Raw genomic sequence first — 40768 nt, forward strand, 5'->3', positions numbered from 1 at the left:
GTCGAGCTGTTCGGTCTGGCCCGCGAGCTCAACATCGACGCCGAGGGCATCGACATGGGCCCGTCCCCCACGGACGCCGCCCTCGCCGCGGACCTGGTACTGCCGATCGAGGAGCTGGAGCTCACCGTCCGGTCGTACAACTGCCTCAAGCGTGAGGGCGTCCACTCCGTGGGTGAGCTCGTCGCCCGCTCCGAGGCCGACCTCCTCGACATTCGCAACTTCGGTGCGAAGTCCATCGACGAGGTCAAGGCGAAGCTGGCCGGCATGGGCCTGGGCCTCAAGGACAGCCCGCCCGGATTCGACCCGACCGCCGCTGCCCTCGGCGCGGACGACAACGGGGACGCGGGTTTCGTGGAGACCGAGCAGTACTGAACGCTGCGCTACGGCCGGGGCACGGCGGAGCCGGTGAAGAGGAGACGGCATAGCAGACGACCACACCCCTATTCCCCCGAGTGGGGTGTTTGGCAGGCGTGCCGCGACGAACCCGAATCACAGCCCCTATAGCGGGGTCCTGGCTGTGGCTATCTGACCAGGTAGAAGTCTTTCCGGGCCGCGTCGCGTTGCCGGTACCGGGCCAACCGGGCGGTCAGAATCGTGAGGACGCCACAAAAATCGGCAGGCCCCTATCGGGACACGCCCCGCCAGCCCGGCACCGACAACGCACCATCCCCGACCAACCGCCGTCAAGAACGGACGGCGTATGCCTGCTGAGTGACTCGTTGTCAGTGGTGGCTGGCACGATCTCGGTCATGAGCGACGAGTCTTTCAACTGGCAGGACTTCCTCGGCCGTTGGCAGGAGGAGTGGGTTCCCCGCGCCGAGCACGAGGAGGACGGGGACGGCGGTCCGGGTCCCGTCAGGCTGGGCAGGCCAGGGGCGGACGAGGCCGCGATCACCACGGTCGAGAAGCGGCTGGGGCAGCGACTGCCGCCCTCCTACCGCCAGTTCCTGGCCGCGAGCGACGGATGGCGTGTGGAGCAGACGGCCGGGGTCTATCAGCTCGGTGGGATCGCGGACATCGACTGGTCCCGGGATCCGTACGGGTTGACCGAGGTGTACGAAGAGAATCTGGGCGACGACCCGCGCGAGCAGGAAGTCCTGCTCGCCGGCATGTGGCAGCGATCGCTGCGCCTGGAGACGGACTCCGATATGACGCTGGCTCTGCTCGACCCGGGCGACCGCGACGAGCACGGCGAGTGGGCGCTCTACATCTACAAGGGCTGGAGCGGTGAATACCCGGACCGCTACCCGTCGTTTCGTGCCTACATGGAGGCCATGTACCGGAGCTTCCACGGCGACCGGGTGGGGCGGCCGGGCTTCGAGAACGCCACCACTCGCGCCCAGGACGCCCGGGTCGAGGAGGCCCGCCTCCTCGCCCTGCGCGGACGGCATGAGGAGGCCCTGCCCTTGCTCGAGGAGGCGCGGTCCTTCGGACGACCGAACAGCGCCATTCTGCTGAACCAGTTGCAGCATCTGGCGGCTCCCCGCGCTCAGCGGGACTACGGTTCCCTTGTGGCTGACCCCCGCTATCTGCCCGAGCTCCTTACGGTGTCGGCCATCGAACCGGCCTCCGGCGAATGGCGACTGGGCGGAGACGACCACTGGCTGGGGATGATGGCCGCCCGTGGGGTCGACCGGGAAATCGCCGAGGACTTGTTGAGCGCGCTTCGCGACGGCACCCATCGCTATGCGCCGCCGGGTGCGTGGGGCCGGGCCGTCAACGAGGCCCGGGAGTCGGCCCGATGGGGAGCAACCGATGCCGCGTGGCGAATGCTGCGCGACGCGCTTACGCAGTGGATACCACCTGGGCCTTTGCTGCTCGCGCCCCTTGGCCTGCTCGCCGATCCGGTTCTGGGGTCGCTGATCACCCCGCAGCGCGGGCGAGAGATCCTCGCGACTCCGCGCGCAGGCGAGTCCGGGCCCGCTCCCGAGCCGGCGCCCGATCTCGACCCGCCGGGTCTCACCTGGCTGACGACGACCGGGATACATGAGCGGCCGTTCGACGCGTACCGCTGCGTCTGGGTCGAGGGCGCCGACGCCGCCGGCCTACCCGCTCTGATAGGCGACGAGGGTGCCGAACTGAGTGCGCCCGTGCACGCAGCCAGGGCGTACCGGCCGTTGAGGCAGAACCACGAGCGGGAGGGCGTCGAGCTCTGGGAGGACCGGGCCGCGGTCATGGCCGGCCGCTGCAGCGAGGGGTGGGCCTTCGCCTTCGACGGCCAGTCCCGCCAGGGCATCAATCACCTGTTCCAGTCCCCCGCCGCGGCCGCCTCCGCGTCGGGTCGCGCCGTGGTGGTGTGGCGTGAGCCGCAGCGGCACTTGGCTGATCACCCGGCCGCATTCCATGTCTCGGTGGCCGAACGCGGCGTGGAACTCTATGCGTTCACGGTGCGGGGCAACGACATCCGGCGCTCGGGTGCGATACCCAACACCCTGGATCCCGCGCGATTTGCCGGCTCACCTGACACCCATCTTGACCGAGAGGTACGCCTGTTGGAGACCCTGCACGCCGAACTGGGCATCTCGCTTCCCTGTTTCGCCCTGTCCCAGGGCAGCCTCCCCATGTTCACCACCCGGTCCTGGACCCGGGCGCCGCGCGAGGGCGAAGGCTTCGCCTACCTGGGCTTCGTACGGCGTCGCCCCTGAGGCGACGCTACCGCAGAGCCGCGACCACGGCCTCGGCCACCCGGGCGAAGAGGCGGTCGTCGTATTCGGCATTGTCACCCTGCCCAGCCGTACACCGTGGCTACACCGCCGCTGCTCCCCTGGGCAGCGCGTCCAGAAGCACAACAGCGCGCGCCTGCCCCGGGAAACCATCAGCGCGTACCAGCGCGCCCGCGCACACCTACAATATTCTTGAGACAGCGGCGAAACCATATCCGGAGGCACTGGCAGCAGCCCGGCCACGCTTCGCCCCATCCCAATCCCAGTGGTCATCTTCGACAACGACACGTACATGCCTTCTGGGCGCCGAATCAACACGGCCCGTTCGGCGAGCTCCCTCCGGCGTACCACCGGACTGGTACGCAGCCGCCCGCTCAACCGATCGCTGGCCCCTCCAAAGGAGCCACGCTCAACCACGGCCGCACGGATCGGCCGCAGTGAACGGTTCGGGCGGACGATCCGTCAGCCGGTCAAGTTCCACCGGCCCTGGCCAGCGGGACTACAGCCTCGCCATCCCGCCGGTTACTTCGGAGGATCCACATCCAGCCTCGATCGCGCCAGCAGGGCGCTTCCAAACGACGCCCCCGACCTACGCGTCCTGGGCCAACCCGGTCGAGGCCCGCTTCGGACCGCTGCGGCAGTTCACGATCGTCAACTCCAACCACCGCAACCACACCGCCCAGACCCGGGCCCTGCACGCCTACCTGCGATGGCGCAACACCAACGCCCGCCACCCCGACGTGCTGGCCGCCCAGCGCCGCGAGCGCGCCCGGCTCCGCAGCGAGAAGGGCCTCCGCTGGGGCGGACGCCCACTCGCCGACGCAGCCTGATCGCTAGAGACAACCTTGCCCGGTGAAGTCCTAGCAGTAGCCGTCCACCCTGGTGATGGCGGATGGGGCGAGGTTGGGCAAGGGATGTTCAGTGATGCCGGAGGCGGCAGACCGTAGGCGGTCGAGAAGAGTGCAGCCCGGGTAGCCCTGAAAATTCGCTTAAGCGGCGCGGTAATGGCAGTTCCAGTAGCTCACGACCCGCCGCTGGGTGCGCGCGAAGAACGCCGGGTTGTCCGCAACGAATGTCCCGTAAGCGAGATGTCCACGGCGCCCGGCGTAGCGAGATCGCGAAGCCCGTCGCTGATGACGACGAGGATCTCCAAGACGTACTCGCCGACCAACTGCACCACGAACGGAACGACCCAGGGATCCGTGGATCCGACGAGCTGCTCCAAGTGGCGCTGCCGCACCCTCCCATCGCAGTGCCTTGAGTACAAGCAGTGCAGAAGCTGCCGTTGACGCGCCGACAACGACGTCACCGCGTCAGCCGATGGCTCGTCGTTGTAGAGAGGTCCTGTGCCGGACCGCGGCCTACCTGTCGCAAGCGAATCTGACAGGAAAAAGATCTACCCGCTCGTGAAGGAGCCGGCCGTGGACGGGGTTCCCGTCGCGGTCACGTGCCGTGCCCTCCGGCGAGCCAGACGGGCCTACTACCGCTGGCTCGACCGGCCGGTGACCGATGCGGTGCTGAAGGAGGCTTACCGCGCGAACGTGTTGTTCGACGCCCATCGTGAGGATCCCGAGTTCGACTACCGCTTCCCGAGATCATCGCCGTGGTCGACCCGGCCGAACTCGCCCTCCTGAACCTGCCGGACCCGGTGTGACTCCCTACTAGCGAAGGCCGCGCCTACTCGAAGTGGTCCACGCCTGCCCCTGTAGAGACGTCGAACTCAGCCTCTGAGAGAACCTCACTGCCCTGCTTCAAGGCAGTCGCAGAACTCCTCGAGAGGCATCGCGGCAGCGGTGGCAGGTGCCCAGTACGAGGTGTCCGTCCAGTTGCCGACTCGGCCCTTCGGGTATCGACAGAGGTGAAACCCCCGTCGGCGGCCGAGGGACGTGTCAGTCGTCGGCGAGTGCCTCGTGGACGGAGGAGACTGCGCCGGCGCCTTCGCCGACGGCGGTGGCCACTCTTTTCGTCGAGCCCGCCCGGAGGTCGCCGGCCACGAAGACCCGGGGCGCGCTCGTCTGGAACGGCAGGGCCGTACCGAACCGTTCGGCGGGCAGGCGGCTGTCCGTGAGGACGAAGCCGTTGTGGTCCTTGGCCACACCGTCCAACCAGCCCGACACCGGGTCGGCGCCGATGAAGCAGAACAGGGCGCGGCAGGCCAGCCGGTCCCGCCGCCCGTCGGACCTCTCGGCAACGATCGACGCGAGGGTGTCGTCGCCGTCCAGTTCGCGGATCGTGCTGCTGGTGTGGACCTGGATCCGCGCATGCGCTCGGATCCGGTCGGTCAGGTAGGACGACATCCGGGCTCCGAGATCGGCGCCGCGGACGATCAGATCCACCGTCGCGCCACGGGCGGCGAGGGACAGGGCCGCTTGCCCGGCCGAGTTGGCGCCGCCGACGACCGTCACCGGCTGGTCTTGATAGCCTCGGACGTCCAGCTCGGTCGCGGCGTAGCGGATGCAACCGGACCTCTCGAAAGTCGTCCATTGTGGCAGGTCGAGGTGCCGGTAGTGGGCCCCGGTCGCGGCGATCACCGCGCGGCACTGAATGCGTGCGTCGTCCTCCAGGAGGACGGCCGGCCGTCGCTCCTCGGAGAGGTCCAGGCCGGCCACCGCGCAGGGCGAGTGGATCCGTACACCGAACTTGAGTGCCTGGACCATCGCCAGGCGGGTCAGGTTTTCGCCGCTGACTCCGTGCGGGAAGCCCAGATAGTTCTCGATGCGGGCGCTCTTGGCGGCCTGGCCGCCGAGCCCGGAGCGGTCCAGCAGCACCGTGACGAGACCCTCGGACGCCGCGTACACGGCGGCGGCCAGACCCGCCGGGCCGGCGCCCACCACGACGAGATCGACCGGACGCCCGTCGGCTCGATAGGTGAGACCGAGCACCTCGGCAACAGCTCTGGGCGTCGCGCGCCGCAGCAGCGAACCGTTGACCATCGCGGCCGGGAGGTCGTCCTCGCCGAGCCCCGCCAGTCTCATCAGCGAGCGTCCGGGGTGCGAGGCCGCGTCGAGCCAGGAATGCGGCAGGAGCATCTGCGCCACATAGGTGCGTAGTTCCAGCGTCTCCGCGGCGTACGACCGGCCGACGAGCTCCAGGGCGTTGCCTGCCGCCCCGCGGATCACCTCACGCCGTTCCCTGAACGCCTCGATCAGAGTGTCGGCGATGTCGACCTGCTCGGCGAGGGCCCGGCGCAACATCGCCGCCCGGATCCGGACGACTGTCCCGGCGGACACCACCCGGGCGGTCAGGTAGACGTGCTGACCGGTCAGCAGGTTGAGCTCGCCGAGGAAGTCTCCGGGCCCGCCCTGGTAGATCAGACGCTCCGGCTCGATCGCCGTCGCGTCCCGGACGATGTCCACGGTCGCCGACCGGAGCAGGAAGAAGTCGTAGGTGTCGTCGCCGGACGTGTACAGATCCCGGCCGGGCTCGGCGTGCTCCACCTCACCGTACTCGGCGAGCCGGCGGAACTGCTCGTCGTCCAGGACCGGCCCGCGCTGTGCCGCACCGTCGTTCACGTGATTCCTCCGTCACACCGGACCAGAAGGGGCTCTTGCCGGAGTGCTGGTCGAGTCGGGCTGTTCAGGCGCGAACCGGAACGGGCGCCGGCTTCACCCGGGCGACGGTCGTGACGTACAGGAGCAGACCCGCGGTGGTGAGGACGAAGCCGGCCCACACGGTGGACAAGGTCCCCCGGCCGAAGAGCCCCGGCGCCGAAGAACGCACCCTGCACGCTGCCCGCGACGAACCGGAAGACGACGAACAGTGTGATGTCCGGCGCCAGGGCGGAGAGCCCGTTGCCGACCAGGAACAGCCCCATCAGGCCGAGCAGCAGAGTGCGCCGGTTGACCCGCGCGGCGAGCAGGGTGATCGCCGGAGAGCCGATCACCACCCCGAAGGCATACGCGGTGATCGCGTAGGTCGCGACCGGAACGGAAACGTCCAGATCGGACGCGAACAGCTGGATGATGCCGTTGCTGCCGAACTCGCCGGCGCCGATCGCGAAGGTGCCCAACGCCAGTGCGAACAACGTCAGCTTCGGATTCCTGATGGGCGACTTCGCGGTGGTGTGCCGCTGCTCCTCGGCGGTGCACTGGCTGTCGTATCCGCGCTGATGCATGGTCTCGCCTCGTCTCGGCCTCGGCAGGAGGGTCAGTCGGACGGCGTGCGGGCCGGTGCGGGACGGAGATCGGGCGTGGGGGGCGGGTCGTCGCCTTCCCGGAGGCCGTGGCGGGCGTAGAAGCGCCGCAGGGGCGCCGGCGCCCACCAGTTCGCGTTTCCGAGCAGGCGCATCGTGGCCGGTACCAGCAGCGCCCGGACGATCGTCGCGTCCACCAGGACGGCGATGAGCATCGCCACCCCGATCAGCTTGATGAACGTGATTCCGGAGACGGAGAACAGGCCGATCACGACCAGGATGAGCAGCGCGGCGCTGGTGATGATCCGGCCGCTGCGCTGCAGCCCGACCGCGACCGCCGCGGTGTTGTCGCCGGTCCGGTCGTACTCTTCGCGGATCCGGGACATCAGGAAGACCTCGTAGTCCATCGACAGCCCGAACACGACCGCGAGGACCAGGATCGGCTGGGTCGCCTCCAGCGTCCCGGTGGAGGTGAAGTCCAACAGGCCGGACAGATGGCCGTCCTGGAAGATCAGGACCAGTGCGCCGAACGAGGCGCCGAGCGACAGGATGTTCATCACGATCGCCTTGACCGGCAGCACGACGGAGCCGAAGGCGAGGAACAGCAGGACGAAGCCGGCGCCGCCGATGATCAGCGCCATCCAGGGCAACAGACGGCCCACGGCGGCGAGTTGGTCGGCCAGCTGCGCGGTCTGGCCACCCACCAGCGCCTCACCACCCGGTGGCGCCGGTACGGCCCGGATCCGGCTCACGAGATCCCGCGCCTGGGGCGATATGGGGTCGCCCTGGTACATGATCGTGACCCGGGCGACGTCGCCGGACCGACCCGCGACCTGGGCTCCGGACACCCCGTCGACGGTCTGGACGGCGTCGACGTAGCGCTCCAGACCGGCCCGGTCCGACGAGGTCACGATCGCCTCGATGGGCACCTGACCGTTCCGGACGAAGTCCCGGTCGAGGGTCTCCGAGACCATGCGGCTCTCGGTACCCGTCGGCAGCACCCTCGGGTCGATACCGCCGAACTCGACGCGCAGGAACGGCGCGGCGGCCAGCAACAGGACCGCGAGCACCCCGGTCGCGTAGACGACCGGGCGGCGCATGATGCTGTGCGCGAGGCGGTACCAGAACCCGTGCGCGACCTCGTCCTGCGGGAGAACCGGCGGCGGGCGGCGGAACAGCCGCCGCACCGAAAGTGCCTCGACCCGGGGGCCGAGGACGGCGAGCAGGGCGGGCAGCACGGTCAGTGCCGCCACCATCGCCACCACGACCGCGGACAGACCGCCGAGGCCCATCGAGCGGAGGAAGGCCATCGGGAAGATCAGCAGTCCGGCCAACGAGACGGCCACGGTGACGCCGGAGACCGCGACCGTACGACCCGCGGTGGCCATGGTGCGGGCGACGGCGTCCTCGACACCCAGCCCGCGGGCGATCTCCTCCCGGAACCGCCCGACCATGAACAGGCCGTAGTCGATCGCCAGGCCCAGCCCGAGAATCGTCACCACGTTGACCGAGAAGACCGAGACGTCGGTCAGGTAGGTCATCCCGCGCAGCGCGGTGAACGCTCCGAGGATGGCCAGACCGCCGATCGCGAGCGGCAGGCTCGCGGCGGCCACGCTGCCGAAGACGACGACCAGGAGCACGAGCAGCACCGGTATGGAGATCGTCTCGGCGAAGGCGATGTCCGCCGCGACCCGCTCGCGGATGTCGCGGTCGACCGTGGTGGCGCCGCCGACCTGGGTCCGCAGGCCGGGCGCGGCCAGTTCGTCCTCGACCTCGTCCAGCGCTTCGCCGCGCCGCGCCTCGTCGTCGCCGGCCAGGGTCAGCACCGCGTAGGTGGCGTGCCGGTCGTGGCTGACCAGGGCCGGGCTGCCGGTGCTCCAATAGCTGACGGTCCGGGTCACCACGTCGTGAGGAAGCGCTTGGAGCGTCTCCGTGACGGCCCGCCGGAACGCCGGGTCGTCAACTGTCGTGCTGGGGCTGGTGTACAGGACCACCGCGTCGTTGCCGGTCCGGCCCAGCGTCGCCTCGGCACGTGCGGCCGCGCGCGAACTCTGGCCGGCCGGGTCGTCGAACCCACCGGTGGTCAGCGAGCCGAAGACCCGCGTACCCCAGATGCCGCCGAACGCCAGGAAGGCCGTGGCCAGGCCGATCACCCACCACCGTCGGCTGACCATCGTCCGCCCCCACCTCTCGAACATCGCCGTCGCCTCCTGGCTTCGTCGGCTTGGTGGCGTCAGCGCGCGGCGCGCTTGATGAGGGCGGCCGTCGCCGCGGGCTGCGCGATCATCGCGACGTGCGAGGCGTCGGCCTCGAAGGTGCGCGCGTCGGCCCGGCGCGCCATGAACCGCTGCGCCGCAGGGGGCAGCACCTGGTCGTCGCGGCCCACGAGGTACCAGGACGGAATGGTCTTCCAGGCCGGGGCGCCGGACGGCTCCCCGAGGGTGCGCACGTCCGCCGGCCGCTGGCCGGCCCACATCAGCTCGGCGGTCGCCTTCGGCAGGTCCCCGGCGAACACGTCGTGGAAGAGCTCCTTCTTGATGTAGCCGTCGACGAAGCCCTCACCGTAGGGGCGGAAGTCCAGCGCCTCCTCGCTGAGCCTGCTTCCCGGGTACTTCGTCTGCAGGCCCAGCAGCGTCTCACCCTGATCGGGCACGAACGCGGCCACGTAGACCAGCGCCTTCACGTTCGGGTTGCCGGTCGCTGCGTTCGTGACGACGATCCCGCCGTAGGAATGCGCGACGAGGACGAGCGGGCTGCTGAGGGTCGCGAGGATGCCGGCCAGATAGGCGGAGTCGGAGGCCACGCTGCGCAGTGGGTTGGGCGGTGCGATCACCGGATAGCCGTCGCGGATGAGCCGGGAGGCGACCCCGTTCCAGCCGGACGCGTCGGCGAACGCGCCGTGCACGAGTACCACGGTGGGCTTCTGGCCGCTGCCGCTTGCGGTGTGTGCCTGCGCGGCAGGCGCGTCGAGTGCGGCGCCCACCACGACGGCGGCGGATCCGGCCAACAGCCCCCGGCGAGTTGTCGTCATCGATGTATACCCTTCGGTATCCGGTGTTCTCAGTGGTGATCGCGGGTCAGCGTAGAACCGGTTACTTGACGAGCACTGAACAGAAATCCGGGCGCCATTCAGGGGCCGCTTCACCATCCGTTCCGTTGTTGTCAAGCACGCCGAACCAGCCTGCGGACATGAAGCCGATAAAGAGCGAAGCTGTCTTCGTACAAAGCCGGAATACGCGTCGGTGAAATACCCGTGGGCGAAATTGAGTGAAGCTTCCCCTTGATCCTGGACACCTGGAGACTGGAAACTTCGTCCTCCCGCCGCACCTACGGTGTCCCGCGTATCCACGCCGAACTGCGCCGCCTGGGACAACGGGTGAACCGCAAGCGTGTCGCCCGCGTGATGCGCGAACGTGACATCCGCGGCGTGAACCGGCGTAAGAGGCGTTCGCCGACCCGGCCGGAAGCAGCGGCAAAGCCGGCCCCATGATGATCTCGGCTTCTCGGCAGTGTTTCGTGGCCTGCCCAACCTGACGTTGTCACGGCGAAAGCTCTGCGCACCGGCACCATCGTCGGATCCTCCGTGGCGAGTGCCAAATTCTCATTCGGGCGAGGGCGACGTCGGTCGGCGCCCTTCTCGCTGGACATGCGTACCGAGACGGACTTTACGGACAGTCGAGCACTGTCCACAGACCGTCCACGCTGCGTCAAGTGGAGGGCGCCAGTCTTTCGGTGTGCGGCGGCGTCAATGCCTGCCGGGCCGCTTACCTCACTGACGCGATGACCTTGAATGTCCAAATCAGCCGAAAGGGGCAGGACTCACCATATGAGCCCAGTACAACCGTTCCGGAGAATCGTTACCGGTCATGACGCTTCCGACCGTGCGGTGATCACACAGGATGCACCGCCGACTCGCGTGGTGGAGATCGGCGGGCCTGGTGGCCCGATCTTCTATGAGGTGTGGAATACACGCCAGACGCCGGCCGTCATCGACCGGCAGTCGGGTGAGCCGGCGGAGGACGGTCTGGTGCTCGGACCTCCCGAGCGTGGCACTCGCATCCGGGTGATCAACTTCCCTCCGGAGGACGACCGAATCCGGAACCTGACGGGGGCCGAGGCGGCCGAGAAGTTCGGGGAGATGGGCGGTGCCGACGCCGCACGGTCCGCTGCCGGCGCCCCGCATCCGTTGATGCACCGCACGCAGACGATCGACTACGGGATCGTCATCGAGGGCGAGCTCACGCTGGTTCTCGACGATGGCGAGACCATCGTCCGCACCGGAGACATCGTGATTCAGCGCGGCACCAACCACGCATGGGCAAACCGGTCGGCTGCGAACTGCCGGGTCGCCTTCGTACTCATCGACGGCCAGTACACCGACGGACTCTGAGGAGGAGCATCGTATGCGTATACGACCCATCCCACCCGATGAGCTCAACCCTCAACTCCGCGAAGTGCATGACGGCATCGCCGGCCTCGTCACCGAGGAGCAGGGCCGCGTCGTCATCCTCGACGACGACGGCGCGCTCGTCGGGCCGTTCGCGGCGATGCTGCACTTCCCCACGTTCGGGGTTCCGGCTCTGTTTCTGCAGCGGGCGGTCGCGGCCGAGGCTCGCCTCGATCCCATCGTTCGCGAGGTGGCGATCCTCACCGTTGGCGGCGCCTACGGCGCCCGGTACCTGCTGTACGCACACGAGCAGACGGCAGATGAGGTCGGCCTTCCGGCGGCACAGATCGCGACCTTGGCGGCGGGCGGGCGACCCTCCGGGCTGAGTGACGAACAGGCCGTCGCCCACGACGTCGCGATGGCGTTGACCTCCGGGCGCATACTGCCGGACTCTACATACGACCGGGCCACGCAGTTGCTAGGCCATGACGGGGTCGGCGAGCTCGTGTTCCTCATTGGCAGCTACTGCCTCATCGCGATGGTGCTGAACTGCTTCGACGTGCCGGTCCCCAGTCGGGATCCGTCAACTGCCCAGCCATGACGACGACAAGGTGTCTGCCGACGATTGCGGCGTTGCGGATCGTCGCTTCGTAGTGCTCGGGGTCGAGGCGCAGAGGTGTAGGCGTCGTCGGACACGACACGGATCCGGCCGGATGCGGGGCGGCCCCCGCCAAGCCGAAGCTGCCTTCACGCAAAGCCGGAATACGCGTCGGTGAAATACCCGTCGGTGTTCGCCGACCCGGCCGGATGCAACGGCAAAGCGGGTCCCGGACCTGTTCGGCCGCGACTTCCATGCCGAGCGTCCCGGGACCAAGCTGGTCGGCGACATCACCTACCTGCCCACCCGCGGGGTCGTCGGCTACGCCATGGTCGGCAAACCCTGGGGCAGCGGATATACGTCGGCCCAGTTCCTGTACCGAACAAGTGAGCTTGGGCTACGGCGGAGTTGCGGGCGCACTCGGCCGAGACCAGGCAGCGGCACCAGCACGCTCGCGCAGCGTAAGGATCAAGAGTCCGCGATCACGGGGAAACCTCAACGGCACTCGGCGCCGCAGTGTGGGCGTGCTTGTCCAAGGTGTACCGGCGTTGCAGCACGATGGCGATCGTCATGAGCACGGCTGGCACCAAGGTGAAGCCGTAGCGGACGGCCGCCAGCGCGCCGGGAGACTGCGTGGTGTGCTCGCCCGCGGTACTGGCCACGAACCCGCCCACAGCCAGGCAGGCCGAATACACGTACGGCCCCAACGCGCCGCCGGTGGCCTCGGCGGCGGTCCACACGCCGGTGTAACTGCCCGCGCTGGCACTACCCGCCGACCCGGCGGCGGCGATGACGTCGGGCACCATCGACAGCGGCATCAGTTGCATCGCGGCGAACGCGACGCCCAGCATCGCGACGGCTGCGATCAGCAGGGGCAGGCCGGCCGCGGCGCCCAGGGCCAGCACCAGCGAGCCGGCCACGAACGCGGCCTGGGCGGCGAGCAGGCTGCGCTGCTTGCCGAGACGCCGGGCCACCAGTACCCACAGGGGCGTGGTCAGGACCGCCGGCGCCATGAACGCCGCGACGAGCACGGTCGTGAGCGCGGAGCGGCCCAGCTCGTACTCAGCGAAGTACGGCATGGCGGCCAGTACCAGGTGCATCGTGATCGCGACGGTCAGATATGACGCGGTCAGCGCACGGAACTGCCGGTCGCGCAGCGCCACCAGCAGCCCGCCCCGGTGCCCCGACTCGGCCGGGGTGCCCGGCGCAGCCCGGTTGAGGCGGGCGACGCCGGTGATGCCGGCCAGCATCGCCGCAAGCATGGCCGCGCCGAGCAGCAGGGCCATTCTCATGTAATCGCCGACGCCCGGATCGTCGCCGGCGACCAGCGGCGCGGCCACGCCGGCGAGCAGGACGCTCACGGTGATCACGACATTGCGGTAGCCCATGAGGCGGGTCCGCTCGTGGTAGCCGATGCCCAGGTCGGCCGGTGTGGCGAGGTAGGAAACCTGGTAGCACGAGTAGAGCAGGTTGCCGGCGACCAGCGCCACCGCGACCCATATCGCGGCGGTCGTCCCGTGCAGGTCCGACGGCACGGCGAACATGGCCACGAAGGCGAGCACCACGACGCAGCCGGCCAACATCAGTTGCCGGCGGTGGCCGCTGCCGGCCAGGCCGGCATCGGAGATCCGGCCCACCCACGGGTGCATCACGATATTGGCGACATTGGGCAGCAGCAGTGCGAGGCCGGCCGTCTGCGGCGGCACGGCCAGGACGTCGGTCAGGAAGTACAGCAGGAAGATGCCCGGCACGGTGACCCAGATGCCCATGCCGATCGAACCGGCGGCGAACGGGACGAGTGCGCGCAGGGGGAGCCGAACGTTGGTCATGAGCAGCCTTCCGGGAATCCGCCGTAGGGGACTGTCGTTGCTCGCTTGCGTCCTCAGAAGGCCAGGGCCAGTCGGCGTGCGGCCTCCCGCAGTTCTTCCGGAGTGCGGTCGCTGTAGGACAACCGCAGGTGCCGGGCCGAAGACCGCCCCTGGGGGTCCGCCGCGAAGAACTCGCCCGGCTGGTAGATCACGCCGTGGGCGGCCGCCCGCCGGAACAGCGCTTCGGGGTCCACGGCGTCGTCGGTGAGCCGCGGCCAGAGGAACAGCCCTCCTTCGGGGGCCACGATGTCGAGGGCGCCCGGGAGTTGTTCCTGCAGGGCGTCGATCAGCACGCCGGCGCGTTCCTGGTACAGCAAGGTGGCGCTGCGCACGATCCGGTCGAACCATTGGTCGTCGTCGGTGAGCAGCCGTTCAACTATCGCCTGAGTCACCGAGGATGTGTGTACGTCGAGGCGGTTGCGCAGCCGGATCACCGGGTCAACGAGGTGCTCCGGCAGCACCAGCCAGCCCACGCGCCAGCCGGGGCCAAGGGTCTTGGTGAAGGTGTTGACGTGGATCGCCCGATCCGACTGGTTGAAGAGCGCGACACCCTGGTCCTGGCCGCCGAATCTCAGTTCGCGGTACGGATTGTCGACGATCACGTAGAAGCCGTACCGCTCGGCGAGCTCGATCAGTGCCTGTCGCTTCGGCGCCGAGAGACTGACCTGGGCGGGGTTGTGGAAGTCGGGCACGGTGTAGGCCGCGGCGATCCGGGCGCCGGTGGCGAGCCGCCGGGCGAGGTGTTCGACATCGAAGCCGTCGGCCACGACCGGTACGGGCAGGGTCTGCGTCGTCGATATCTCCAGGGCCCACAGGAAACCCGGGAACACGGGATCGTCCACCGCGACGGTGGCACCGCGCTCGACGACGGTCAGCACCGCCAGTGCGAGGCCGTGCATGCCACCGTTCGTCACCACGATCCGGCTCGGGTCGACGCCCTCCCGTTTCGCGATCCAGTCGCACAGCGCGGCGTTTCCGCGCGGCCGCGCATACTGCAGGCTCGCGACCGCGGCGGCGGGGTCCTGCCACAGCTGCGCCGCTGCCTGGCCGATCGCCTCGACCGGCAGAGCCTCGGGCGCGGGGATGCCACCCAGCAGGCGAATCGTTTCGGGGGCAGGGGCGGCCAGGCTGGCGTCGACGAAGCCCTTCGGCGCCGAGAGCCCGCGGGCCAGGGCTGTCAGCCCGGTCTGATCCTCAGGGCCTGCGGTCATGCGTTGCCTCCAGGTTCTGAGAGGAGTCGTTCAGGTCCTGAGATGAGTCGTTCGGCGCGTCGCGCGAACAGGTGCGCCTCACATGCGGTGGATTGCGTGTAGGCCCGTTCGGCGGCGGCCCGGACAGCGGTGGGGGGCGCGCCGCGGGCCTGCAGCAGGCGCGCCTTCAGCAGCAGGAGCAGCCCTTCGGCGTACCGCTGGCCGTGGTCCCACATCGCCTGGTCGGCTCGGTCGAGAGCGGCGTCGGCTCGATCGGGCGATCCGGCCGCCAGCCACATCTCGGCGATCAGCGCGTAGTGGTAGGCGACGCCCCATTGCGGCGGATCGAGCAGGTGGGCGGCCAGGAGTTCCTCGGCCTCGGCCGCGGCGCCCGCCGGATCATCGCCGGTGAGGGCGCGTGCCCAGCACCAGAACTGCCGGATGTAGTGGTCGATGTGGGCGCTGAGGCGGGCGAGGCCGGCGGCGACCCACCGCTCCCCGGCTCGCCGTGCCGTTTCCGCGTCCCCGGCCATGGAAGCGATCATGGTCGTGTAGTAGACCCAGACCGAGGCCGCGTACGGGTCCCCCGGGGTGTCCCAGGTGTCGACGAAAGCCAGCGCCGCGTCGACATCACCGTGCAGCGCGGTCATGACCGCCCGCCAGCCGGGCCCTTCCCCGGGAATGCTGCCGTCCCGCCGGAGCGGTGTCTCTTCGTCCGGGGTGACGGTGCCGCCGGCGGCGACGACATCCTCCTTGCTGAAGGACCGGTACGCCTCGCCGATGTTGCCGATGTCCCACTGATGCAGGCCCCAGGCCTGCCGGCCGTAGCGTCGGACTGCGGGAGCGGAGGACGCCTGACCGAGCTCGTGCATGCGGCGGGCCAGCTGCCCGCGGCCCTTCTCCATGGAGGTGTAGGCGCCCATCAGACGGATGAAGAGGAAGTCGGCGGCCTCCGCCTCCCGGCCGAGCGTGCGGGCCAGGTATTCGGCCCGCCCCAGCAGATCGACTGTCGAGGCGTCGTACCCCGACTGTCGTCTGACGACGATGGCGAGCAGTGTGAGGGCGGAGAACTCCAGCTCCATGAGTCCGGAAGCCCGGGTGACCTGTACGGCGTAGCGCAACTGTCGACTGGCGGACTCGAAGGCGAGTTTGGCCGCCGCGCGGCGCCCGGCGCGGATGAGCGCCTCCGCGGCGCGAACGGGCTCGGCGAGGGGGCCGGCGGCCCACAGGTGGTAGGCGAGGCGTTCGGCGACGTCCTCGTCGTCGGCATGGATCTGTTCGAGCGCGTCCGCGACGCGCAGATGCAGCCGGGTGACCTGCTGTGTCGTCGCGGTCTCGGAGACCGACTCGCGCACCAGGTCGTGCGCGAAGCGGAGCGAGGACGGGTCCTGCGGCCCGGGTTCGAGCAGCCCGAGGGTATGCAGCGGCTCCAGGCGATGGAGACAGTCCGCGACGTCCACACCGGTGGCGCGGGACAGCAGCCTGAGGTCGACGTCGCGGCCGATGAGCGCGGCCACCCGCAGCAGGTCGCGGGCGCGGTCGTCGAGCCCTGCCATCCGGTCGCGGACGACATCATGGACGGTGGACGGGACCCCGGCCGCGGCGAAGGTGCCGCTGTCGCCGATTGCGCCGACCCCGCCGAGAAGCCGGGACAGTTCGCGGACGAAGAACGGATTGCCGGAGGTACGGGCGTGGATGGCGCGCGCGACGGCGCCGCCGGGATCCTGGCCGGCCTCGTGGCGGATGAGTTCGGCCACGTCGGCCGGACCGAGCGGGCCGAGCCGGAACCTGCGGTGACCGGGCCGCCGGCTGGCAGCGGCCAGCACCCGGGAGAGGTCCGGGCTGAGTGTGGGTGCGCGGTCGCGCAACGCGCCGACGATCGCGGTGCCATGAGGCAGCCGCCCCGCCAGGTGCTGCAGCAACCGCAGGGAGGTGGCGTCGGCCCATTGGAGGTCATCGAGTATCAGGAGTGTCGGCCGCCGTGCCGAGGCCTGTCCGACGAGGGCGACGACCTGTTCGAACAGCCGGAATTGGGCGTTGCCGTCGGGGAGTTCCCGGGTCGCGTCGTCCCGCGCCGCGAGGAGGCTTCCCAGCCCGCCGGTGAGCCACTGTTCGCTCGCCGGAGCGGGCAGACTGTGGACGACCTGGCTCAGTGCCTGCTCCCATGGCCACATCGCCGGTGTCCCGTCGCCCTGCAGGCAGGAGCCCCAGACGGTGAGTGCGCCCAGCCGGCCCGCCACGGCGGCGGCCTCCTCCAGCAGCCGGGTCTTGCCTGCGCCCGGTTCGCCTTCGACAACGCCGATCGCGGTGTCGCCGGCGAGTGCGCGCTCCACGATGCGCCGCAGCGTGGCGAGTTCCTCGGTCCGGCCGATCAAGGTGCCCGCCGTGGTCCGCCCGACCTCCTCGTCCGCCTCCCGCACGAGCGGCGACGCCGGGGGCTGGTTGAGAATCCGCCGCTGTGCGTCCTCCAGCGCCGGACCCGGGTCGATGCCAAGTTCCTCGGCGAGCCGGTCGCGGGCCTGACGAAACACCGACAGCGCCTCCGCCTGGCGGCCGGCAGCGCCGAGAACGCCGATGAGACCGGCCAGCACGGGTTCGTTGAACGGTGCCATCGATGCGGCCAGTTGCAGAGCCGCGAGCACCCGCTCCGGTTGACCCATCGACACGGCGAGATCCGCCGCCGCCGTGCACGCGTCGTAGAACTCGTTGTCGAGTGCGGCGAAGACCGTCGTGGCATTGGCCCCGTTGCCGATGCCGTCGCCCGCCGAACCGTGCCAGAGCCCGAGCGCCCCGACGTAGTGATCGAGGGCCGCCTCGTGATCGTGCTGAGCCAGCGCGGCCCTGGCGGCATCGACGAGTTCCCGGAAGGCGACGAGGTCCAGCGTGGCGGAGCCGACGGCGAACAGGTAGGCATTGCCGCGACGGTGGAGGAACGAGCCGGCTTCGCGGACGGGCAGCAGAGGCTCGAGCAGCCGTCGCAACGCGCCGACGTACTTCTGGAGAATGTTCACAGCCGAAGCCGGGACGTCCTCGGCCCAGATCAGGTCGATCAGCTCGCTCGTACTGATCGGCTTGCCCGCGCGGGCGATCAGCACCGCGAGCAGGTACGACTGCTGCCGAGGCCCGGCATCCAGTTCGCCGCCGTCCCGCCAGATCCGCAACGGACCGAGAATCTGCAGACGCAGATGTCCGCCGGAGGAAGCCATGCCCACCCCATACCCCCACTCACGGGCCGACCACGATCGGCTGCGGCGTAGCCACTTTACGGTCGCTTTGCGGGCTGGGTCCATCCGCCGGGGCGGCCGCTGGGCGGTGCTGTCGTGGCGGAACCAGGTTCCCGATCTGCGGGGGCCCGGTGTGATTCGGCCTCGTTCACCGGCCGTCGGCGTCGTGAACACGGATGTCAGCGGGATGTGTTGTCCGCAAGCTCGGCCAACAGTTCCTCGGCACGGCGGGCGAACAGGTGGGCCTCGCGCTCGACGGACAGTGCGTGCGCCCGCTCGGCAACGGCCCGAAAGGTGGCGGCCGGCTCGCCGCGTGCCTGCAGCACCCGTGCCCGGAGCAGAAGCAGCAGGCTCTCGGCGTAGCGCTGGCCGTACGTTTCGATGGCCGAGTCCGCCCGGTCGAGCGCCGCGTCGGCCTCGTCCAGCTTTCCGGCTGCCAGCCACATCTCGCCGAGGAGCCCGTACCAGGTGGCCAGGCCCGAGCGTGGCGGATCGGAGAGCGACGCGACGATCAGATCCTGCGCCTCTGCGGCTGCGCCGACCGGGTCCTCGCCGGTAAGGGCTCGCGCCCAGCAGCGGGCCAGCCGTTGGTAGGCGCCGAAGAAGCCGAACGAGAACGCGGGGTCCACGTCGATCCCGGACTCGGCCGCGCGCAGCGCCCGCGCCGGGTCGCCGGTCAAAGCGGCGACTCTCGCGGAGTACGCCGCCCAGACCGTGATCGCGTAGGGGTCGCCTCCCGCGGCGGCCTCCATCGTGGCGAGCCGAGCCAGTGCCCCGTCGACGTCCCCGTGCAGTGCGGTCATCATCGCGAGCATCCCGGCCGCGAGCAGTCGCAGATCGCGCCGGAGCGGGTCTTCCTCACGGTGGGCCAGGTCGTCCAGAACGGTCCAGTCGGTCCGGCTCAGGTACCGGAACGCCTCTCCGACGTTGCCGACACCCCACTGGTGGATGCCCCAGGCGTACCAGCCGTAGGCGCGCACGGCAGAGTCGTCGGACGCCTCCCCCTGCGCCAGCAACTGGCCGGCCAACCGGCCGGCGCGGTCCAGCTGTATGCCCTGGGCGTACGCGGCCCAGCGGGAGAAGAGGAAGTCGGCGGCCTCCCGTTCCCGGTTGAGTCCACGGGAAAGGTGTTCGGCCCGCTCCAGCAGGTCGACCGCCGAGCCCACGTATCCCGCCCGCATTCCGTCCACCGCGGTGAACAGTGACAGGGCAGCCAGCTCCAACTCCGCCAGGCCCGCTGTGCGTGCCACCCGCGCGGCCGAGTGAAGCTGGCGTGCGGCTGCCTCGAGCGCCAGCTTGGCCGCGGCGCAGCGGCCGGCCCGGACGAGCGCGGTCGCGGTTCGGCCCGGATCCGCGAGCGGCCCGGCGGACCACAGGTGATGGGCGAGGCGCTCGGCCACCAGTTCGGTGTCCGCGGCCCTGTGCTCCAGGGCGTCGGCGACCAGCAGATGCAGCCGGGCCGCGCGCGGCGGCGCTATGGTCTCGACCACCGATTCACGGACCAGGTCGTGCGGAAATCCGAACGAGTAGGGGTCGCCGGGCGAAGGTTCGAGCAGGCCCAGCCCTTCGCACGCCTCCAGGCGGTCCAGACACGTCTGGTGGTCCAGACCGGCGGTGCGGGCAAGGAGAGCGAGGTCGACGGTACGGCCGATCAGCGCGGCGATCTGCAACAGGCTGCCGGCGTCAGCACCCAGCCCGGTCATCCGGTCGCGAACGACGTCTCGGACAGTGGCCGGTACCGCGGTCCGGGCCGCGGTGGCCTCCGTGAGGACGCCGCCGTCGGCGAGGAACCGGGACAGCTCGCGGACGAAGAAGGGGTTGCCGGCGGTGCGGGTGTGAATGAGGCGGGTGGCACCCGGGCCCGGGTCCTGCCCCGTCTCACGGCGGACGAGTTCGGCCACCTCGGCCGGGCCCAGCGGGCCGAGCGGGATCCTGCGGTGACCGGGCAGCCGACTCGCCGCGGCGAGCATCCGCCCCAGTTCCGCGCTCGGCGCGGGCGCACGATCGCGGAGCGCCCCGATCACGGCGGTGCCGCCCGGCAGCCGAGCCATCAGGTGACCGAGCAGCTCCAGCGAGGCGGCATCGGCCCACTGAAGGTCGTCGACGACGAGCACCACGGGGCGCCGCGCCGATACCTGGCGGACGAGCGCGACAGCCTGCTCGAAGAGGCGGAACCGGACGCCGCTGTCCGGCAGGGCCGGCGTCGTACGGCCGCTGCCGCGCGGTGTCACGAGACGGCCGAGTTCGCCCGCCTGCCAGTCCTCGCGCGCCGCGGCCGGCACGTCGTCCAGGAGGGCGCCGATGACCTGCGCCCACGGCCACATGGACGGCGTGCCGTCCCCCGGCAGGCAACGACCCCAGACAACGAGCGCGCCACGCCGGTTCGCCTCGGCACCGGCCTCCTCGAGCAGGCGGGTCTTGCCCACTCCGGGTTCTCCTTCGACGAGCACAAGCCCCGTCGATCCGGCGAGTGCCGATTCCACCGCATGCCGCACCACCGCCAGTTCCTCGGCCCGGCCGACCAGGCAGTCGGCAGTCGACGCCCCGGTGGTGGGAGCCGCCGACCGTTCCTGAGGCATGTCCTCCAGCTCATGGGGCATTTCCTCAGCCGGTGCCCGTTCCAGCACACGCAGGTGAGCGGCCACCAGTGCCGGGCCGGGGTCGACGCCCAGTTCCTCGGCCAGCCGGGCGCTGACGGTCCGGAACACCGACAGCGCCTCGGCCGGCTGGCCGGCGGCAGCCAGGGCGGCGATGAGACTCGCCTGCACCCTCTCGTGCAACGGCGCCATCCGGGCGGCCATGTGCAGGGACTGGAGCACACGTTCGGGCCGGCCGAGCCTTATCGCCAACTCGGCCGCCGCCACGCAGGCGTGGCGGAACTCGCCGTCCAGCCCGGCGAAGATCGCCATACCGGTCGAGCCGTAGGCGACCCCGTCGCCGGCCGAGCCGTGCCAGAGCCCCACCGCTTCCAGGTACCCGTCGAGTGCCGCAGCGGGCCGCTGCTCCGCGACGCCGGCCTCGGCCGCATCGACCAGCTCACGGAACCTGACGACGTCCAGTGTCCCGGGGGCGGCCACGAACAGGTACGCGCTACCGCGACGGTGCAGGTACGAGCCGGGTTCACGCGCGGGCAACGCCGGCTCCAGCAGCCGTCGCAGCGCGCCGACGTACTTCTGGAGAATGTTGACCGCCGAGGCCGGGACGTCCTCCGCCCAGATCAGGTCGACCAACTCGCTGATGCTGACCGGCTCGCCCGCTCGGGCGAGGAGAACGGCGAGCAGATACGCCTGCTGCGGAGGACCGGCGTCCAGTTCCACACCGTCTCGCCAGCCCCGTAGCGGACCGAGAACCTGCAGACGCAGAGATGCGTCGGAGTAGGCCATTCCTTTTCCTATTCCCAGTCACGGGTCGCCCTCGCTGCCATCGGCTGCCCGTGGTGACCGAAGGCGCGCGGCAGGGAAAGCGACTAATGCCCATTGCCGGCCGGAAGGGCCAGGCAGACGACCAGGGTCGACAGCAGTGATCGCGGCAGGTTCTTCAGCTTCTTCAGCCGGGCAACGCGCCGAGTGCCACTGGACCGGACAGGCTGGAGTCAGAAGCCGTTGTCCGTCGTGCTGTCGACGCGACGGCGGGCTCGGCGCGGACAGTGGCCGCGGTCGGCCCGTCCTACTGGTCGATCACCAGGTCCTCGGTGGGCAGTGTCTGGCAGGCCAGCCGCCAGCCCGCCGCCAACTCGTCGGCGGAGAACATCCCCCGGTCGTCGGTCTCGTAGGCGCCGGAGAGCACCCGCACCCGACAGGTACCGCACGCACCTTCGCCGCACGACTGGGGCAACGCGACGCCGACGGCGTTGGCGGCGTCTAGGACCGACTGCCCGGGGCTGCACGGGAACGCCGGGGTGCCGCCCACCGTGCCGATCATGAACTCGGTGACACCTGCCGCCGCGGCGGCGACGGCGATGGCGTGCGCCTTCTCCCGGCGGGTCTCCTTGCTCCGGCCCGACACGAACGCCTCGGTGTGGATGGCTTCTCGCGGCACCCCCAGTTCTGTCAGGCGGCCGATCAGGTCCTGCATCATGGTCGCCGGCCCGCACAGGTGCACACGGGTCGTCGGGCCTACGTGGGACCGCAGCTCGTCCAGACCGATCCGTCCCTCGCGTTCGGTGACGAAGATCGACATCTCCAGCCCCGGCAGCCGGGACCGCAGCGCCTCGATCTCCGGCCCGAACACCACCTCGTCCTCGGTCCGGTAGCTCGCCAGCAGGACGATCCGCCCCGTGTGACCGGCGTCGGCGGCCGCGAGCAGGACACTCATCAGCGGGGTGATCCCGACGCCCCCGGCGATGAGCAGGAGTGTGTCCGCCTCGCTGCCCGGATTCCAGGTGAACTCGCCGTGCGGGCCGCTCACCCGCAACGCCAGCCCGACCTCCAGTTCCTCATGCAGGAATCCCGAGCCCAGCCCGTCCGGCTCGTGCTTCACAGCGATCTCGACGAAGCCGCTCTCCCCGGGACTGCTGCAGATCGAGTACGAGCGTTCGATCGGCTCGATGGCGACGGGCAGGTCGACCTTCAGGTACTGCCCGGCGGCGAACGCGAACGGCATCGTGTCCGCGTCCAGGGGTTCGAAGCGGATCCTGCGGACCGTCGGGGTCAGCACCTCGATGCCGGCCACCCGTAGATAGCCCTCCCAGGGCGTGGCCGGATCCCGGGCCACCCCGCCGGAACGGATGGCCTGCCACATCGGCCCGAGCTGCCTCGGTTTCAGGACAGCGTTCGCCGCCATCAGCCCGCCCGCCAGCGCCCCCACCACGCCGGACCCCCAGGCGTCCTGCCCGGCCACGAAGAGGCCCTGGACCGGAGTACGGCATCCCGCCCGCGCCGAGCGCAACCGCTGGGGAGTCGCCGCGAGTCCGTAGAAGGATCCCCGCACGCTGTGCTGATAGGTCTCGAACGACAGCGGCGTCGCCAGTTCGGCGAATGCGATCGTCTCCCGGAAGCCGGGCCAGCGTTCCTCCAGGCGGGCGATCAGCCGCCCGGTCAGCTCGTCCTTGAACTTCCGGTAGCTGTCCGGCCGCTCGTTCTCGGGCGTTCCGCGCCACTGGTCGACCACCTTCGGATCGACGAGTTCCAGCAACTCCACCGTGTGGAACCGGGCAGCCGGGTTGTTGAGCGAGGCGAAGGAGACATACAGCGTGCCTTCCCCGGGAGGGCGATGAACGCCTTCGTGCTCGTCGAGATCCGGCATGAACCAGTGGTTCTCGCCGCGCAGCCCGAACTCGGCCGGCGACCGGTCCAGTCCGAGAAACAGCATGACCGCCGACCGTTCCTCGGGCAGCTCCGCCAGTTCGTGCCCCTTCCCGATCAGGGCGTACGTGTTACGCACTCCGGCCGCCGAGACAACGGTGTCCGTCCGCACACGGTAGCGGCGGCCGGTGGCGGTGTCCTCGACGTCGACGCCGGCCACCTTGCCGCCCTCGACGACGACCTCATGAACCCTCTGCCGGGAGCGCAGCACCACGCCGTACCGCTGCAGGATCTCCAGAACGACCCGGTTGAGCTCCTGCGGGCCGCCCACGGGATGTGCGGTGCCTTCCATGAAGAAGGTCAGCGGGACCGCCGCGTGATAGCCGAACGCGCTCGATGCCGGCGGAGTGCCGTACAGCCCCCATCGCGCGGCCAGAACGGCCCGCAGACGCGGATCGTGGAAACTGCGGGAAACCTGGTCCCGCAACGATCGGAACGTCGACGGGAAGAGCCGCTCGACGATGGGCGCACCCGCTTTTCGTACGCCGGCGGGGAACGATGCGAAGACATTGCGCGCGGTCAGCCCGGCCATGGCCCAGCGCGTGGTCCGGAAGAATCGGTCGATCGCGTCCGCCTCGGCAGGGAACCGTTCCTTCAGACGCTCACGGAACCGTTCCTTCGTGGCGGGGACGGCGAAATCGAACCCGGGGAAGTGCAGCGCGTCGTACTCGTCCGGCAGGGGCGAGAGCTGCGCCCTTCCGTCCGTCATGAACCCGAGGAACGGGCCGGCGCTCGCGCTCATGTAATGCAGCCCGGTGCCGAACCGGTATCGCCCGGCGCGGGAGAACTCGTGCGTCATCCCGCCGAGCGTGTAGTGCTGTTCGAGGACGAGAACACGCTTCCCGCCGAACTGCGCGATCGTGCGCGCCGCTGCGAGACCGCCCATACCCGACCCGATCACCACCACATCGGCTTCCTCGTCCGACACCATCGGCAACCCCCCAGTCATCTGTCCTCCGAGGCGCCCAGATTGGCCGAACCGGCTTGACGTCGACTGAATGATCAGTGAAGGCCACCCGGAACCAGGTCCCGGTCTCATTCCATTCCCGTCCAGTGCGACGCCGTAGCTTTGCGCCGGGCGTGAGGGTGTGGAGCGGTGTCGTTCTTCGCTGAATTCATCCGCAAACCCATCACGGTCGCTGCGGTCACGCCTCCGGTTCGTCGACCGACGTGTCCGGACACTTCCGGCGGTCGACGTCGCGCCGGCGGACGTTCCCCGCAAGCGGGGTTCGAAGAAGTGGTCGTCAGCCGGACGGTACGGGAGACCGACACCCGCTCCGGTCCTTGTCGGCCGTCATCCGAAGGAGAGGTTGGTCCATGGTGAGCGGGAAACCGACGATCGTGCTCGTACACGGTGCCTTTGCCGACAGCAGCGGCTTCAACGCCGTCGCCAAGCGGCTTGTCGCCGACGGCTATCCAGTGGTCGCCGCGCCGAATCCACTTCGAGGGCTCGCCTTCGACGCGATCCACGTCAAGGCGCTGCTGGACAGCATCGAGGGACCGATCGTGCTGGTCGGGCACTCGTACGGCGGTGCGGTCATCTCCACTGCCGCCGAGGGAAACGCGAACGTGAAGGCACTGGTCTACCTGGCGGCGTTCGTGCCGGAGACGGGCGAGAGCGCGCAAGCACTGGTTGAGAAGTTCCCGGGCAGCACCGTGGGCGAGTCTCTCAAGCCTGTGCCGCTGCCCGACGGACAGGTGGACCTCTATATCGACCCGAAAGTCTTTCATCCCCATTTCGCGGCCGACGTGTCGGCAGAGGAAGCCGCCCTCTACTCGATCACGCAACGCCCGGCCACCGGCGCCGCCCTGGGCGAGCCCGCCACCGGTCCGCAGGCATGGCACACGATCCCGAACTACAACCTGATCAGCGGCGCCGACCGGATCATCCCACCGGCCACGCAGGAATTCATGGCCCAGCGCTCCGGCGCGAAGACCCAGGTGGTCGAGGGTGCTTCGCACATGGTGTTCGTCTCCCGGCCGGGCGCGACCGTGGCCCTCATCGAGACAGCCGTGCAGGAGCAGACGCTCCCGCAATAGCACCGCTGGTCACCGCAAGTGCATCGATCCGATGATCCATGGGAGGGAAAGTGCACAAGAGCGAAAAGGCTATGAGGTGGGGCCTGCGGGTCCACCTTTTCTGGTACATCATCGCCAATGTGGCCCAGGTGGTGCTGTGGGGGATTCTCACACCCCACCACTTCTTCTGGCCCTTGTGGTCGATTCTGGGCTGGGGTATCGGGCTGGTGATCCACTTCTGGGCGATTCGTTCGAAGTCCCGATCACTCGCCCGGTCATGACCTGAACCATCGCAAGCAGGACCAGAGGAGAATCATGTCCGATAAAGTGGTTCCGGGTCGCAATACCGCCGCCGCCGAAGGCGACGTCGTCGTCTTCCACATCGGGCTACGGATCAACCGGCTGCGAGCATTCTCCAGCTGGTTGCCGGCCTTTATGTCGATGCCGCGCATGCTGCGTGAGCTGTCGCAGGAAAAGACCAGCGGGCTTCTCGGCTACAAGGTGCTCTACGGCAGCCTCCGAGACTTCTACGTCGTCCAGTACTGGTCCGACAAGGAACGGCTCCTCGCCTACGCCCACCAGCAGGACAGGGAGCACCGGCCGGCATGGACGGCGTTCAACCGACGAGCACGCGCCGGAAAGGGTCATGTGGGTATCTGGCACGAGACGTTCATCGTCCCGGCAGGCTCCTACGAATCGGTGTACGTCGACATGCCCGCATACGGCCTCGGCGCCGCGACAGGTGTCGTACCGGTCGGCCGACGCGGCGACACGGCGGCCCAGCGTCTGAGGGCGGCAGAGAGGTAGGCGTCCGTTCCGCGAGGATCGCTCACACTGAACCGACCCTGGCTCGTATGGAGACCACGCGGTCTCCGCACCACAAGCGAACTCGCAGCCACGCCGGACCACTCGGTCTGTGCCGGGCACGGCTGCGCCGTGGTGTCGGGGGCATGCGGCCTCCGGCACGACAGCCGTGTCCTCGGCGCGGACCGGCGCGTTCACCGACGTGCGGCGGCCGGTCCGCGCTTGCGTGCGAGGTCTAGAACTCCTCGACGAAGTAGGGCTCGACGGTCATCCAGCCGTTACCCGAGGCGCCGTTCAGCCGGCCCGAGGAATTCTGGGCGAGGGTGTACCAGGACTCCACGTAGTCGGGGTCGTCGGTGAACCAGCTGTCGGGGATCGCGCTCAGGACCGCGTTCACCAACGGGATGTAGGTGCCCTGGTCCGTCACGGTGAGCAGCGCCGTGGTGATCGCCTGCGCCAGCGCACGGTAGTTGGTGCCGTCGTCGTCCTCCATCATGACGACGTCGGCCAGGTTGTACTTGTAGTTCGACCAGTTGACCAGGATCTGGTTCGGGTAGTAGACGGTGCCGTCGTAGTCCAGGTAGGGCATGTCCACCGAGTCGACGCGCGCCGTGCCGTCCTGGCCGAAGCCGGTCACCAGCGAGAACATCTCGGCGGATCCCTTGAACCAGGGCTCCTGGTCGTCGTTCACCTCGACGGCCGTGACCTTGGTCGCCCACCAGCCCGCCGCACTCGCGGCGTCGGCGCTGTTCGCTGCCTTCGACGGGAGGGAGGTCAGCCCCTTGTCGGCGAAGGCCTTCCGCAGCACCTTCAGGCCGGCCCGGTGGGCCTTGGTGACGTCGATGTCCAGGACGTACAGAGGGCGGTCGGGGACGCGCGCGGTGTCGACGGCGTGGGCGTGGCCCTGACTGTCGTACGCCGTGAGGGTCTTGGCGTCGTCGGCGGCCGCGGCGACGGCGATCCAGGGAGTGACTTCGGCGTTCAGGTGCGACCGCATGGACGGCGCGCCCAGCCGAACGCGCAGCAGCGACCCGGTCGACGCGGGCAGGCCCTTCAGGCCCGCGATGCGACGGTCCGCGGCAGCGACGGGAGCGAGCAGGTTCCTGCCCTCCGGAGCGGCGGTCCTGCCCGCCAGCGCCTGGAGGTCCACGTCCTCGGTGCCGAGCGCGGCCGCGCGGACCTGCTGGCGCCACTGCGGGTCGCGCAGCGAGGCGGACAGCGCCCGCGCGATCTCCTGCTCGGTCGACCGCACCGGAGCCTTCCGGAACGGCGTGGCCTGGTCCCCCGCGTCCCGCACCGGCGCGGCGATCGCCGGCTGGACGGTGCCGCCGATGACCGCGGACAGCATCACGCCGATGAGGACGCCGCGTCTCTTGCTTGATCTGCTCACCATGCTCCTTGTGTTGTTGGTCGCCGCCGCGCCCACGGTGAACGGGCGGCCGTCCTAGGGGTGATGGGCCCGGATTGCCTCGGGCACCTGAGGGGTCGCAGCCGCGCACCTGGTCCCACCCCGCCGGGCGTTCACCAGGGCGTCAGCGTTGACCTATGCATGACAACGGAGGAAACGTGCGATGAACGGGCATCCGTGCATGATCGGGGCCACTCCGAGGCCGGGCCGCTTCGCCGCACACACCTCGCCTCGACGGGAGCCGGCGGGCCCGGAGTCGCCGCCGGGAAGCGCGGCTACCAGGGACCGTCGGCGGTCGGCCGCCCGCGAGAACTGCTCAGCGAACCGAGCATGATCTTCTCGGTGCCGGCCAGATACCTCTCCGCCGCGCGCCGCGCCTCCTCGCCGTCCCGGTCGACCACGGCCCGTACCACCGGCGCGAGCCGGTCCGTCGCCCGCGCCGCGTCCTCGAACGGCGCCCGCAGCGAGGCCCGCACCGGAAGGTAGGCGTTGAACAGCGTGTTCGTGAGGAGCAGATAGACCCGGTTCCCCGTGGCCCGCGCCAGTTCGCGATGCACTTCCACGTCGGCGAGCTGGACGGCGTCGGCGTCCGGGCCGTCCGCAACCTGACGCAGCAGGTGTTCCAGCCGCCGGGCCTGTCGTTCCGAGCGCCGGTCGGCCGCGCGGCCGGCGATCAGGGTGCCGATCTGCCGCCGCACCTCGAAGACCTCCCGCAGCCACGTGGGGTCCTGTGCGGCCAGCATCGGAAGCAGGTCGGCGCCGCCGACCCGCAGGTAATCCAGGATGCGCGTGCCGATGCCGTGCCGGGTGCTCAGCAGTCCCGCCTGCTCCAACCGGGTCAGCGCGTGCTTCAAGGTCGTACGGGTGACCCCGTACCCGGCGGCCAGCTCCCTCTCGGGGGGCAGCAGGGATCCGGGTTCGTGCGTGCCGCTCAGGATGTCGCCACGCAGCCGTGCTTCAAGCAGGTCGACCACGGTTCGGCGCGGAATGCTTTCGACGGCCACGGAGGATCCCCCAGGCTTCGGTCAATGGTTCAGCGGCTCACTGGTCTAGTGGCCCACTGGTTCAGCGACTTCTTGGTCTAGTGGCTCAGCCACTGCCCCAGTGAAGCAGCCCCCCGACCGCCACGTCAATTACCTGACGGCGCAGAGCAGTTGCGCACGGTACACGTGGAGAGAACCAGCGCGCGGACGAGCAGTGCGGGCCTGGGCCACTCTGGAGCCGGTCCGTCGGCGGGGCGCCCGCGCGTCGCCCCGTGGGGCGCAGGGCCCTCCGACAGGTCGCACCCCGCAGTTCGGGGAATGCATCAAGGACACCGGGTGGACTGGCTGTTGAGAGATCGCCTCTCGTGACTCCTCCCCGTCCTAAAAGACTCCGTTGGGAAATGCGTAAGCCGGCTTCGCTGGCTTGCTGAGGTCGGCATGATCGTTCTGTTCGTCGGAGCGAGGGGTGTGGCTGGGTGTCGCTGGAGTCTCGGGACGATGGTGGGGTGCCGGAGCTGACCGCTCGGGTGGTGCGGGCGTCTTTCCCGAAGGGGACGTTGGCAGTCCGGGTGCGTGAGGCGCTGGGTCCGCTGTTCTCGGACGGATCCTTCGCTGAGGCGTTCTCGGCCCGGGGGCGTCCGGCCGTGCCGCCGGGGGCGCTGGCGCTGGTCTCGGTGCTGCAGTACGCCGAGGGACTCACCGATCGGCAGGCCGCTGACCAGGTGCGGGCTCGCATCGACTGGAAGTTCCTCCTCGGCTTGGAGCTGGACGATCCGGGGTTCGACTTCTCCGTCCTGAGCGACTTCCGTGCCCGGCTGATCGGGCACGGGCTGGAGGGGCATGTTCTGGACCTGGTTTTGGCCAGGTGCTCGGAACTCGGGCTGCTGCGTGCAGGGGGCCGACAGCGCACCGACTCCACCCATATCCTGGCAGCCGTGCGGACGCTGAACCGGATGGAGTTCGTCGGTGAGACCTTGCGCGCGGCGCTGGAGGCACTGGCCGCAGCCGCCCCGGCATGGCTGTCCCCGCTGGTCAACGCCGACTGGGCCCAACGCTACGGCACCCGGATCGACTCCTACCGCTTCCCCAGGGGCGACCACGTCCGCCAGGAGTGGGCCGAGCAGGTCGGCCGGGACGGCTTCACTATCCTGGAGGCCGTCTACGCACCCCAGGCTCCCGCGTGGTTACGGGAAGTCCCCGCCGTCCAGGTCCTGCGCCGGGCCTGGGTGGAGCAGTACCACCGCGACGGCGAGGGGGTGCGTCGGCGGGAGGGCAAAGACCTCCCGCCGGGCAGACGCAGGCTCTCCCCGCCCTATGACCCCGACGCCCGCTACGCGACCAAGTGCGGCTCGGGCTGGTGCGGCTACAAGACCCACCTCAGTGAGACCTGCGAACCCCACGTCCCGCACCTGATCACCCATGTCCTCGCCACGGACGCCACCGTCGCCGACACCGAGGCCACCGCATCCGTCCACCAGGGCCTGGCCACACGCGAACTGCTGCCTGAAGAGCACGGCGTCGATGCCGGCTACGTCACCGCCGCACACATCGTGGCCGCGCGCGAGGCACATGGGATCGAACTGCTGGGGCCGGTCGGGCTGGATACGTGCCACGAGAACTACGAAGGTGAGCACTTCACGCAGAGCGCGTTCACGATCGACTGGGAAGCCAAGAAGGCCGTCTGCCCCCAGGGCAAGACCAGTGCCAGCTGGTCCGACCAGCGCAAGAGCAGCGGCACTCCTGTCTCACGGGTACACTTCACCGCCCAGGACTGCGCGGCCTGTCCGGCACAGGACATGTGCACCAAGGCGGCGAACGGCAAGTGGGGCCGAAGCCTGACCCTGCTGCCCCAAGACCAGCAGGCAGCACTGGAAGAGCGGCGCCGCGAACAGCTCACCGACCAGTGGCAGCAGCGCTACAACATCCGCGCCGGAGTGGAGGGCACCATCTCCCAGGCAATCCGGCGCACCCGCATCCGCCGGACCCGCTACACGGGCCTGCCCAAGACCCGCCTCGGACACATCTTCGCCGCCACCGCCATCAACATCATCAGACTCGACGCCTGGCTCAGCGAAACACCCCTCGGCGGAACCCGCACCTCACACCTCACCCGACTCCAACTCGCCGCCTGACGACAAGATCACACCCGCCGCTTTACGCATTTCCCAACGGAGTCCTTCAGGACGGGGAGGAGTCACTCTCACACCCCCCGTCATAGGGGCTGTCCGTGTCGTTGGTGGCGACGCCCAACCTGCCGGACGGCATCCCCGTTTCCCTGGGGCGAAGACGTCGAGGACTTCCTGTCCGATAGCGAAGGCCAAGGTGACGGAGAAGTCCTCGATGTCGGAGAGGAGGACGGGGGGCGTCTACGTCTCCTTCGCCCCTGGAGCTGGCGAGGAGGATCTTCTGGTGGTGGCGTCCCGCGTGGCCACGTTGCTGGGGTGTCTGTGGTTGGCCCGGCAGTTATGGAGAGAACTGGATGGGCCGACTGGTGGAGTTGACTGGTCCGAACTCGGTGCGGTCCGTTCGGACCTGTCCAGGTCGGGGTCCTGGCAGGGTGTCGCATGACACACTCGGACCGGGTCGTCAAAGGTGGCGGCAGCGGGAGGTAGCACCTTGCTGACATTGGATTTGCACCCGATCTTCCGGAACAACCGTGACATCGAACTCTCGCTGCGGCAGATCGTCTTCCAGGCGAATCGCACGGGGGAGCCCGTAGTGCAGATCATTCACGGAAAGGGCACTGGACAGCTCAAGGGGCGCGTCCTCGCGTTCCTCGGCCAGAAGCACATCAGGAAGCTGTACGACCGCGTGGAGATCGACACGGCGAACACGGGCCGGATCCTGGTCCACTTCGCGCCACGCCCCTGAGTCCTCTCCCACCTCGACTCGGGGCGCCGAGGCGCCCGTTCGGGGGCCGTCCATCCGGCGCCCCGGGCCGGACGGCCAGCCGCAGGCAGGGCAACCGCCGCAGCAGAGTGGCGTTCACCTGAAAAGCGTTCGTCGCCCGTAGCCCAGCGGCGCTAGCCTCGCTGATCATGGGAGCGCGAGGGCAGTACGTGGTGGTCGAGAACGGCGCCTGGCAGCGGTACTACTCGCACTGGGCCGCCAACCGGGTGGTCGACGATCTGCTGCCCGGTCCGGCCGCGGCGACACGCTGCTTCCGCGCCAACCGGGAGATCGACGAATGGCTCGACGACGTGTGGTGCGAGGGCGCCGCACTCGTCGACCACGACCGCCGGATTCTGCTCTGGTTCGCCCCCACGGACGGCTGGGACGACCACAGCGCCGCCCGCGCCGTACTGGCCCGGACCTGGCCCGGCTGGGACGTCCGCTTCGCGCACGACGGCATCGGCGATCTGACCCACCACCTGGGCCTCGGCAGGGACCTGACCCGTGCGCCGGGCTGGTTCGAGACCTTCGAGCCTTCCGGGTTCGCGGACACTGAGTACACCGAGCCCTGCTCCGTCGCCTCCCTGCGCCTGCCCGACGGAAGCGTTCGCGCGTGGGGCAGCGACTGGGAGCCCATCGAGCACCTCGCCGCCGGCCCCGGCCTGATCGACCTGCTCGTCGCCTCGCCGGCCACTCCTGCGCTCACCGACATGCCGCACGGCGGCGTCCATTTCGACCCGCAGGCCCGCACCGTTTCACTCTGGGCAGTGCAGACCGTGGCCGGCATTCACAACTGGCCGCTGCCGGGCTGGGAGAACTGGGTCCTGGACTTCCACGGCGACGACCACACCCAGCAGGCCGGGCTGCTCCCCGCGGACTTCCCCTTCCCCCAGCCCCCGCTCGCGGCCGCGCTGCGGCGGCTCGGCGAGGGCCTCGGCACCCCGCCGCCCGAAATAAGTGCGCTCCTTGCCCGCGCCACCGGTGCACCCGGTCCTGAGGGCACCACCCCCGTGGTGAACCCCGCTGCGCTGGTGGCGCACGAACCGGCCGATCCCACCCCGGACGAACTGGCCGCGCTGCGTACGGCGCTCGATGCGCTGGTTGCGGGAGCGGAGATTGACTGACCACCACCTCATGGGCTCCCCGGGGACTGGACCGGACAACACCGCCGTCATCTTCTCGGCATGCGCGACGCGCAGCGGAAGCAGGCCCAGCCGCGTGGTGCTGATGGCCTGGGCCGCGATGGTACTCACGCCGCGACCGCCGGCGCGAGGCTGCGAGCCGTGATCAGGACCCTGCCGGAGACGACGGTCGTCGACCTGCCCCGCGGTGCCGGCGAAAGACTGTCCGCTTCGTTAGCTCTGACGCAGTTTCGTGAATGATCTAAGGCCGACTGGCCCGGCTCGGGGAACACTACGCCCCGCATGTCCGAAGCGCCCGCCACCGATGAAACCGACGGAGCCGATAGCCCCGTACCCCCTCCCGGGCAGGGCCACAAACCGTTCGTCAATGCCGGTCACGAATGGGCGAGTAGTCAACACAGTGTCAGCCCGTGAAAGCCACGTTGAGCGCCGGTTCGTTCGAAGCCATGCGGCTGTGATCGGTTCGTGCCGGTGTGCCGGGGCCAATGGGATGGTTGCGCAGTGCCGTCCCGGACCAGGGTCTGACTCATGAGATCTATGACCGAAGTGTCCACTCACAGGAGTGTCGACTGTCGTTGCGGGATGGTGCCTGCTGTCACCGAGCCACAGGGCGTATCCCAATAGGGGCCTGCCGACGATCAAGCGCCATCACGGTTCAGACCGCCCGAGCAGGCCGGTGCCCATCCACCCAGCACGTCACCACGCGGGAGGCGAACCACCATGACGACCAGACAACGCAGCACCTCCTCCAGCGCGGATCCTCCCGTTCCGGGCGAGGTCGTCCGGGACGCGAGGAGGATCGCCCGCTTCCGCGTCTGCGGAACGCCGTAGTCGGCGGCGTTGACGATGCCCGTCCAGACGGAGAATCCCCAGCCGCGCAGGACTGCCGCGTACTGCTTCCACAGGGGCAGGACGCCCGGCACCTCCTCCATGGCGACCCACTCGGGCTCGCCGACCGTGTTCAGGGCGTGGAGATAGCGCATCGGCTCGGCAGCGAGCAGGGAGCGCTCGTCCTGGCAGGCTGCAAGCAGGCGCTTGCGGTTGCACGTCCGGCGGCGAGGTCCTCGACCGCCGCGTGCACCAGCGGCTGGTCTACCAGGTCGAGGCGTTTGCCGGCCATGCTCCACGCCTGGCACGGCGGAGACGCGATCACACCGTGCGTCCGGCCGATGAAGGGCCACGTCGGGTACATCGCTACGTCGGTCCGGATCGTCAACTGCTCAGCAGCGGCACGGGTCCTGCACGCCCACGCATCCCATTCCAGGCCGATGTCGCGAACGCCGAGGACATCCAGTGCCTTGCTCCAGCCGCCCGGGCCGGCGAACAGGTCGACGATGATCCGCCTCACGAGGCCAGTCCGAAGTCGCCCTGCACCGGCTCGGGTTCGGCGCCGCGGCACGCCCACGGGAACAGTCGTCGACCACCCCTGTCTCCAGTTCCTCCACGACGGCGACACGGTCGTCGAGTTCCTGCTGGCAGGCGGCCCATTCGGCGGCCGTAACGTGGTCGATGGGGGCCTGGTCGAGGGGGACGCGGGAGCGGTGCAGAAATGCCTGCCCCAGCAGCCGATTGCCGGCGGCGTTCGCGCGGGCGTTGCCCCGACGGATGGCGGCATCGAATGCGACCACGTCCGCCCATTCCTGGGGGCCGGTATCCCGAATATTTCGCCACTACGCGTTGCCGTGAAACGGGCAAGTTATTGAGAATCGAGACAGGGTCATGATCTTTCGTTCGGTGGGATGAGGTTGGTCCGAGCGCCGCTGACTGCGTGACGGTCCGGGACTCCGGGCGGGTGTCAGTGGGTTCTGCGATCGTGTGCGTCGTGGATGAACTCGTGGAACGCGTTGACGCTCAGGACCGTGTGCTGGGGGTAGTCAGTCGGTGGGAGGCCGTTCGGGAGGGCTGGCTGCACCGAGTTGCCTCGGTGGTGTGCCGTGATAGGCAAGGCCGCTTTCTCGTCCATCGGCGCGCCGAGCAGTTGTCCCGTTTCCCAGGGCACTACGAACTCGGGGTCGGGGGCGCTGCAGGAGTCGGCGAGTCCTATGAGCAGGCAGCTGCCCGCGAGCTCAGTGAGGAGCTGGGAACATCGGCGACGGTGTGCCTTCGGTTCAAGTTCCTCAACCGGGTTGGGCTCAGCCCTCACTGGCTTGGGGTATGCGATGCCGTGCTTCCGGAGATCGTCGCCCCCGATCCGGGTGAGGTGGCCTGGCACGGGTGGCTGACCGAGTCCGAGTTGCAGCGGACTCTGCAGCAGTGGACCTTCACTCCTGATAGCCAGGAGATTTTCGATCGGTATCTCGCTTGTCGTGCTGACCCGGCGCCTTCGCAGAAACGGTGCTCATGAGCTGAGTCAGAGGGACGAAGGCACTGGTCGTTCCGAGGTTTCTTGGGGTTGGGCCGGCGGGGGTGGGGGTGTCCGCGAGGCGTTCGGCGAGGGCGGTGACCGCTTCGCGGTCTCCTTCGAGGGCTTCGCGCTCGTCATCTGTGAGGTCGAGTTGTTCGAGCATTTGGTCGATGCCGTCCTTGACGGCCAGGAGCTGGCCGCGGGCGGAGTCATTGGGGACATAGAACGGACAGCGTGCGCAGGCCAGCCGGTGGGGGCACTTGGCGAAGAAGTCGTAGCTGCAGTAGCCCTCGCCCAGGTCGTTTCCCGCGTTGCCACCGGGCACCAGCCCTTCGAGCTCGTGTTCCCAGGCGGAGAGATCCCGCTGCAAGAGGTAGAGCTCGAGGCGTGCGTCGAGGAAGCTGGTGGACACCAGGACATCGGCGCGCAGGGTGTCGTGGCCGGTCAGAATGCCGGGCTGATAACGCCCAGTGACGCGAACGATGCACCGGTCGCCGTCCGCGTCTGCCAGATGAATCAGGTCGACTGGTTCCAGCTCTCCCACAGCGCGCCTCCGCTTGGCCTAGCTGGTGCGAGTAGCGTGCATCCTCTCTCAGGGGGTGCGTGCGGACGAAGGAGACCCCCGACAAACGTTCGACGCGATCAGCGGTCCAGGCCGGTGCCGGTGAGACAGCCGTCGATCACGTGGGGTCAGTACTGCAGCATCTTGAGCTTGCGCTTCACAGTGCGGGTGATCTGGACCGGATGGAGCCGAGGCCGGTGCGAAGCGGCCGGAGATCTCGATCCGGTTGACGTGGCCTTCGACAGGGCCGGAACTCCAGGGCACAGGAACGTCGTGCGACCGTGCGGGCCATCATCGACCACGTGCCGCCCAGCCTGGAGTGCCAGTCGTTCGAGCAGGCCGCCAGCAGCTACAAGTGGACCAAGACGGACAAAAAGTACGTGCAACGGCTCCTGGAGTTCAAGGTGCAGGCGGATGACGTGATGCACCGACAGATTCGCACCAGCCGTGGCGTCATCACTAAGCACGACCTCCCCAACTCGAGGTACATAAAAGCCCTGTTGTGGGAGTGCATTGACCGGCTTCAGCGAGGCCGACACTCGCCATCATCGGCTTAGGCCATTGTCCCGCCGGCGCGCGCTCCACTGGCGGCAGTACCAAGCCGGGGCGTAGCGCCCTGATCGCGGCTCATGCCAAGGGAGGTGTCTGCGGCGGAGTCTTGCCATCCCGCAGAGAACCCTTCGCCCCAAGGGGCCGCGCCCATGAACGCCGGTCCGGCCGGCCCGGGGGCGACCGGATACAGTGCCCGGGACGGCAGCCTGGTTTGTGAGGGGAAGCGTGACCGACACCAGCGACACCCGACCCGCCGACAGTGAAGCGCAAGCGCCGCGGCAGAGCCGACTGCACCGCCTGATGCGCTACATCCCCCTGATCGCCCCCGTCCTGCTGTGGGCCGTGCCCTGCTGGGTGCTCCTGCACAGCGGCCAGCACTGGCCGCTGCCCGTCACGCTCGCCGGCACCGCCCTGTTCGTCCTCGGCCTCGTCGGTATGCCGCTCGCGATGGTGCGCGGCCACGGCCGGCGCCAGCAGGACCGGGCGGCGATCGTCGGTGACACCCTGCTGGGCACCAGTTGGGTTCTGTTCACCTGGTCCATTCTGCTCGGCGTCCCGTTGCGGCTCGTCCTGACCGTGACCGGCGTCGACGAGAGTCAGGACCGGGCTCGAATTGTCACTTGGGCCGTCCTCGGCATAACCGCCGTACTACTCGCCTGGGGGTACGCCGAAGCCCGCCGCGTGCCACGCGTGCGCCAACTCGACGTGCAACTCCCACGGCTGGGTGCCGGGTTGGACGGCATCCGCGTCGTCCTCATCACCGACACCCACTACGGTCCCCTCGATCGCACTCGCTGGTCGGCACAGGTATGCGAGACGGTGAACACCCTGGAAGCCGACCTGGTCTGCCACACCGGTGACATCGCGGACGGCACGGCCGAACGCCGCCGTGCCCAGGCCGCCCCACTCGGAACCGTGCGGGCCACCCGGGCCCGTGTATACGTCACCGGCAACCACGAGTACTACAGCGAGGCCCAGGGCTGGGTCGACCTGATGGACGAGCTGGGCTGGGAGCCGCTGCGCAACCGCCATCTGCTGCTCGAACGCGGTGGCGACACCCTCGTGGTCGCCGGCGTGGACGACGTCACCGCCGAATCCTCCGGCCTGGCCGGCCACCGCGCCCACCTCGCCGGAGCCCTGAACGGCACCGACCCCGACCTGCCCGTCCTGCTCTTGGCCCACCAGCCCAAGTTCATCGACCGGGCCGCAGCAGGCGGCATCGACCTCCAACTCTCGGGCCACACCCACGGCGGCCAGATCTGGCCCTTCCACCACCTCGTCCGCATCGACCAGCCCGTCCTCGCCGGCCTCAGCCGCCACGGCACCCGCACCCTCCTCTACACCAGCCGCGGCACCGGCTTCTGGGGCCCGCCGTTCCGCGTCTTCGCCCCCAGCGAGATCACCCTGCTCATACTCCGCTCCCCGCAGCGGCCTCCCACGCGATAGCACGGAGCGGGCCGACAATCCCTCATGGACCGGTTCACCGAGTCAGATCCTGCCTCGTCCTCCCTTGCGCGGACGCCGTCGGTCGGCCATTTCAACCCAGAACGCATCCCTGACCTTGCGCCGCCATCCGACGCACACCGCCGTTGAAACCGCTGGACAACACAGACTGCGGCCAACCTTTCCGGTCAGAGCTCTTCCCCGCGTGCGCCGACACCTGGGCACCGGGGCCGGGCCCGTGAAGGGTGCTGTCCGAGCTGCGGATACCCCTCGGCTCGTGTCCACGACCACTACCACCGGCAGCTCCAGGACAGGGACTGTCCTAAAGATGACACTCCCGACTGATTCGCTGCTCCGCCGGTCAACATTTGGCGGTCCTGGTTGAACGACGAGGACCTCGTCGGGCTGTTGAGCGCAAGGCAGATGTCGGCGATTCGAAAACCCTTGCGGTCATACCAAAGCCGCACTGGGTTGGCAGCTTAGGTCCTTTCAGGACAGTGACTCCTCGGGCGTCCTCCCTATTGACTGCTCTGCCCAGACGGTCTTTCCCTTGTCCCAGTAGCGGGTACCCCACTGGTCCGCGAGGGTGGCGACGATGAACAGTCCTCGGCCTGTCTCATCAATGGTGCGGGCGTGTTTCACGTATGGAGCGCTGTTCGAGGCGTCGCTGACCTCGCTGGTCAGCATCTCGTCAAGGATCAGGCGTAGCTGCAGGGGCGGAGCGCCGTAGCGGACCGCGTTGCCGACGAGTTCGCTGACGATGAGCTCATTGGTGAACGCAATCTCCTCGTCCACGCCCCAGGCATCAAGTTGGCACCGGGCTGCCGCACGGGCGATCGGGGCGGCCTCGGGACCCGGCGGCAGGGAGAGGGCCAGCACCTGATCTGGGGGCAGCGCTTTCGTACGCGCGAGCAGCATCAGTCTCTCGTCGGTCCGGTGGCCGTGTGTGAGCGCATGCGTGATGTCGTCGCGCAGCTCGGGCAGACTCCGCTTGCTGCCGCGGTCCAGGAGCGGGCGCAGTGGCCCTGCCAGGACCTCGTCTGCGAGTGGCGCGGTGGCCATGGCCAGGGTGGTGCCTTCGGGGAGGCTGACCGTGGTCGCGGGAAACGGGGCGTTGCCCGTTCCGGCGAGCAGGGGGCCTGGAGGCACGGCCAAGGTGGACGAAGTGCCGTCGGGGAAGACGGCCACTGGCTCCGGGAGACCGGCACGGGCGAGGGCGCACGTGAGAGTGACCGGGTCGTAGATCGCGATGGCGCAGCTGGCAGTGAGCGACTCACGATGCAGGGGATCCCCGGGCGGCAACGCGGCACGTTCAGCTGCGAGACGGATCGCGGTGTCGCTCAACCGGGCCAGTAGCTCGTCGGGCCTCAGGTCCAGCGCGGCAATTGAGTGGAGCGCCGTCCGAAGCAGCCCCATCGTGACCGCCGCGGCGACGCCTCGCCCAGCGACGTCGCCGACGACCAGCGCGGTCCGTGCGCCGGGCAACGCGATCGCGTCGAACCATACGCCGCCACCCTCCGGCCCTGGAAAGTGCAGTTGGCAGACCTCCACAGAGCTTGGCGTGGCTGGGCGCTGGGGCAAAAGCCTGCGCTGGAGAGTCGCTGCGATGGTCCGCTCACGGGTGTACCGACGGGCGTTGTCGATGCAGAGAGCCGCGTGCGTGCACACGTCGGACGCAAGCTGGAGGTCCTCCTCCTCGAAGGGATCTTCGTGCTGGTGGCGGTAGAAGCTGACTACCCCCAGAGCATGACCACGCAACGCCAGCGGTGCCACGATCAGAGAGTGGACATCGGACCGCCTGATGGAGTCCGCTCGGGCTGGGTCGGCGGCGAGCCACGCGCTGTCAGCGTCGATCGGGACGAGCCGTGGGCGGAGGTCGGAAAGTACGTGCGAGTAGGGGGTGCCGGATGGCAGCGGGCGCACGTCTCCCACCCGGTATGCCGAGATCCGTCCCCGGAAGGCTGTTCGGCGTAGGGGAACGTCCTGGTCGACGGGGACCTGTGGAGGGTCCTCGCCGCGGACGACGTCTTCGATGACTTCGACGACGGCGATGCCGGTGAAGGCAGGCACTACTGCGTCCACCAGTTCTCGGCACACAGCCAGCACGTCCAGCCGCCGCCCCACCCGTGCGCGGACCGTGTCCAGGAGGGCCAGGCGTTTCAGCGCGTTCTCACGCTCGGTAACGTCAACCGCTGACGCCACCAGACCGAGCACGTCCCCACGGCCGCCCTCCAAGCGGGCGAAGGAGACGGAGTAGATGCGGCGTCTGTGCAGGCCAGGCGCTTCGCCGGCCCGGACGAGCCGGTTCAGTACCGGCACTCCGCTCTCCATGACCCTGTGAGCCACCGCGAGCTCTTCCTCAGGGTCTTCGAGTTCGAACGCCTCGGTGAACCGCTTGCCGAGCAGGTCTGCCACTGGCGTGTCGCGCAGCCAACGGGTGCCGGTGTTCATGCGGACCACGCGCAGTTGGTTGTCCAGGACGTACATTCCCAGCGGGGACTGGGTGAACATGGCCTTCAAGACCGCCACGTCCTGCTGTGAAACGGCGTCCGCTGCAGCGCGTACCTGCCAAACAACGGAAGTGCCGTGCAGCACCGGCCTGACCAGCACCGGGGCCCCTTCGGAGAGGCTGCCGCGACGCCCTCGGTCTCCAGCGCCGATCTCGCGCATCAGCGCGACGACGGACTGGCCTACGGCTTCCTCGGCGGACCATCCGAACAACTCCTCCGCAAGACGCTGCCACTCGATCACCCGCCCGTCCTCAGCGATCACCATGAGCACGTCGCGGTCGGGCATCAAAAACACCTCCCGCTCTCATCCCCGGGTTCATCCACGCCCCGGTCTGCGCAGTGCACTCCTCCATCAGTTCAAGCGCGTGGCGGTTCCTCGGCAACCCGACCCGGGCGCTTCAAGCTGTAACGGCAGGCTGATCTACCTCCTGAAGAGGATGCCGCGAAAGCCGCCCTCCCCTACTCCACAGACGCCGGACGCATGCCGGCGTGCAGGCACTACCACCCGGACGCCGCCTTGGGGTTCGACCCGCGAGCCGACACACCGACCGCTCTTGGCCACGGTCCAACAATCGCCATGTGCACGGCGACCGCGTTGTTCTTGTTCAGGCTTCACTCGGCTCCCGCCCAAGACTGACCCGCTCTCCACGGGCGTGTCAGTGATCTTGTGTAAGTCGCCTGGTTTCATTGGATGCTGAGCCGGTCCTCGAAGAAGAGTGAGAACTGGTTCAGTGCCTCTTTCCA

Annotated in this window: 27 protein-coding genes and 4 pseudogenes; 16 read left to right on the forward strand and 15 right to left on the reverse strand. The window is 69.2% G+C overall.

Annotation, left to right across the window (positions count from 1 at the left end; genetic code table 11):
* From ACFVWD_RS45715 to ACFVWD_RS45730, 4 genes and pseudogenes are all read left to right on the forward strand, one after another.
* A partial coding sequence (locus tag ACFVWD_RS45715) for a DNA-directed RNA polymerase subunit alpha C-terminal domain-containing protein (RefSeq protein WP_389604128.1) occupies nucleotides 1–372 on the forward strand: 372 nt, incomplete at its 5' end.
* A gap of 377 nt (nucleotides 373–749) precedes the next feature.
* Complete coding sequence (locus ACFVWD_RS45720; protein ID WP_389604130.1) at nucleotides 750–2645, forward strand: SMI1/KNR4 family protein; 1896 nt, start codon at nucleotides 750–752, stop codon at nucleotides 2643–2645.
* Nucleotides 2646–3247: 602 nt separating this feature from the next.
* Nucleotides 3248–3493: pseudogene (locus ACFVWD_RS45725) on the forward strand (IS630 family transposase); the annotation flags it as partial.
* A gap of 591 nt (nucleotides 3494–4084) precedes the next feature.
* Entirely contained in the window at nucleotides 4085–4297 is a 213-nt protein-coding gene (locus ACFVWD_RS45730; protein ID WP_389604132.1) for a hypothetical protein, read from the forward strand.
* Between the two features lie 255 nt (nucleotides 4298–4552).
* Here ACFVWD_RS45730 and ACFVWD_RS45735 read toward each other — a convergent pair whose 3' ends face one another.
* The 4 genes from ACFVWD_RS45735 to ACFVWD_RS45750 form a co-directional block, all read right to left on the reverse strand.
* Nucleotides 4553–6175 (reverse strand): FAD-dependent oxidoreductase, encoded by a 1623-nt coding sequence (locus ACFVWD_RS45735; protein WP_389604133.1) that lies wholly within the window; start codon nucleotides 6173–6175, stop codon nucleotides 4553–4555.
* Nucleotides 6172–6672 carry an MFS transporter gene (locus ACFVWD_RS45740; protein WP_389604135.1) on the reverse strand — a complete coding sequence of 167 codons (501 nt, stop codon included), beginning with the start codon at nucleotides 6670–6672 and terminating at the stop codon, nucleotides 6172–6174. The genes ACFVWD_RS45735 and ACFVWD_RS45740 overlap by 4 nt, the downstream gene beginning before the upstream one ends.
* 137 nt (nucleotides 6673–6809) lie before the next feature.
* Entirely contained in the window at nucleotides 6810–8993 is a 2184-nt protein-coding gene (locus ACFVWD_RS45745) for an MMPL family transporter (protein ID WP_389604136.1), read from the reverse strand.
* Nucleotides 8994–9028: 35 nt separating this feature from the next.
* A complete protein-coding gene (locus ACFVWD_RS45750; RefSeq protein WP_389604138.1) occupies nucleotides 9029–9826 on the reverse strand; it encodes an alpha/beta fold hydrolase in 798 nt (265 codons plus the stop codon).
* 279 nt (nucleotides 9827–10105) lie between these two features.
* Here ACFVWD_RS45750 and ACFVWD_RS45755 point away from each other — a divergent pair.
* The 3 genes and pseudogenes from ACFVWD_RS45755 to ACFVWD_RS45765 all read left to right on the forward strand — a co-directional run.
* Nucleotides 10106–10234: pseudogene (locus tag ACFVWD_RS45755) on the forward strand (IS3 family transposase); the annotation flags it as partial.
* 351 nt (nucleotides 10235–10585) lie between these two features.
* Nucleotides 10586–11185 carry a cupin domain-containing protein gene (locus ACFVWD_RS45760; RefSeq protein ID WP_389604139.1) on the forward strand — a complete coding sequence of 200 codons (600 nt, stop codon included), beginning with the start codon at nucleotides 10586–10588 and terminating at the stop codon, nucleotides 11183–11185.
* A gap of 64 nt (nucleotides 11186–11249) precedes the next feature.
* Nucleotides 11250–11783, forward strand: coding sequence for a carboxymuconolactone decarboxylase family protein (locus ACFVWD_RS45765; protein WP_385080819.1), 534 nt, complete (start codon nucleotides 11250–11252; stop codon nucleotides 11781–11783).
* 479 nt (nucleotides 11784–12262) lie between these two features.
* On the opposite strand, the gene ACFVWD_RS45770 is transcribed toward ACFVWD_RS45765, so the two are convergent.
* The 5 genes from ACFVWD_RS45770 to ACFVWD_RS45790 all read right to left on the reverse strand — a co-directional run bounded on the left by ACFVWD_RS45770 (nucleotide 12263) and on the right by ACFVWD_RS45790 (nucleotide 24314).
* Complete coding sequence (locus ACFVWD_RS45770; RefSeq protein ID WP_389604141.1) at nucleotides 12263–13609, reverse strand: MFS transporter; 1347 nt, start codon at nucleotides 13607–13609, stop codon at nucleotides 12263–12265.
* Between the two features lie 53 nt (nucleotides 13610–13662).
* Nucleotides 13663–14859, reverse strand: coding sequence for a PLP-dependent aminotransferase family protein (locus tag ACFVWD_RS45775; protein ID WP_389604143.1), 1197 nt, complete (start codon nucleotides 14857–14859; stop codon nucleotides 13663–13665).
* Nucleotides 14856–18044: a BTAD domain-containing putative transcriptional regulator gene (locus ACFVWD_RS45780; RefSeq protein WP_389604145.1), complete on the reverse strand. Its 3189-nt coding sequence runs from the start codon at nucleotides 18042–18044 to the stop codon at nucleotides 14856–14858. Before ACFVWD_RS45780 ends, ACFVWD_RS45775 begins: the two co-directional genes overlap by 4 nt.
* A 197-nt stretch (nucleotides 18045–18241) precedes the next feature.
* A complete protein-coding gene (locus tag ACFVWD_RS45785) occupies nucleotides 18242–21445 on the reverse strand; it encodes an ATP-binding protein (protein WP_389604146.1) in 3204 nt (1067 codons plus the stop codon).
* A gap of 283 nt (nucleotides 21446–21728) precedes the next feature.
* Nucleotides 21729–24314 carry an FAD-dependent oxidoreductase gene (locus ACFVWD_RS45790; RefSeq protein WP_389604148.1) on the reverse strand — a complete coding sequence of 862 codons (2586 nt, stop codon included), beginning with the start codon at nucleotides 24312–24314 and terminating at the stop codon, nucleotides 21729–21731.
* Between the two features lie 368 nt (nucleotides 24315–24682).
* Here ACFVWD_RS45790 and ACFVWD_RS45795 point away from each other — a divergent pair, with 368 nt between their 5' ends.
* Genes ACFVWD_RS45795 through ACFVWD_RS45805 form a run of 3 tightly spaced genes read left to right on the forward strand, consistent with a single transcriptional unit; the run spans nucleotide 24683 to nucleotide 26191 of the window.
* Nucleotides 24683–25405, forward strand: coding sequence for an alpha/beta fold hydrolase (locus ACFVWD_RS45795; protein ID WP_389604149.1), 723 nt, complete (start codon nucleotides 24683–24685; stop codon nucleotides 25403–25405).
* 50 nt (nucleotides 25406–25455) lie between these two features.
* Entirely contained in the window at nucleotides 25456–25665 is a 210-nt protein-coding gene (locus ACFVWD_RS45800; RefSeq protein WP_388532549.1) for a 2TM domain-containing protein, read from the forward strand.
* Nucleotides 25666–25699: 34 nt separating this feature from the next.
* On the forward strand, nucleotides 25700–26191 hold the full coding sequence (locus ACFVWD_RS45805) for a DUF4188 domain-containing protein (protein ID WP_389604150.1): 492 nt from the start codon (nucleotides 25700–25702) through the stop codon (nucleotides 26189–26191).
* Between the two features lie 232 nt (nucleotides 26192–26423).
* On the opposite strand, the gene ACFVWD_RS45810 is transcribed toward ACFVWD_RS45805, so the two are convergent.
* Nucleotides 26424–27581, reverse strand: coding sequence for a DUF3103 family protein (locus ACFVWD_RS45810; protein WP_389604151.1), 1158 nt, complete (start codon nucleotides 27579–27581; stop codon nucleotides 26424–26426).
* 290 nt (nucleotides 27582–27871) lie between these two features.
* The gene (locus ACFVWD_RS45815; protein ID WP_389604153.1) at nucleotides 27872–28600 is read right to left on the reverse strand and encodes a FadR/GntR family transcriptional regulator; all 729 of its coding nucleotides are present in this window, start codon (nucleotides 28598–28600) and stop codon (nucleotides 27872–27874) included.
* Between the two features lie 485 nt (nucleotides 28601–29085).
* On the opposite strand from ACFVWD_RS45815, the gene ACFVWD_RS45820 reads away from it, so the two are divergent.
* The 3 genes from ACFVWD_RS45820 to ACFVWD_RS45830 all read left to right on the forward strand — a co-directional run bounded on the left by ACFVWD_RS45820 (nucleotide 29086) and on the right by ACFVWD_RS45830 (nucleotide 32595).
* Nucleotides 29086–30711 carry an IS1182 family transposase gene (locus ACFVWD_RS45820; protein ID WP_389604154.1) on the forward strand — a complete coding sequence of 542 codons (1626 nt, stop codon included), beginning with the start codon at nucleotides 29086–29088 and terminating at the stop codon, nucleotides 30709–30711.
* 484 nt (nucleotides 30712–31195) lie between these two features.
* Nucleotides 31196–31450, forward strand: coding sequence for a Smr/MutS family protein (locus tag ACFVWD_RS45825; RefSeq protein ID WP_389604156.1), 255 nt, complete (start codon nucleotides 31196–31198; stop codon nucleotides 31448–31450).
* 167 nt (nucleotides 31451–31617) lie between these two features.
* The gene (locus ACFVWD_RS45830; protein WP_389604157.1) at nucleotides 31618–32595 is read left to right on the forward strand and encodes a hypothetical protein; all 978 of its coding nucleotides are present in this window, start codon (nucleotides 31618–31620) and stop codon (nucleotides 32593–32595) included.
* A gap of 782 nt (nucleotides 32596–33377) precedes the next feature.
* On the opposite strand, the pseudogene ACFVWD_RS45835 reads toward ACFVWD_RS45830, so the two are convergent.
* Together ACFVWD_RS45835 and ACFVWD_RS45840 are read right to left on the reverse strand one after the other, a co-directional pair.
* Nucleotides 33378–33952: pseudogene (locus ACFVWD_RS45835) on the reverse strand (DNA cytosine methyltransferase); the annotation flags it as partial.
* Nucleotides 33953–33957: 5 nt separating this feature from the next.
* Nucleotides 33958–34307 (reverse strand): annotated as a pseudogene (locus ACFVWD_RS45840) (hypothetical protein); the annotation flags it as partial.
* Between the two features lie 140 nt (nucleotides 34308–34447).
* Between ACFVWD_RS45840 and ACFVWD_RS45845 the strand changes: the two are divergent.
* Nucleotides 34448–34957 (forward strand): NUDIX domain-containing protein, encoded by a 510-nt coding sequence (locus ACFVWD_RS45845; protein ID WP_389604163.1) that lies wholly within the window; start codon nucleotides 34448–34450, stop codon nucleotides 34955–34957.
* Here ACFVWD_RS45845 and ACFVWD_RS45850 read toward each other — a convergent pair.
* A complete protein-coding gene (locus tag ACFVWD_RS45850) occupies nucleotides 34875–35501 on the reverse strand; it encodes a DUF5959 family protein (protein WP_389604159.1) in 627 nt (208 codons plus the stop codon). The genes ACFVWD_RS45845 and ACFVWD_RS45850 overlap by 83 nt on opposite strands.
* Nucleotides 35502–35800: 299 nt before the next feature.
* Here ACFVWD_RS45850 and ACFVWD_RS45855 point away from each other — a divergent pair, with 299 nt between their 5' ends.
* A complete protein-coding gene (locus ACFVWD_RS45855) occupies nucleotides 35801–36076 on the forward strand; it encodes a hypothetical protein (protein ID WP_389604160.1) in 276 nt (91 codons plus the stop codon).
* Between the two features lie 220 nt (nucleotides 36077–36296).
* The gene (locus ACFVWD_RS45860) at nucleotides 36297–37517 is read left to right on the forward strand and encodes a metallophosphoesterase (RefSeq protein ID WP_389604161.1); all 1221 of its coding nucleotides are present in this window, start codon (nucleotides 36297–36299) and stop codon (nucleotides 37515–37517) included.
* A 486-nt stretch (nucleotides 37518–38003) separates the two neighbouring features.
* On the opposite strand, the gene ACFVWD_RS45865 is transcribed toward ACFVWD_RS45860, so the two are convergent.
* Entirely contained in the window at nucleotides 38004–40310 is a 2307-nt protein-coding gene (locus tag ACFVWD_RS45865; protein ID WP_389604162.1) for a SpoIIE family protein phosphatase, read from the reverse strand.
* Nucleotides 40311–40768 lie beyond the last annotated feature (458 nt).

The sequence above is a fragment of the Streptomyces sp. NPDC058086 genome (assembly GCF_042885015.1).
Taxonomy (GTDB): Bacteria; Actinomycetota; Actinomycetes; order Streptomycetales; family Streptomycetaceae; genus Streptomyces.

Coding starts and splice junctions, on each gene's coding strand:
- ACFVWD_RS45720 (WP_389604130.1), top strand. CDS start 750: ATGAGCGACGAGTCTTTCAACTGGCAGGACTTCCTCGGCCGTTGGCAG.
- ACFVWD_RS45745 (WP_389604136.1), bottom strand. CDS start 8,993: ATGTTCGAGAGGTGGGGGCGGACGATGGTCAGCCGACGGTGGTGGGTG.
- ACFVWD_RS45750 (WP_389604138.1), bottom strand. CDS start 9,826: ATGACGACAACTCGCCGGGGGCTGTTGGCCGGATCCGCCGCCGTCGTG.
- ACFVWD_RS45760 (WP_389604139.1), top strand. CDS start 10,586: ATGTCCAAATCAGCCGAAAGGGGCAGGACTCACCATATGAGCCCAGTA.
- ACFVWD_RS45770 (WP_389604141.1), bottom strand. CDS start 13,609: ATGACCAACGTTCGGCTCCCCCTGCGCGCACTCGTCCCGTTCGCCGCC.
- ACFVWD_RS45775 (WP_389604143.1), bottom strand. CDS start 14,859: ATGACCGCAGGCCCTGAGGATCAGACCGGGCTGACAGCCCTGGCCCGC.
- ACFVWD_RS45780 (WP_389604145.1), bottom strand. CDS start 18,044: ATGGCTTCCTCCGGCGGACATCTGCGTCTGCAGATTCTCGGTCCGTTG.
- ACFVWD_RS45785 (WP_389604146.1), bottom strand. CDS start 21,445: ATGGCCTACTCCGACGCATCTCTGCGTCTGCAGGTTCTCGGTCCGCTA.
- ACFVWD_RS45790 (WP_389604148.1), bottom strand. CDS start 24,314: ATGACTGGGGGGTTGCCGATGGTGTCGGACGAGGAAGCCGATGTGGTG.
- ACFVWD_RS45795 (WP_389604149.1), top strand. CDS start 24,683: ATGGTGAGCGGGAAACCGACGATCGTGCTCGTACACGGTGCCTTTGCC.
- ACFVWD_RS45805 (WP_389604150.1), top strand. CDS start 25,700: ATGTCCGATAAAGTGGTTCCGGGTCGCAATACCGCCGCCGCCGAAGGC.
- ACFVWD_RS45810 (WP_389604151.1), bottom strand. CDS start 27,581: ATGGTGAGCAGATCAAGCAAGAGACGCGGCGTCCTCATCGGCGTGATG.
- ACFVWD_RS45830 (WP_389604157.1), top strand. CDS start 31,618: ATGGGAGCGCGAGGGCAGTACGTGGTGGTCGAGAACGGCGCCTGGCAG.
- ACFVWD_RS45865 (WP_389604162.1), bottom strand. CDS start 40,310: ATGCCCGACCGCGACGTGCTCATGGTGATCGCTGAGGACGGGCGGGTG.